At 56.0% G+C, this 56,751-nt stretch carries 53 protein-coding genes, 4 tRNA genes and 3 pseudogenes (1 of these 60 cut by a window edge); 25 read left to right on the forward strand and 35 right to left on the reverse strand.

Going from position 1 to position 56,751, the window contains the following annotated elements:
• Positions 1–254, reverse strand: the 5' portion of a protein-coding gene (locus tag BW686_RS27245) for a hypothetical protein (RefSeq protein WP_256899106.1). It extends 124 nt beyond the left edge of the window; only the first 254 of its 378 coding nucleotides appear in the window; its start codon is at positions 252–254; its stop codon lies beyond the left edge, outside the window.
• A gap of 632 nt (positions 255–886) precedes the next feature.
• Here BW686_RS27245 and BW686_RS26935 point away from each other — a divergent pair.
• The gene (locus tag BW686_RS26935; RefSeq protein WP_158102014.1) at positions 887–1,063 is read left to right on the forward strand and encodes a hypothetical protein; all 177 of its coding nucleotides are present in this window, start codon (positions 887–889) and stop codon (positions 1,061–1,063) included.
• 111 nt (positions 1,064–1,174) lie between these two features.
• On the opposite strand, the gene BW686_RS26940 is transcribed toward BW686_RS26935, so the two are convergent.
• Positions 1,175–1,333: a hypothetical protein gene (locus tag BW686_RS26940; RefSeq protein ID WP_158102013.1), complete on the reverse strand. Its 159-nt coding sequence runs from the start codon at positions 1,331–1,333 to the stop codon at positions 1,175–1,177.
• A 150-nt stretch (positions 1,334–1,483) separates the two neighbouring features.
• Here BW686_RS26940 and tnpA point away from each other — a divergent pair, with 150 nt between their 5' ends.
• The 5 genes and pseudogenes from tnpA to BW686_RS27600 all read left to right on the forward strand — a co-directional run bounded on the left by tnpA (position 1,484) and on the right by BW686_RS27600 (position 6,081).
• Positions 1,484–1,816 carry an IS66-like element accessory protein TnpA gene (gene tnpA / locus BW686_RS26620; RefSeq protein WP_084919541.1) on the forward strand — a complete coding sequence of 111 codons (333 nt, stop codon included), beginning with the start codon at positions 1,484–1,486 and terminating at the stop codon, positions 1,814–1,816.
• A complete protein-coding gene (gene tnpB, locus BW686_RS26625; protein ID WP_140409384.1) occupies positions 1,813–2,076 on the forward strand; it encodes an IS66 family insertion sequence element accessory protein TnpB in 264 nt (87 codons plus the stop codon). Before tnpA ends, tnpB begins: the two co-directional genes overlap by 4 nt.
• A gap of 155 nt (positions 2,077–2,231) precedes the next feature.
• Positions 2,232–3,758 carry an IS66-like element ISPsy43 family transposase gene (locus BW686_RS21755; RefSeq protein WP_084919542.1) on the forward strand — a complete coding sequence of 509 codons (1,527 nt, stop codon included), beginning with the start codon at positions 2,232–2,234 and terminating at the stop codon, positions 3,756–3,758.
• A 1,192-nt stretch (positions 3,759–4,950) separates the two neighbouring features.
• A pseudogene (locus BW686_RS27595) lies at positions 4,951–5,205 on the forward strand (HAMP domain-containing protein); the annotation flags it as partial.
• A 159-nt stretch (positions 5,206–5,364) separates the two neighbouring features.
• Entirely contained in the window at positions 5,365–6,081 is a 717-nt protein-coding gene (locus tag BW686_RS27600; RefSeq protein ID WP_373271051.1) for a methyl-accepting chemotaxis protein, read from the forward strand.
• Positions 6,082–6,395: 314 nt separating this feature from the next.
• Here BW686_RS27600 and BW686_RS21765 read toward each other — a convergent pair whose 3' ends face one another.
• The 8 genes from BW686_RS21765 to BW686_RS21795 all read right to left on the reverse strand — a co-directional run bounded on the left by BW686_RS21765 (position 6,396) and on the right by BW686_RS21795 (position 10,384).
• The gene (locus BW686_RS21765) at positions 6,396–6,746 is read right to left on the reverse strand and encodes a hypothetical protein (RefSeq protein ID WP_140409383.1); all 351 of its coding nucleotides are present in this window, start codon (positions 6,744–6,746) and stop codon (positions 6,396–6,398) included.
• Positions 6,747–6,753: 7 nt separating this feature from the next.
• Positions 6,754–7,515 (reverse strand): NYN domain-containing protein, encoded by a 762-nt coding sequence (locus tag BW686_RS21770; protein WP_084919545.1) that lies wholly within the window; start codon positions 7,513–7,515, stop codon positions 6,754–6,756.
• A 137-nt stretch (positions 7,516–7,652) separates the two neighbouring features.
• Positions 7,653–7,886: a hypothetical protein gene (locus tag BW686_RS21775; protein ID WP_084919546.1), complete on the reverse strand. Its 234-nt coding sequence runs from the start codon at positions 7,884–7,886 to the stop codon at positions 7,653–7,655.
• A gap of 32 nt (positions 7,887–7,918) precedes the next feature.
• Complete coding sequence (locus BW686_RS21780) at positions 7,919–8,146, reverse strand: hypothetical protein (RefSeq protein ID WP_084919547.1); 228 nt, start codon at positions 8,144–8,146, stop codon at positions 7,919–7,921.
• Between the two features lie 115 nt (positions 8,147–8,261).
• Positions 8,262–8,927 carry a competence protein CoiA gene (locus BW686_RS21785; protein WP_024659459.1) on the reverse strand — a complete coding sequence of 222 codons (666 nt, stop codon included), beginning with the start codon at positions 8,925–8,927 and terminating at the stop codon, positions 8,262–8,264.
• A 10-nt stretch (positions 8,928–8,937) separates the two neighbouring features.
• Positions 8,938–9,303, reverse strand: coding sequence for a hypothetical protein (locus BW686_RS21790; protein ID WP_024659460.1), 366 nt, complete (start codon positions 9,301–9,303; stop codon positions 8,938–8,940).
• Between the two features lie 162 nt (positions 9,304–9,465).
• Positions 9,466–9,594 carry a hypothetical protein gene (locus BW686_RS27250; protein WP_255300967.1) on the reverse strand — a complete coding sequence of 43 codons (129 nt, stop codon included), beginning with the start codon at positions 9,592–9,594 and terminating at the stop codon, positions 9,466–9,468.
• A 109-nt stretch (positions 9,595–9,703) separates the two neighbouring features.
• Complete coding sequence (locus BW686_RS21795) at positions 9,704–10,384, reverse strand: site-specific integrase (RefSeq protein ID WP_032624596.1); 681 nt, start codon at positions 10,382–10,384, stop codon at positions 9,704–9,706.
• A gap of 249 nt (positions 10,385–10,633) precedes the next feature.
• Between BW686_RS21795 and BW686_RS21800 the strand changes: the two genes are divergently transcribed.
• Positions 10,634–11,107: a TIGR03757 family integrating conjugative element protein gene (locus BW686_RS21800; protein WP_074845283.1), complete on the forward strand. Its 474-nt coding sequence runs from the start codon at positions 10,634–10,636 to the stop codon at positions 11,105–11,107.
• Positions 11,104–11,586 (forward strand): annotated as a pseudogene (locus tag BW686_RS21805) (TIGR03756 family integrating conjugative element protein); the annotation flags it as partial. The gene BW686_RS21800 and the pseudogene BW686_RS21805, both read left to right, overlap by 4 nt.
• Here BW686_RS21805 and BW686_RS21810 read toward each other — a convergent pair.
• Positions 11,577–12,003 (reverse strand): annotated as a pseudogene (locus BW686_RS21810) (Y-family DNA polymerase); the annotation flags it as partial. The pseudogenes BW686_RS21805 and BW686_RS21810 overlap by 10 nt on opposite strands.
• Positions 12,004–12,055: 52 nt before the next feature.
• Between BW686_RS21810 and BW686_RS21815 the strand changes: the two are divergent.
• From BW686_RS21815 to BW686_RS21835, 5 genes are all read left to right on the forward strand, one after another.
• Positions 12,056–13,198 (forward strand): tyrosine-type recombinase/integrase, encoded by a 1,143-nt coding sequence (locus tag BW686_RS21815; protein ID WP_046463486.1) that lies wholly within the window; start codon positions 12,056–12,058, stop codon positions 13,196–13,198.
• Positions 13,195–14,874, forward strand: coding sequence for a hypothetical protein (locus BW686_RS21820; protein ID WP_011104630.1), 1,680 nt, complete (start codon positions 13,195–13,197; stop codon positions 14,872–14,874). Before BW686_RS21815 ends, BW686_RS21820 begins: the two co-directional genes overlap by 4 nt.
• Positions 14,871–16,757: an integrase gene (locus tag BW686_RS21825; protein WP_256899118.1), complete on the forward strand. Its 1,887-nt coding sequence runs from the start codon at positions 14,871–14,873 to the stop codon at positions 16,755–16,757. The genes BW686_RS21820 and BW686_RS21825 overlap by 4 nt, the downstream gene beginning before the upstream one ends.
• 6 nt (positions 16,758–16,763) lie before the next feature.
• The gene (locus BW686_RS21830; RefSeq protein ID WP_080946545.1) at positions 16,764–17,171 is read left to right on the forward strand and encodes a TetR family transcriptional regulator; all 408 of its coding nucleotides are present in this window, start codon (positions 16,764–16,766) and stop codon (positions 17,169–17,171) included.
• Between the two features lie 424 nt (positions 17,172–17,595).
• Entirely contained in the window at positions 17,596–17,862 is a 267-nt protein-coding gene (locus BW686_RS21835; protein ID WP_046463358.1) for a hypothetical protein, read from the forward strand.
• A gap of 133 nt (positions 17,863–17,995) precedes the next feature.
• On the opposite strand, the gene BW686_RS21840 is transcribed toward BW686_RS21835, so the two are convergent.
• The 4 genes from BW686_RS21840 to BW686_RS21855 form a co-directional block, all read right to left on the reverse strand.
• Complete coding sequence (locus BW686_RS21840) at positions 17,996–18,982, reverse strand: caspase family protein (protein WP_011104632.1); 987 nt, start codon at positions 18,980–18,982, stop codon at positions 17,996–17,998.
• The gene (locus tag BW686_RS21845) at positions 18,982–19,368 is read right to left on the reverse strand and encodes a TIR domain-containing protein (RefSeq protein WP_046463357.1); all 387 of its coding nucleotides are present in this window, start codon (positions 19,366–19,368) and stop codon (positions 18,982–18,984) included. The genes BW686_RS21840 and BW686_RS21845 overlap by 1 nt, the downstream gene beginning before the upstream one ends.
• A 168-nt stretch (positions 19,369–19,536) precedes the next feature.
• Positions 19,537–20,127, reverse strand: coding sequence for a hypothetical protein (locus BW686_RS26630; protein WP_046463356.1), 591 nt, complete (start codon positions 20,125–20,127; stop codon positions 19,537–19,539).
• A gap of 452 nt (positions 20,128–20,579) precedes the next feature.
• Positions 20,580–21,014, reverse strand: coding sequence for a LexA family protein (locus BW686_RS21855; protein ID WP_084919548.1), 435 nt, complete (start codon positions 21,012–21,014; stop codon positions 20,580–20,582).
• A gap of 113 nt (positions 21,015–21,127) precedes the next feature.
• Between BW686_RS21855 and BW686_RS21860 the strand changes: the two genes are divergently transcribed.
• From BW686_RS21860 to BW686_RS21870, 3 genes are all read left to right on the forward strand, one after another.
• On the forward strand, positions 21,128–21,820 hold the full coding sequence (locus BW686_RS21860) for an SOS response-associated peptidase family protein (RefSeq protein WP_084919549.1): 693 nt from the start codon (positions 21,128–21,130) through the stop codon (positions 21,818–21,820).
• A gap of 416 nt (positions 21,821–22,236) precedes the next feature.
• On the forward strand, positions 22,237–24,147 hold the full coding sequence (gene mobH / locus BW686_RS21865) for a MobH family relaxase (protein ID WP_179149350.1): 1,911 nt from the start codon (positions 22,237–22,239) through the stop codon (positions 24,145–24,147).
• Positions 24,144–25,547, forward strand: a complete 1,404-nt coding sequence (locus tag BW686_RS21870; RefSeq protein WP_084919550.1) for a site-specific integrase — start codon at positions 24,144–24,146, stop codon at positions 25,545–25,547. The genes mobH and BW686_RS21870 overlap by 4 nt, the downstream gene beginning before the upstream one ends.
• Before the next feature lie 326 nt (positions 25,548–25,873).
• On the opposite strand, the gene BW686_RS21880 is transcribed toward BW686_RS21870, so the two are convergent.
• The 7 genes from BW686_RS21880 to rluD form a co-directional block, all read right to left on the reverse strand.
• Positions 25,874–25,950 (reverse strand) — tRNA-Pro (locus BW686_RS21880).
• 95 nt (positions 25,951–26,045) lie between these two features.
• Positions 26,046–26,121: transfer RNA gene (locus BW686_RS21885), tRNA-Lys, on the reverse strand.
• A gap of 5 nt (positions 26,122–26,126) precedes the next feature.
• A tRNA-Pro gene (locus tag BW686_RS21890) sits at positions 26,127–26,203 on the reverse strand.
• Between the two features lie 29 nt (positions 26,204–26,232).
• Positions 26,233–26,308: transfer RNA gene (locus BW686_RS21895), tRNA-Asn, on the reverse strand.
• A 295-nt stretch (positions 26,309–26,603) separates the two neighbouring features.
• Positions 26,604–29,168, reverse strand: coding sequence for an ATP-dependent chaperone ClpB (gene clpB / locus BW686_RS21900; protein ID WP_084919551.1), 2,565 nt, complete (start codon positions 29,166–29,168; stop codon positions 26,604–26,606).
• Positions 29,169–29,339: 171 nt separating this feature from the next.
• Positions 29,340–30,068: a peptidoglycan editing factor PgeF gene (gene pgeF / locus BW686_RS21905; RefSeq protein WP_084919552.1), complete on the reverse strand. Its 729-nt coding sequence runs from the start codon at positions 30,066–30,068 to the stop codon at positions 29,340–29,342.
• Positions 30,065–31,027, reverse strand: a complete 963-nt coding sequence (rluD, locus tag BW686_RS21910) for a 23S rRNA pseudouridine(1911/1915/1917) synthase RluD (protein WP_005895286.1) — start codon at positions 31,025–31,027, stop codon at positions 30,065–30,067. Before rluD ends, pgeF begins: the two co-directional genes overlap by 4 nt.
• Positions 31,028–31,176: 149 nt before the next feature.
• Between rluD and BW686_RS21915 the strand changes: the two genes are divergently transcribed.
• From BW686_RS21915 to BW686_RS21950, 7 genes are all read left to right on the forward strand, one after another.
• On the forward strand, positions 31,177–32,199 hold the full coding sequence (locus BW686_RS21915) for an outer membrane protein assembly factor BamD (protein ID WP_084919553.1): 1,023 nt from the start codon (positions 31,177–31,179) through the stop codon (positions 32,197–32,199).
• Between the two features lie 132 nt (positions 32,200–32,331).
• Complete coding sequence (locus BW686_RS21920) at positions 32,332–32,571, forward strand: PP0621 family protein (protein WP_084919554.1); 240 nt, start codon at positions 32,332–32,334, stop codon at positions 32,569–32,571.
• Positions 32,561–34,153, forward strand: a complete 1,593-nt coding sequence (locus BW686_RS21925; RefSeq protein WP_084919555.1) for a two-component system sensor histidine kinase NtrB — start codon at positions 32,561–32,563, stop codon at positions 34,151–34,153. Before BW686_RS21920 ends, BW686_RS21925 begins: the two co-directional genes overlap by 11 nt.
• Before the next feature lie 2 nt (positions 34,154–34,155).
• The gene (locus BW686_RS21930; protein ID WP_084919556.1) at positions 34,156–35,496 is read left to right on the forward strand and encodes a sigma-54-dependent transcriptional regulator; all 1,341 of its coding nucleotides are present in this window, start codon (positions 34,156–34,158) and stop codon (positions 35,494–35,496) included.
• Between the two features lie 378 nt (positions 35,497–35,874).
• On the forward strand, positions 35,875–36,492 hold the full coding sequence (locus BW686_RS21940; RefSeq protein ID WP_084919557.1) for a TetR/AcrR family transcriptional regulator: 618 nt from the start codon (positions 35,875–35,877) through the stop codon (positions 36,490–36,492).
• Between the two features lie 80 nt (positions 36,493–36,572).
• Positions 36,573–37,682, forward strand: coding sequence for an efflux RND transporter periplasmic adaptor subunit (locus BW686_RS21945; RefSeq protein WP_084919558.1), 1,110 nt, complete (start codon positions 36,573–36,575; stop codon positions 37,680–37,682).
• Entirely contained in the window at positions 37,679–40,768 is a 3,090-nt protein-coding gene (locus BW686_RS21950; protein ID WP_084919559.1) for an efflux RND transporter permease subunit, read from the forward strand. The genes BW686_RS21945 and BW686_RS21950 overlap by 4 nt, the downstream gene beginning before the upstream one ends.
• A gap of 10 nt (positions 40,769–40,778) precedes the next feature.
• Here BW686_RS21950 and thiO read toward each other — a convergent pair whose 3' ends face one another.
• From thiO to BW686_RS21985, 7 genes are read right to left on the reverse strand one after another with little or no spacing between them, the layout of a single operon-like run.
• Positions 40,779–41,882 (reverse strand): glycine oxidase ThiO, encoded by a 1,104-nt coding sequence (gene thiO / locus BW686_RS21955; RefSeq protein ID WP_084919560.1) that lies wholly within the window; start codon positions 41,880–41,882, stop codon positions 40,779–40,781.
• Positions 41,883–41,909: 27 nt separating this feature from the next.
• The gene (locus tag BW686_RS21960) at positions 41,910–42,314 is read right to left on the reverse strand and encodes a type IV pilin protein (protein WP_084919561.1); all 405 of its coding nucleotides are present in this window, start codon (positions 42,312–42,314) and stop codon (positions 41,910–41,912) included.
• An 11-nt stretch (positions 42,315–42,325) separates the two neighbouring features.
• The gene (locus BW686_RS21965) at positions 42,326–45,535 is read right to left on the reverse strand and encodes a pilus assembly protein (protein ID WP_084919562.1); all 3,210 of its coding nucleotides are present in this window, start codon (positions 45,533–45,535) and stop codon (positions 42,326–42,328) included.
• On the reverse strand, positions 45,522–46,022 hold the full coding sequence (locus tag BW686_RS21970; protein ID WP_084919563.1) for a pilus assembly PilX family protein: 501 nt from the start codon (positions 46,020–46,022) through the stop codon (positions 45,522–45,524). The genes BW686_RS21965 and BW686_RS21970 overlap by 14 nt, the downstream gene beginning before the upstream one ends.
• An 11-nt stretch (positions 46,023–46,033) precedes the next feature.
• Complete coding sequence (locus BW686_RS21975; protein ID WP_084919564.1) at positions 46,034–46,738, reverse strand: PilW family protein; 705 nt, start codon at positions 46,736–46,738, stop codon at positions 46,034–46,036.
• Positions 46,735–47,259: a type IV pilus modification protein PilV gene (pilV, locus tag BW686_RS21980; RefSeq protein ID WP_084919565.1), complete on the reverse strand. Its 525-nt coding sequence runs from the start codon at positions 47,257–47,259 to the stop codon at positions 46,735–46,737. The genes BW686_RS21975 and pilV overlap by 4 nt, the downstream gene beginning before the upstream one ends.
• On the reverse strand, positions 47,256–47,732 hold the full coding sequence (locus tag BW686_RS21985; protein WP_084919566.1) for a GspH/FimT family pseudopilin: 477 nt from the start codon (positions 47,730–47,732) through the stop codon (positions 47,256–47,258). Before BW686_RS21985 ends, pilV begins: the two co-directional genes overlap by 4 nt.
• Before the next feature lie 132 nt (positions 47,733–47,864).
• On the opposite strand from BW686_RS21985, the gene BW686_RS21990 reads away from it, so the two are divergent.
• On the forward strand, positions 47,865–48,365 hold the full coding sequence (locus BW686_RS21990; protein ID WP_084919567.1) for a GspH/FimT family pseudopilin: 501 nt from the start codon (positions 47,865–47,867) through the stop codon (positions 48,363–48,365).
• Positions 48,366–48,371: 6 nt separating this feature from the next.
• Here the strand turns inward: BW686_RS21990 and ispH are convergent, their stop codons facing one another.
• The 6 genes from ispH to murJ all read right to left on the reverse strand — a co-directional run bounded on the left by ispH (position 48,372) and on the right by murJ (position 55,790).
• Positions 48,372–49,319 (reverse strand): 4-hydroxy-3-methylbut-2-enyl diphosphate reductase, encoded by a 948-nt coding sequence (gene ispH / locus BW686_RS21995; protein ID WP_084919568.1) that lies wholly within the window; start codon positions 49,317–49,319, stop codon positions 48,372–48,374.
• A 53-nt stretch (positions 49,320–49,372) separates the two neighbouring features.
• Entirely contained in the window at positions 49,373–49,849 is a 477-nt protein-coding gene (locus BW686_RS22000) for an FKBP-type peptidyl-prolyl cis-trans isomerase (RefSeq protein ID WP_084919569.1), read from the reverse strand.
• Positions 49,842–50,348 carry a signal peptidase II gene (gene lspA, locus BW686_RS22005; RefSeq protein ID WP_084919570.1) on the reverse strand — a complete coding sequence of 169 codons (507 nt, stop codon included), beginning with the start codon at positions 50,346–50,348 and terminating at the stop codon, positions 49,842–49,844. Before lspA ends, BW686_RS22000 begins: the two co-directional genes overlap by 8 nt.
• A complete protein-coding gene (ileS, locus tag BW686_RS22010; RefSeq protein WP_084919571.1) occupies positions 50,341–53,172 on the reverse strand; it encodes an isoleucine--tRNA ligase in 2,832 nt (943 codons plus the stop codon). The genes lspA and ileS overlap by 8 nt, the downstream gene beginning before the upstream one ends.
• On the reverse strand, positions 53,169–54,119 hold the full coding sequence (gene ribF, locus BW686_RS22015; RefSeq protein ID WP_084919572.1) for a bifunctional riboflavin kinase/FAD synthetase: 951 nt from the start codon (positions 54,117–54,119) through the stop codon (positions 53,169–53,171). Before ribF ends, ileS begins: the two co-directional genes overlap by 4 nt.
• A gap of 132 nt (positions 54,120–54,251) precedes the next feature.
• The gene (gene murJ / locus BW686_RS22020; RefSeq protein ID WP_084919573.1) at positions 54,252–55,790 is read right to left on the reverse strand and encodes a murein biosynthesis integral membrane protein MurJ; all 1,539 of its coding nucleotides are present in this window, start codon (positions 55,788–55,790) and stop codon (positions 54,252–54,254) included.
• A 250-nt stretch (positions 55,791–56,040) separates the two neighbouring features.
• On the opposite strand from murJ, the gene rpsT reads away from it, so the two are divergent.
• Positions 56,041–56,319 (forward strand): 30S ribosomal protein S20, encoded by a 279-nt coding sequence (rpsT, locus tag BW686_RS22025; RefSeq protein ID WP_005895230.1) that lies wholly within the window; start codon positions 56,041–56,043, stop codon positions 56,317–56,319.
• Positions 56,320–56,751: the final 432 nt, after the last annotated feature.

The raw sequence follows: 56,751 nt of genomic DNA on the forward strand, positions 1-56,751 counted from the left end.
CGCTTTTGCACCGTTGTAGTCGTCGCCGCCCTCATCCAAGCAACGCCCACATTTTTGTGGTTGCCAAGGTAGTGCAGACACGCGAGTTCGAACGCGTCACCCTCTGCCGCGCCTAGCCCGTCATTCAAAGCATGCCGGTATTCGGAAAGCATGACCTCGGCCTTCGCCTGGGTATCACTCAAAGGGCTTTTGCCTTTGCCGCTGGATCGCGACTCCGCACCAATGACGAACGTACCTACAGGTGTTGTTTTCATCGTCGATTTTCCTTCAACTTTCGGCACGTCGCGTCAAGGCGCGTTGCATGTACTCAATGGCCTTTTCCAGATTCGCAACCGCATAATCAGGACACGGTGTTGAGCTTGGCTTTTCGGGATCGTTGAGCCATGAGCGAACGGTTCGCACCGAGCAGGGCCGTGCTGTAACCGCTGCAATAAGTTCAGCGCTTTTGGCCTGGGTAATGCTGTAGGTATCCAGCAGCTGCCGATAGCGTGTGCGATTGTCCACGCATCCCTCGCTTAATTTGTAATAGGCAACATTGCCTAATCAAGATAATAGGCAACATTGCCTATTATGTCTACTGGCGTATCCCGAGTTTTTAAGGCTAGGGATAGATAATGCAGCTGACGGCTTCCTCCACCTATAAGGTGCAGTGTTAACACCGAGCGCAAATGTACCGCACGTCACATATTTGGCCTCGCTAGCTATTTCGCCATTGGCTGTTCCCAAAGGATTTGATACCTATATTGAGGGGTCAACGATGGATAAAACCTACGATATGAGCCTTTTCAGCCAACGCGGTTGGGCCGTTTCTCCTATGTGACGGCTTAGCCGCACAACTCGCTTCCTGCTTCCAGAGCAGGCGTAATTTGATCTTGGAGTACACGACATGACTGCACCTTTTAATTTCTATGCCCCCTACCAAATGCCAGACGGCACTTGGATCTTTGGAGCAGCAGCAGCCAACAGGCGTGTGGCAGATGCAGGTGGTCACAACGCCCTGGCCATCAATCTTGTGCAGATTGGCTTTCAACAGGCGGTAGCTCTCCACAAGGCCAAACGCTAATTAAGACGGAAAAGAAGAGGTCCCCACACTTAGCCCAAGTGCGGGGTCCTTTTTTGATTCAGGTGCTACAGCTCGTCGGTAAACTCGGGGGTTGTGGTGCATGCAGTATTTCTACTTGTCTACGCTGAGCGCAAGTCGGTTGCTGCGCAGCGCGAATTTGTGATCGTAATCAGCACCCGTGCAGGTGCTCTCCAGTCGTACAACCTCGGCCTGAGTCACACCCCGATTGCCGGCGTCATGGATTGCGCGGGTCGACACTTCGGATTGCATTTTCCAAGCGCTCCGCTGCGATGATCGGTGAATCACCTGTGCTTGCCGTAACCGTCCGGGCAACACACCTTCCTGACACCGTCGCTTGAGGCGATGGTGTCCACCCAAATATAGGTGGACACCATTTTTAGCCTTTTTAAGCGGACGCCCATGCCACAAGAACGCCGTTCCTATTCCAAGTCCTTCAAGGCCCAGGTCATTGCTGAGTGCGCCCAACCTGACACTTCAATTGCCAATGTCGCCTTGACCCACAACCTCAATGCAAACCTCGTCCATAAATGGATTCGGGTGCATGCACAGAAAAACCTGACACTTCAAACCGCCTTCATCCCGGTCAAGACATCGCCGCCGGTGCCGATGCATCAGGCCCTTCCTGCCACGATCCGAATCGAAGTGCCGCATTCAAAAGGCGTAGTCGCGGTGAGTTGGCCGGCAGAAAATGCAGCGGCGTGTTCTGCTTTCCTGCGAGACCTGCTGCGATGATCCGCATCGACTCCATCTGGCTTGCCACCGAGCCCATGGACATGCGCGCAGGCACTGAAACTGCGCTGGCGCGGGTCGTGGCGGTGTTCGGTGCGGCGAAGCCGCACTGTGCTTATCTGTTTGCCAACCGTCGTGCCAATCGCATGAAAGTGCTGGTGCATGATGGCTTGGGGATTTGGCTTGCTGCCCGGCGCTTGAATCAAGGACGTTTTTTTTGGCCGGGCGTGCGGCACGGCTCTGAAGTCGAGTTGGATGCATAGCAACTTCAAGCCTTGGTGCTCGGCTTGCCTTGGCAACGCGTCGGTTCCGGAGCAGCCATCACGGTGCTCTAATTCGCCTGCCATGGCCTGCTTGCCAGCGCAATTGGCCCATCAGTCTATCGCCGCCACTAGCCCTCTCTGGCAAAATCGGCGGCATGACTTCGCATCCGAATCTCGATCAATTAAACCCTGAAGAACTGCGTGCCTTGGCGGCGCAGTTGATCCAGCGCGTCGAGACGATGGACAAGCAAATCACTCATCACAAATCGGTCAACGAGAAGCTGGCCCACGAGATCGCGCTGCTCAAACGCTTCAAGTTTGCCAAGCGCAGCGAGCAGTTGAGCCCGGATCAAGCCAGCCTGCTCGACGACTTGATCGATACGGATATCGCCGCTATCGAAGCCGAGTTTGAGGCGCTGCAACCGGCACCTGTCGAAGCCAAAGTGCGCCAGCAACCCAAGCGCGCACCGCTGCCACCGCAGTTTCCTCGCACACTGATCCATCACGAACCGGACAACAGCCACTGCCAGTGCGGCTGCGCACTCAAGCGCATCGGCGAAGACGCCAGCGAAAAGCTCGACTACACGCCCGGCGTGTTCACAGTCGAACGCCACATCCGTGGAAAGTGGGCCTGCGAACAGTGCGAAACACTGATCCAGGCGCCGGTACCGGCGCACGTCATCGACAAAGGCGTCCCGACCGCAGGCCTGCTGGCCCACATCATGGTGGCCAAGTTTGCCGACCATCTGCCGCTGTATCGCCAAGAGAAAATCTTCGGCCGCGCCGGGCTGCCCATCGCCCGTTCGACCTTGGCGCAGTGGGTGGGCAACTGCGGCGTGCAATTACAGCCGCTGGTTGATGCGCTGCGCGAAGCCGTGCTGACGCACGACGTCGTTCACGCCGACGAGACGCCGGTACAAATGCTGACGCCTGGTGCGAAAAAAACTCATCGCGCTTACGTCTGGGCCTATGCCACCAGTCAGTTCTCCAACCTGGCGGCGGTCGTTTACGACTTCAGCCCGAGCCGCGCTGGCGAACATTCCCGAGCCTTCTTGGGCAGTTGGAACGGCAAGCTGGTCTGCGATGACTTTGCCGGCTACAAGGCAGGCTTTGAACTGGGCGTTACGGAGATCGGCTGCATGGCCCATGCCCGCCGGAAGTTCTTCGACTTGCACGTGACCAACAAGAGCCAGGTCGCCGAAAAAGCGCTGAACTACATCGCGGCCTTGTACGAAGCTGAACGAGAAGTCCGAGAGCTGGAGCCGGGTGATCGGCAGCGAATACGGCAGGAAAAAGCAGCGCCAATCGCCGACGCACTTCATACCTGGATGATCGCCCAAAGACAGCTTGTGCCTGAGGGTTCGGCCATCGCCAAGGCGCTGGATTACAGTCTCAAACGCTGGATAGCGCTGACGCGCTATCTCGATGACGGTGCCGTGCCCATCGATAATAACTGGTGCGAGAATCAAATCCGGCCGTGGGCTCTTGGGCGTTCGAACTGGCTGTTCGCGGGATCGTTACGCAGCGGTAAACGTGCAGCGGCGATCATGAGTTTGATCCAATCGGCGCGACTCAACGGCCATGATCCGTATGCTTATTTGAAGGACGTCCTCACGCGCCTGCCGACGCAGCGGGCAAGTGAGATTGCGGAGCTACTACCGCATAGGTGGCGACCGGTTTAGTTGCGCAAGACGGGATGCCCGGACGCACCTCCAACTGGTGCCATTACCGGTCTACTTAGCCTTTATGCTGGTTATCCATGCATTCCTCCCTACAGCTTCGCCCGGTTCAGCCGATAGTTTTCGTACCAAGAGAAGCGCGGCAATTCGATCCTGTAACAAAGGAGAGTAAGCGGCTTTTGAGGAAGATCTCTTGGAATGCTTTCATTACCTCATAACCATAAATGAGAGATGGGCACTTTTTAACGCCTAAGAAAGCACTCACAGACCTTGAGTGATCGAGAACCCGATGAATTTATTAGCGCCTGCCCTGTTCGTTACCAACCGTGTTCGATTCCCCATGAAATTCGCAATTTTGGGATTTATTGTCCTGATTCCTCTGCTCCTGCTAGGCACCCGGGTGATGCTTTCACTGAACACGAGCATCACGGGCATCAAGCATGAACAGGTGGGTCAACAATACTTGTTGGACGTCACCCCTATCCTGCGTCTAACCATGATTCAGAGGGCGCTGACACACGGCATGCTCAGCGGTGACACCAACGCAGTAGCCAATGCAGCACGCAATGCTGAAAAGCTTAACGATGCCTATGCGACTCTTGCTGCGCAGGACGCAAAATTTAGCACCCAACTGGCAACGACAGACCGAGTTCAGACGTTGCGTACCGCTAGTGTGCAGCTGGTTGAACGCGCCAAAGCAGGCGAAGCACCTTTGGTGATCTTTTCCGCGTGGAACGACCAGTTAACCGACCTAATGAATTTCGTTTACTACATTACGGCCACTTCCGGCATGATTTTGGACGAAGAAGCAGGTTCGTTGTACCTCATCGATCTAAGCTCTATACGTCTGCCTCGGCAAATAAATCTGGTCGGACAGATTCGCGGTCTGGCCAGCGGTTTTAGCGCTGACCGTCCTCTGGACGACACCACTCGTATTTTTGCCCAGACTTTGTTGAAACAGGAGCTGCTAATGCGTCAAGAGTTGCAGCAGAGCCTTTCCCTGCTTCGCCGAGAAGAGCCGAAATTATATGGTGTAGTTCAGCCGTCTGTAACAACAGCCATTACCGACCTGGAAAATCTGCGTAAAGACCTGGTGGACTACCTTGATCCGAGCAAGCGCTCAAACGTGAATGCCAACACCTTGGGCGAGCGTGGAAACGCCGTCGTTGCTCAGTTTTACAAAGCTCAGGATCAGATGCAGGAATCGCTGCGAATTCGAATTGATGAGCGTCTGAATACACTGAGTAATGAGCGTACTTTCGGCACTGAGCTATTTATCGCCATTGCGATACTGCTGCTCTATGCGTTCGTCGGCATCTACAAGGCTCTGCGGATTGGGGTTGATGAGCTCCTAGCTGTGACGGCACGTATTGCTCAAGGCGATCTGAGCGCGCGCGTCCGAATCAACAGCCACGATGAAATCGGTGATGTAGGCGAGGGACTTAACCGCATGGTAACGGCCTTCTCTGGCTCACTGAGCCAGGTGGAGCGTAGCTCGCATTCAGTCTCAGATGCGGCAAAGCGACTAGAGATCTCCATAGGCCAAGCCAAAGCCTCAATGAACTCACAACAGGCTGAAACCGAGCAGGTTGCTACTGCCATCAACGAAATGACCGCGAGCGTTGCCGACGTGGCCCAGAATACCGAGGGCGCAGCACGTGCCGCTGAATCTGCAAGCAGTGCGTCTAACGACGGCTTGAAAGTTATGATTGAAACAAGTGCCGCTATTGAGGCGTTGGCCAACGAAGTGGAGCTCAGTGCAAGCAAAGTCGAAGCGTTAGCGACACACAGCAAAGAAATCGGTGGTGTCATCGAGGTCATCAGTACCATCGCGGATCAGACTAACCTGCTGGCCCTGAACGCGGCCATCGAGGCGGCGCGAGCTGGCGAGCAAGGCCGTGGTTTCGCGGTCGTGGCTGACGAAGTGCGGACTCTGGCCTCGCGCACACAAAACTCCACAGAAGAAATTCGACGGATCATCCAACAGTTGCAAGGCGCTACTGATGCCGCTGTTCAACAGATGAAAGCTGGGCAAACCCGAGCTAGGGAATGCATTCAGGCAGCGAGCCAAGCGTCTGGCAGCCTGAACCAGATCAATGAAGCAGTAGACGGAATTGTGGGCATGAACACTCAGATTGCAAGTGCGGCGGTGCAGCAACATTCGGTCTCAGAGGATATCAATCGCAACGTCATCGGCATTCGAAACAGCAGCTTAATCGTCATGAAAGGCGTAGAGGACAACGCCGTAACGGCTGACGAGCTTTCATTGCTCGCTAATGAACTTCGCAGCGTAGTCGGCAAGTTTAAGTTATCCAGCAACGCTTGAAAGGAATCTCAAGCGTTTCAATTGTTGATAGCACGAGAAAGTGCTTTGATCGGGTCTGACTGGGGTGATGATGCCCGGCAGTCCCTGATCGACATTGAGGGCTGAGCTTCATCGTTGCGCAATCTCGTAAAACAATAGAGCCAGCTACGCTAGATGAGTTGCCCGGACGGTTACTGCTTGCCATTGGATTTTCCTAGGCTTCGCGGACGCGAAATAGGCGGCCTTTCACTGACTCAGCTCCGATTGGCGGGGCTTATGGTGTGGCAGCGATTTCCTACAACTTTTGGGGTGATGAGATTGGCATCCATTGGTGCCTAAAAGTCTTCAACCTGCCCAACTGTCACTTGGCCGTTGCACATGGTTGAGATAACTGTAGCCATAAACTCATTAGGTTTTGAAACAAGTGATGATCGAGCTACGTTGATCATTTTAGGGAACTGGGCGGCTTTGCCAGACGATCTGAAGTATTCCGAAGCTGCATCAACGCCATGAACGAAATGCTTTTTTGCATCCTCATAGAGCGCGAAGCGCTCTGATGCAGCCACGCACATCGCTTCTCTTGTCATTTGGTCCTGCGGACTCAAGTCGTGAGCACCATCCCCACCGCAGGCTGATAGCAAGATTGAAGCAACAACAGATAGTGACTGGCGTGCGTAGGTGGTCATATTTTTCCTATGATTTCGTTTCAGTAGCCAAGCGCAACGTCCAATGTCCACCAAGTTCCATTTGGGCCTCAAGCAGGTCATAGGTTTTAACCATCTCCAATAGGCCTGAATGACCATACTCAGCAGGAGAAAACCCCGGATCGGTGCGTTTCAGGTAGCTTCCAAGGCCACTCAGGGTGACCTTCCCTTCTGCAGTGCTACCAGTCAGAAGCGACACAGCCTCTACTACAAACCTCGGACGTCGTTTTACTACCGGGACTTGATGATCCGTTTGTGTAGCCCCAGTTTTCGTTTGCTGCTCTATCGGGGTAAACGAATCGGTGTTCAAGCCTTCGCTACGCCATTCAAAGAATTGATCACTTGCATTTCTGAGCGCGTCAGGTGTCTTACTTTCGCCTACGATGCATACGGCTGCGCCGCGCTCGCGAAGCTTTCGGCAGAGATAAGCGAAGTCGGAGTCGCTTGTCACCAAGCAGAACAAGTCAGCTCGCTGATCAAAAAGAGCTTCTTGCGCGTCCAAGGCCAAAGCTATATCAGAGGTATTTTTGCCAGAGGCGTACTGATACTGGAGACAGGGGGTGAAAGCCAGCCTCACCAGAGCATCCTGCCATTTATTAGCTAACGTCCCGTGATTTCCGTATCCACGTCTCAATACGATTCGCCCGAACTGGGCTACGACCAGCAACGCATGCTCAAGCACGGCTGGAGATACGTTGTCACAATCAACTAATACAGCAACTCGGGCGTCACCAAGATTTTGAAGAGACATCTGATCCTCCATGATGAATTGTTGCAGTCAACGAACGTGCAGAGTTCGTTCTGTTACCGCCATAGCCCCGTTTGACTGGGCTGGTAGTGAAACGACTTTTCCTCAACTTTCGCACGTCGCGCCACGGCGCGTTTCACCTACTTCTGTAATGCTGCCTGACGGCCTCTCCAGGACTGTTTTTCAGCCTCGATCTCCGCGAGTAGGATGACCCACTGATCAGCGCTAATCAGCATTTGATCTTGCGCGCATCGGATGTACCCAGCTGCATACGCGGTTTGCTGCGCAAGGATCTGTTCGTTTGATGAGTCAGAAATGCGCGCAATCTCTATGCGAGCGTCGCTCAGGGCATTTGCTTGGGAAGATGAGTCCATGAGATTTTTTCCTCGTTATGGGTGACAGCTGATCAGCCTTGGTCGCCAATGCCAAACTCAGTCAGTCGCCGAGCCCGGCGCGTCTGTGCATCATCGCGATAGCACTGCACTGCCGGCGCAGCAACTATCTTGGCCTCATACAGCGCATCTATATAGCCATTTGCATACGCCGTGGCATAACGCACATCCATTGGATGTTTGGCGGTGTCAATCAAGTCCAGCGCGTGGGCAATCTTGCTGTCTGGGGTGTCAGTAGCCATGTCATCATTCCTTCGATGGCGCGGACTCCGATGCGGGGTCCTCTAAGGGCTCAGCCCAACATGGGCTGGGCTTGTGATGTAGCTGGGCGGCAGATCCGCAGCGCTTTCCTATCTATCAGAAATCGGACGCCGGCCCGCCATTTCTGCTGAAATCTGACGTCCCTTGAATCAACGCAGCGGTGAACAGTGAGCGATCTACCAGAAGCGCGACTCCCTCTTTGCTTTTAGGATCGAATTTACACACTCTCCAGAAACCGTACTTGTCACCAAAATCGATGAATACCGGCGTTGTTGTGTGCCAACGGTGAAACAATTTGCTCCTGCCGTACCATCGAAAAAATGCAAATCCATCGGCATCAGGTCGGCTTCGCATATTGGAAAAATTTACGGAGTCAAACTCACTTTTTGACCCATCGATTACCCACACCATTCGCTGGTAGAAACTCTCACGAGCGTTTACTTCTGCTGGGTCGATAGTGGAACGTTGAAACTCGACAACCACTCCATGCTCCGTGCGGACGTCGGCGATGTGTTTTTCGCCCGTAAGTGCTTCGTATTGGACGACTTCCTGCCAGTCCTCCGGGAACCGATCCTTCCACTGTCGATGCCATTCTGTTTCGGCCTCCCACCAGCGATCACAGGTGCTCAAGGACAGATGAGACCAGTGCCAAATGACATGCTTTCCACATTTGGCAACAACCTCCCCATCGCAGGCGCGGCATACCCCTCGCATTTTGGGCTGTGCCTCAGACTTCACTCCGTTGACGTTCGCATATCGCATTTAGGAATTCCTATAAGACTTCAGCGACTACAAACTGAGTAGCGGTTTCGAACAGCCCCACAACAATCTCTCGATCCTCGCGGGCGAGCTTATAGGCGTCGGCAAAGTGCTCGAACCGCTGCGCAAGCCCCGGACTCTTTGTCCAGCTTCGGGATGTAGCGAGCGGGCTATCCTTAAAGTCCGCTAGAAATTCATCGCTCGCTGGAATGTGGACGACATACCCGAGAAAAGGAGCATCCTGGGGAAGTCTCAATTCCTCACGAACGTCATTCAAATCGCGCCGGACTAGGCCAAGCGACTCGGCGGTTTTACGCTTTGCTTCAGCGGATTGGGCCGAGCGCTCTGCTTGAGTACCACGTTGCCTTGCTTCTCCCATTTGGGGCTCCTCCTTCCCTTAAGACTGCGCTTGGGCTCGGGCCTGTTGCTCCAGCTCCATGCAACGCAGACCTGGGCCAATCCGGCACTGCCGACGCTCACGAAAAAGCCCCATGATCCAATGAAAAAAGCTACCGTCATGGTAGCTTCTGTCAGCTAAAACCTATTTCTTTGAGGACTTGCTAGGCTTCAAATCGGGATTATTTCCTTGTGTATCTTTATTGTCACGACGACGCTTATCTACTTCGCCGGTTGATTTAGCAATTGGCTTTGGGCCTGGTTTAATAGCCATAAGACTTCTCCTTAAAATTAAAATCGCTTACCCCTATAGCCCACAATATTGCAGGCTAAAGGAAGGTTCGACCCCGGAAAAATGGATCCAATCAATACTACTGATGCCACTATGCCAGCGCAATCGCAAAAGCATGTCGGATTGTTGCTTGATCCACAGTCAAATAGGGTTTGCTGTGATCAAGGTAAGCATGACCGAGGATGGTCTGTACCGTCTCCACGTCGCCAGTCGCAGCCAGCACCTTTGCCGCCAACGAGCGCCGTCCGCTGTGCGATGAACCTTGCTTTATGCCCGCCTGCCGATAAAGCCTGCTGATTGTCTGTTGGAGCGAATCACAGGCCCGGTACACCTCTGGCCCACTGTCCAGCTGGCGGTGCTTGAACGCCAATTCAAATGCTTGGCCCTTGTGTGTAGTGACCAGTTTTGAACCTGGGCGCAGGCCTCGGTATTCTTCAATGCCGGAAAGGCCCCAGCGGCGGCGCAAGCGGACTGAGATCCAGCCTTCCAGGGCGGCAAGGCATCGTGGATGAGTCAGGTACACATTGCGCGGTCGACAGCCCTTGGTGATTTCTGCGCGTAGGTACACTTCGGGCTTGATAGCCCCGCTGGGATACAGCACATCAGCGACCTCCAGCAAGGCCAATTCGGTGACGCGAACCCCAGTGGTATGTGTGAGCCACAAGAGCATCACGTCGCGCTCTGGTAAACGGCCAGTCACAGATGCTACGCGGATTAAGTGTTTGAATTGTCCAGGGCGAAGGGATGTTGCTCGGCGGATGGATGCAGTCATGGGGCTCTCTGTCAGGATTGGTGACGAATCGCGAGCGATCCTGAGAGAGTTAGCAAGGGGCCTCCTGAATAGCTTACAGGCCCGCGTGCCAGGTGTTCACGGAAAATGCTACGGCACCTCCAGCTGGGTGGTGAGCGCATGATCCAGGCAGACGCCACCAAACCCCAACCGTCCCGATAACGGTTTCCTACTGACGACAGTTCATGAATCGCGTTTTCTGTACCTGACACCACCTGCAGGTACTGCCTAATGCCACCCTCCAGACCCTATCGCTTCAATTGCAAGAACCCCATGACCTTCCTGATCTTGATCGCGGCCACACAGGTCCCCCTCGCGAACGCGGAGACGTGGATCATTACTGACCGGAACCACCCAGTTCAGGCACCTGCACATGTCCGGGTGATCCTCCTGGACGAATCAGAACGGCTTGAGGCCAAGCTATCTGAAGGACTGCCGGCGAATCAGCAACAAGCCGTTGCGATCATGCAGCAACGCCTCAAGAGCAACGACGCTCAGCGCTTGCAACGAGACTTGTCCTCAGCTCAACAAAACCTCGTAGACGCCTGGAGTATCGGGGTGACCAAGGTCCCAGCAGTGGTGGTCGACCGTACATTTGTCGTTTATGGCGAACCCGACGCTATAGCGGCGGAATACCGCATTGCCCAATGGCGCGCCGCCGCTAAATACCAAAATGCATCTGGCCGAGGGGAGGCACCGCGATGAACCTGCGAAAGCCCCCAGCATGGACAGCCCTTGCCCTGTCGATCTCAACTTGGCCAGCAGCAGCGGGCACGGTGACATCTGCCACCCTGGTCGCCTCAACCCTGTCGCCTGACTGCCTGGAATACAAAGTGGTCGGTATCTGCTACTGGCTGCTTTGCACCCCGTTTGGATGCAAGGTGAAGACGTCGACCAAGGTTCGCCACTTCGTTCCAGACGCGGTGGTCTCAAGCTATTCGAATACCGGTGAAAACCCTTGGGTAGAAGTATCTTCGTTGAGCTCATCAACTTCATTCGCTCAGGATGGCGGCGACGGGACCACCAATCACAATAACGAAGATAGCCTGGCCAAATTCAAAAACGCTGACGTCATAGGCCACCCCGGGGGTGCGACATTCAGTAATTTTGCCAGCGCTTCGGGCTATGCGTGTCAGGGCGCGGCCACGCCCTACATGCCCTACCTGTTGAGCACGTTGGATACCCACACCCACAGGAATGCCAGTGCATTTAAGAATGTTCGCCCGGATGCGTCGACCGAACGCTGTGAGATCGCCAGGGACCCCGGTGAGGTCTGCAAACGCCTCATCGATGCTGTAGACCTCGGAGGCTGGCACCATCGACTCGATGATCGACATGACACGCTCGCTCATGTCGCCATAGAGCGCGTAGTTGCTGCTGAACACCTTTATGCCGTGGCGGCGCAACACCTCTTTGATCTGAAAATAGGGGGCCCCCATTTTCACAAACGGCTTGGCATCGTAACTTCGAGCGATGACACAACCGTCGTTATTGCTGAGTACCACGATGGGCGTCTTCTCCAGATCTGGACGAAAAACACGCTCGCAGCTGGCATAGAAGCAGTTGATCGGGGGCTTGCAATCAGTTAGGAGAGAAAACATTCTGACTCAATAGGCTACTTTTTCAGTCATCCTCAGATTCGGGATTGTCGCTATGGAGCTGGTCTGGGCAACATCATCGTTCAAGATTGCCGGTCATTCGTACGCAGGATTTCCAATCCTGCTTTGGGACAGCATGGCTAGCTGTGCGCCCGTCAATGAATTCCTTCGCGCTTCGTTGCTCAGGGGAGAGATTGGCTCAAGGAGGTCATGGGAAAGTACAGGCCGGGCTCTTTACGATTACTTCAGCTTTCTCCAGGCGCATAGTCTCCACTGGAAGGACGTTGATCGTGGCGAGAAAAAGGATCTTGTCACCGGTTATAGGGATTACTGCCGGGATACATGCAGCCTTGCCACCTCAACGATACGGCAACGCGTGAGATATGTTTGTGAGTTTTACGACTTCTCATTAAAAAACAAATGGACTGAGAAGTTACCTTACAATGAAGTTTCGCGAGAGGTAAAATCCCGTTCTTTCAACTCTAGTCGTCATCCAATAGCGTCGAAAACAGTGCTCGTTAAAGACGTGCTGCCGGTGCTAACCAAGAGTCTGCCACGCTTCCTCAGAATGAGTGAAGTTAAAGAACTTCTGACACACGCCCAGAACCCCCACCATCGCATGATGATTCGGTTCGCTCTACATACAGGGATGCGCCAAGACGAGATCGCGTCGTTTCCCACTGCATACGTGTTTAACCCAGAAAAAGGGAAAAACACTTCACGCAACATTCAAATCCGCCTCGACCCTCGTGATGGAACAGGCATGCGTACCAAGAGAAGCAAGATGCGGGACATCTTCATCAGCAGACGATTCATGCTAGAACTCCATGCGTACCTGACGAAGATGCGTGGAGAACGATCCACACTGGCGAATTCCAATGCTAAGGAGCTTTTTCTGAATCACAGAGGCGAGCCTTATGCAGATTTCGGTAAAAGCATATGCCGAACAATACGCAATATCGGCAAGAAAGTCAGCATAGTCGTAAGCACGCATATGCTACGCCATACCTATGCTACGCAAACGCTTTTATCGCTACAGAAAAACAGCGAAATCGAGCCTCTGGTTTTCTTGCAAAGACAGCTCGGTCACAGCTCGATTCAAACTACAATGGTTTACTTGCATCTAGTCAACGCCTTAGCCGATGAAGCAGTTCTTGCGTATGACGACGAGTTAGCAAATCTTAGTGAGGTTGCATGACAGGTAAGAAGAAGACCTTCATAACGACGGATCTTTCCATTCCGGCCGTCAACCATAACTTTAGCACTGAGAATCAAACGCTCAAATTAACCGATCGGTTTCCGCCAGAAGTGACTCGAGTTGATATTGGTAAAAATGCCACGCGCATGAGGTGGATTGATTTTGAAAGATGGTATCGAGCTGACATTGATGAAATTGCGTACGCGTGTCAACGACAGATTGAACGATTTGTTGCAAGGCAAGATCGCGACATTGAGCCATCCACCGTTGCAAGCCTCTGCAAAGGTGGTTTAAGACACTTTCTAGACTACGTCATGCTGCGTGCTAAGGCTTACGAGCGTGAGTTGCGTCTGGCAGATGTTGATCGAAGTCTAATTGATGGATTTCTTGGTTATCTGAACGATCTGGCAATAAGCAGACAGTCCCAGCGATCCAACTTCACAGCTGCCAAGTCAATTTTAATGGCTTTATGTGCTCGTGGTCTGATTGCATATGTTGATTCTGGAGACCATGCCACGTTCCCAAAAAACCCTTTTCCAAACACTCCAAAAACAGATGGGCCGTCGCCTATTCCCAAGCGTCAACGTCAAGAAGTAGCGGCTGCGTTGAAATTAGCAACCGCGCCTATTTGGAAGGATGATGTAGTTATCACGAGCTCTTTACTCTCGTATGCGTTGTTAACGATTGCTCTGCACACCGGCCGTAACACAACTCCACTGCTGGAAATGGATAGAAACTGCCTGCGGGCACATCCTAAAGACAATCTTACTTTTCTAGTGCTCTGGAAGCGCAGAGGCCACACGTCATACAAATCTACACTTCGTTCCCCACCTCCACAAGATCGAGCGCTTGAGTCCATTCCGACCGTTAGAACAAACATCGAACAACTCATACGCAGAGTTCTGCACCTGACCAGTGGCCTGCTCAGCGACGCACCGGAGGACATCGCCAATCGCGCCTGGATTTATCGTGGACAGGCTGCGTCCGCACGGGGAAAGGTAGTCGAGCTAAACGATGCCATGCTGAAATTCGCGATTCAGAAACTAGTTAAGGAGTATGACCTTAAGGACACAGATGGAAAGCCATTGCAGCTGAATGTTTCTAGACTGCGCAAAACATTTGCAAACCGTATTTATGAATTGCTTGGCGGAAATATTCAGCTTACCGCAATTGCACTAGGCAATACACCCGCTGTGACAGAGCAAGACTATCTAAGGCCAACCACCGAATCCAAGCGAAACTGGAAGTTTATGGGCGAGTTTTTAGTTCGGGAACTCATGACCAAAACTATTGGTGCAACGTTTCACCCCACCCCCGTTGGAAAATGCAGAGATCCTGAAGAAGGCCAGTTCGCACCAAAATCTAGCGGAGGGGTATGTTTTTCCTTCCTCAACTGCGTGCGCTGCAAGCATTACGCGGTGACAGCTGACGATCTTTACAAGCTGTTCAGCTTTTACTATCGAATTTATTCTGAACGATCGAGCATAGGCAAGATACGTTGGGAGAAAGAACTAAGCCATATCCCTCGCCTTATCGACAACTACATCATCGAAGAAGGTTTGCGCAGGAAAATATTTAAACCTGAAGAGGTCGAGATAGCGCGAACTCGCGCCAGAAATACTCCGCACCCGTTTTGGACCTGCGATGCATTGAACTCATTAGAGGCATTTCTTTGAACGCAAGTATTGATGACCCAAATCTAGATGACCACTGGGAGCAATCTTTCCCTGTCAATATCGAGCAAATCCCTGCCAATGAGCGTGATCTAACTATCATAAGCGCTATCAAGGTCGAAGGTTTATGGGTAGTCACTAGCCGATTGGGTGACTCAACGTGGAGATTAAACGGATTTCCATCGAACGTTCCCTACCACGCTAGGGAAGTCGATTTCAACAGACTTCCTATTGAGTTCCAACCTGTTATTAAGTTAATTCTGTTTAGGTATATGAGAAGAGGTTTGCCTGGACAAAAGCGGCCAAGTGCAAGTACCGTGCGAAACCTTTTTGAGAACTTTCTACCATTCGTCCATTATTTGAAATCCATTCAAATTACCAGCATGGCTTCTGTGGTTACGTTGGCATGTACTTCCTACATCCAAACCTGTTACTCAATAATCCAAACCAATCGCTACAAAGGTAAACCGCTGTCTGCGAGCTCATTAACGCGACGCTTTGCTGCAGTTGAAGCAATATATGAACTGAGTCAGTACACTGCTGACCCAATGCCTCGGCATCCCTGGCCAAATGGAGCCGCTGCATCAATCGCTCGGGCATCCAGCGCTTTGGCTAATAGCACCTCGGGCAAGACACCAATTATACCTGATGATGTTTTCTGCGCATTATTCAGTGCCGCGCACCAAAACATTACAAAAGGCAGCTGGCTCTTAGATCTTCGAGATGAGTTGGATAGTGTCGCGCTCTCCCTGCAGCATCAAGTGTTCAGGATGACCCAATCTGCCCAGAATCGTCGGCTGACTGAACGCGGCTGGATTGGAGGATTGGTGGCGTTCAACTTGGCCCTGCTTGACCTCAGGACATCATGTTACATCGTGCTGGCAAGCGTTTCTGGCTGTAGAAACCATGAGCTAGCAAATCTTAAAACTGGTAGCCGGCATTCTACAGAAGGCGATGACGGCACGGTTTATCATTGGCTCAGGACCGAAACACAGAAAACGAAAAGTGGTATCCACGATTGGATGGTTCCGGAAATTGCGATAACAACGCATGAACTGCTGGAGCGGTGGGCTGTACCATACCAGCAGCGCATTGAAGCGGAAATAAACCTGCGAACAATTCAAAACCCCGCCGATCCGCTAACTGCGGAAGCCATGTTACACCGAGATTCACTATTTTTAGCGACCATGAGTGATAACATTCGCGTTATCCGAACGCTGACCGGTTCAACATGGAATGAGAACCTAAAAAGGTTCTCCAGGCGCGCTGGACTGTCGTGGGATCTCGCGACGCACCAATTTCGACGAAAGTTTGCAAATTATGCAGCGCACAGTAGGTTTGGTGATCTCAGATATCTTCGTCAGCATTTCACCCATTGGTCTATGAATATGACACTAGGTTATGCCATGGATCAAGACTGGGGTCAGCATTTCGACTTGGATTTGTTTGATGAGATTGAGTCTGAGCTCGGGGATATCAAAACCGATACAGTCAGCCAGTGGCTAGAGTCAGACTCGCTGAGTGGCGGATACGGAAAATCGTTAGGTCGCTGGAAACGAGATCCTAATAATTTAACTTTATTCAAGGATCATTCTTCGATGGTTAAAGCGATAGCCGAAAGTACTGCTATTCGAAGCAACGGGCACGCCTGGTGTACCGCTGATGATGACCGTTGTGTTGGCAACTCGACTGAACGTACCCGCTGCGGTGGCTGCACAAGTAGTGTTGTAGGCGCACAGCACGCAAGTGTATATAGCTCTGCTGCGGACCAGTTGATAGACCTTCTACAGTACGATGACATTGGTGAAGGCGGACGCCGCCGGGTTCTCCGCGATCTAGAGCGTTGCAAGACAGTGTTACTAGAGCTCGGCTATATTCAGGAGTGAAAGGTCATGACTACTACACGCAAGCCTGCTGACAGCCGTAAAAAAGATTTAGAACTCGCTCTTCTGCGCATTCAACGCGGTCGCTCACGTTCAGGGGAAACACGAATAACGATCGCAGCTGTGGCACGAGAAGCCGGTGTTTCCACCGCTCTGATTCACAATCACTATCCTGGTATCGCTGAAGCCATTCGTGATGCTCAAGGACGTAGCAGCCGAGTTCAGCGTGAAGTTAAGCATCAGGATCTGATCGCTGAGCGCGAAAAAAATACTCTGTTGCGTGATGAGAGGCAGAAATTATTGGTCAAAATCGCTGATCTAGCTTCTTTAAACGAGATGCTAGCTGCAGAAAATCGTGAGCTACGAGCTAACCAATCTGTATCAAATCTTACCATTTTGCATCCCAAAGATAGCTGAAATTTCGTGAGTTATACGTAGCGACTGCTTCGCAAATCGGGCTAAGGTCAGTCACTGTTCTAATCAGTCAATGGCATTCGGGCTGAGCAAGCTTCTGCACCGAATGTAACCAGTATCATTCGTGTCCTTCATCGGTAGAGGTCGACCTGAAATTGACAACGCGTCATCTGCAACCGGCAACTATCAGTCATTCCGCGTGTCAAAAAAAGGGCATTTAGATGGCAAAGACGGGTGTAAGCCTGCGCTTCTAGTTCGTTTCGGCTGTACAGGATTGGATTGATAACGTACGTAATAAACTAGAATCGTGATGAAAAACACGGTATTTTGAACTGAGTTGAATCTAGAGCCCCCAACTTACTTTATAAGTCGCGACAGTTTTGCATCTCAGAAATTACTAAAATTTACCGGACAAAGGAGCAGACAAATGTTAGCGCAAAATTTATTGGAACTACTAGAGCCACTAGCCGCAATCGAACATGATCGCTGGGCACATTGGCAGAAATATCTTCACTCTCAGTGCTCAAAGAATGATGACGGTTCCCTGACGATTCCTCGCGAACTAGTCTATAGATGGGAGCGGCAAATGGAAACGCCATACCTAGAACTTTCAGAAAAAGAAAAAGATAGCGATAAAGAGCAAGTGATGCGCTATTTAAATTTCATCATAAAGCAAACCAAACTAGACAGCTAGCTTTAAAGCACAACAATTGACTCTCTTACCAATGAGAGGTTTTTTGAAGGCAGGAGGGAGACTACTGCAAGGTCTCCTTCCTGAGTGTCGTATGTTTTACTGCCTCCCATATCCAGCAGGAGACAAACTAAAATTATATTCTTTTCATCTCTGCTAGTTTTCTATAATGCGCCCCAAGGCCTGTCAACTTGCATCCCGTCGAGTTGATGGCAGCGTAAAACATATGGTCAGCATCTACAGGCACTACTAGTCCGTAACGATTACATTTTTGGAGCTCTTTAAAGATATTTACATGTTCATCATTAACCGGTAAATGCCTAAACTCCTCTGGCACGTTTATTCTGTCGGGCTCAAAAGACGGATCAAGTGCAAATATATCAGTCTTGTTTGGAAAGTATGTAACCAGCCTTCGCAAAACATCTTTTGGGACTTTCGGCTCAACTTTTCGCAATGTTACAAAGTGTTGAACATTTGCTTTATACATTGGCCGCTGCTCCCATGGCCCAAGGGTTTGATCCACATGGGAATAAATTGCGGCTGGCGTGATGTTGCCTAGAATATCCGAACAGCCGCCCCTAAGACCATCAAGCAAAATATCCGTGAAAATCCCCCGACCATCTTCCTCCATTGCGCCACCTTCGCGATGGCTCGCAGTCAATATAGTGACCCCAGTACCGATAGCTGAGGCATTACCATCAACTCCTGCCACTTCTCCAGCGTAACCCGAATGGCAACAATCAAGGATGATCACGCAAGACTTTATCTTCGGATGAGCTTTATTTGCCAGTCCAAGAATTTCAGAAAGTGAAGTACCCCAGGCGCCTCGACGCCCATCACAACTTACAATATATCCCGCATTTGTCTCAGGAACGATGATTCCATGCCCAGCGAAATATAGAAGCGCTGTATCAGCTTCTCCGCTGAATAGCTCAGAGATCGCGTTAATCAGCGATTCACTCGTTACATCCTGCTCATTGCTAACCAATTTAATAACAGAAAAGTTAGGATCGCCATTTCCATCATTCTCCAGAAGTTCAGCAATAGCAACTGCGTCATTGACACAACCCATCAGCGGGGCAGTAGGATAATTATCTATGCCAATTACCAAAGCCTTTTTCATTATCGTCCCCCGCCGATCAAAACCTTCAGGTTATCCCAAGTCCAGTTATAAATTTTGTCGCTTAGTAATGCCGCCTTGGGTTTTACACATACAGCTTCGGAGTAGCCTTTTAGGAAAAAATACGGAACCCCCTCTTCCTGAGCAATTTTTACTTCAGCACTTACTCCGACGGCCGTATCGGTTTTCACACCACATAATACGCAAACGACATCAACTGCTTTAATTCTCGCTCGAGCCTTTGCCTTCCAGTTGTCATCAATGTGTTCTTTGATCGACCAGTCCGCTAGATCAAAAGGGCTGTCATCAAGCTTCGCTTGGCCGACGAGAAAAGTTTTCAAGACTACATCGTTGTCGTAATCGAAAGAAATGAATACGCGCGTTTTCATTGAATAACTCCATGTTTTTACTGCGTTTGAGAATTGCGAAATCCCGCTCCATTTCAGAGAAGAGTCAACCCTGGGGGTGCTTTTAGCAGCTCAGGGTTGACTTCTCTATCGACTTAACCTTTCTTGGGCTGTGGGGCTGGCGGTAGCTCGCGATTTGGCAAAGGGACATCACCTCGAACATTGCGCATCGGTGGAGGTGGCGGAGGTGGAGGCTTTTGGTCGGACATCATATATCTCCTTGTTGTGATTTGCTGAATATGCTGGAACAAATGCGATAACTGAGGCGACAACAGCGTAAATTACATATTTTGAAAACTGGTCTAACTGGGCACTACGGCTGTCATTATTCGTCGCATTTCTCGTTGCACCCATAATATAATAGTCCATCATGGTCTGCATAAACTGCCCGTTGGCTAGCTCGACATTTCCGCCATAATACTCGAGCAACGACTTCCGGTGACTTTCAAGCTTTTCAGCAGTCGGGATAACCAAATCGTCCTTGCGGACTCGCCAGGCTTTTGAAAAGTGGGCCATCCCCACTAAGAGATAAACTCCAGCCATAAGATAAGCAGTCCAAAAGACAACCCCTTCGGAAGTCTCTACGCTTGGTGCTTTCGACAACAGGTAAGAAAGAAAACTAAGCAGTGCCACAATCATTGCCAACGGTAGATTGAGACGAGACATCAGTTTTTCTTTTCGCTCGGATTCTGCGAGGTAAATTTTTTCGTAAAGCTTGTACTCTTCGTCATCTGACTTCATGTGCGTACAGTTACCATCCGAGGTTTGAGCTGTATCATAGAGTCAAAAGGCCATGCTGCGCTAGGGAAATGCCATACAGTGGGATTCGATTCGTGCGTCTAAGCGCTTAGACGTTTTTTGGCAGATCCCCGCGCCCACGCTAAACGGCTGCATTGGGTCGAATGGGGCGTGTCACGACCGGCGACACTATCTCTTCCTGTAGTTTTTTCCTAATAGCTACTGAATACCATGCCAAAACCTCAAGAGCGTCCATTTATCGCTCTCCAACGGTCTCGAAGGCGTCAGATGCCACTGCAATCCAGCCACTGCGCTGAATCCAAATCCAATAGTTCAGCTGAAATGCATCCGACAAACGGTTACAAAATCTAAATGACTGTTTCGTATGATATTAATTGCTAGTAACAGTTAGTAAGGTTCCGGAAGCATTGCAATCGATAAGCGCGAAAATAGGCTCACGCTTTTCCATGACGGCGCATGCTGTAGTTCACTACGCCCCAGATGACGAGGTTGTCACCCTCAAGGATGTGCTTGGACGGGTAGGCACCATTTTCGGATTGAAGTTTGACAACCCCATCCATCATGAAGAGCCGCTTGCAAATAGGGTCCGAATTATTGAGGGCTGCAACGACAATCTCACCATGCTCGGCAGTGCGGCTGCGGTCTACGACGATCAGATCCTTATCAAAAATACCTGCCCCAATCATGCTGTCTCCGAGAATTTTCGCTAGGTACACATGCGGTGCCCGTACCTCGGCCAGCTCGTCCAGGGACACGTGCTTCTCGATGTAATCGACAGCGGGAGAAGCAAACCCAGCTGGCACCTGAAATGAGTAGAGCGGTAGCTTGATACCCCCTTCAGACAACGGACCAAGAATGACTACGCTCATGATGAAGTCCTTTCTACAAAGTTAGCTGTATATATATACAGTTAACTCTTTGGCCAGCGCGCGGTCAATCGTACTGAAAGGCGTTTTCGACGAGTGACATTAGGGGTGACATCATGTGCGGACGCTACTCGATCTACGAATCCATGGACCACTACCTCAAGGAGCTTGCCCCAGAGCAGATCGTGATCAATGGGTACGACCTCCTGCCCATAGAGCGCTACAACGTGGCTCCTAGCACTCGGGTTGAGATCATCCGTCCCACCGAGGAGGGTCTGAGTGTCGACAAGGTTCGGTGGGGGTGGGAGCCCTTCTGGACGAAAGGCAAACGACCAGCCCCAATCAACGCTCGAGTCGAAACCGTAATGACGGGAAAGTTCTTCAAAGAGCTCTGGCCTACCGGACGGGCAGTTGCCCCAGCGAACGGTTGGTTTGAATGGGTGAAGGACCCGGATGACCCCAAGAAAAAGCAGCCCTACTTCATCCGTCTCAAGAGTAAAAAGCCTATGTTCTTCGCGGCATTGGCTCAGGTCCACAGAGGGCTTGAGCCCCATGATGGCGACGGGTTTGTCATCATCACGTCGGCAAGCGACTCGGGAATGGTCGACATTCATGATCGCCGCCCGGTGGTACTGACGGCAGAAGATGCGCGGGCATGGCTTGATTCCGAAACTACACCGCAGAAAGCCGAAGCGTTGGCAAAAGAGCACTGCAGGATTGTTGACGATTTTGAATGGTTCCCGGTTGATCGCGCAGTGGGGAACGTGCGGAATCAAGGACCGGAGCTCATCCAGCCCGTTGAGCTTTGACTGCCCCACGCCTTTGACTTCGACCCGACCAACGGCTGTCCGTATTCGTCTGCCCCCGGTAGTCCGCACCGAAAGGGCGAAATGGACTGAAGCAAATGGCAAAGCGAAGGGTTTGAATGGAATGGGGGAATAAGGGTAAGTGCCTTACCCGAAAGGGCCGGCGAGTCCGCCGGAAATGGATGCCGAAAGGGTTCGAAAGGCGTCCTCAATAAAAATGAAATTTGCAAAAAATGTTACTTAACAGTCACTTGGAGGCTACATTTTTTTACGCGAGCGTGGCAACATCCGATTCTGTCACTGTTTGGATCCAAGCCAATCATGCAGCGTATTATGTGTATAACCTTTCCAGGATGGATATGGGTTTCGACTTGTCACGCTGAGCCATATAAAGCAAAAGGCCCACCAATGACTTCATCATGGGTGCCTACATGCTTAGTTTCTTCACGCGAAGAAAAGCGTCTCCGATCTCGTCCAATGCTGCTGCAGGCTTTTTCAAACCAGAATCTCCCGACGCGTTGCTGTCGACTTCTCGACGGCGTCAGTTGATTGAAAACATCTGGCAGCGGACCTCTCTACCCCGTGAGCAGTTCGAGACGCTTTATATGCAGGCATTCAAGAGCTACGCAGCCTTGGTGCAGCATCTCCCTGCCTCTGAGAATCATCACCATGCATATCATGGTGGCATGCTGGATCACGGTCTCGAAATCGTCGCCTACGCACTGAAGATACGGCAAATGTATCTGCTCCCCATCGGAGCGCCGCCCGAGTCGCAGGCGGCTCAGTCAGAAGCATGGTCTGCAGCATCGGCCTATGGTGCGCTCGTCCACGACTTGGGCAAGATTGCGGTAGACGTCAAGGTTGAACTCGCAGATGGCACTATCTGGCATCCATGGCACGGGCCTCTGGATCAGCCATACCGATTCAAGTACGTGAGAGGTCGAGACTATCGGTTGCATGGAGCCGCTTCGTCGCTGATCTACTCCAATGTGATTCCGGCAAAAGCACTGGACTGGCTCAGCGGGTTTCCCGAGCTCTGGTCTCAACTCGTGTTCGCGTTCGCAGGTCAGTATGAGCACGCCGATATCCTTGGAGAAATTGTCTCCCAAGCTGACCAGGCTTCGGTGGCACAGGAACTCGGTGGCAATCCTGGCAGGGCTATGTCAGCGCCCAAACAGTCTATCCAGCGGCAGCTGGCCGAAGGCTTAAGGATGCTCGTGGCGGATAAATTCAAGTTGAACCAGCCCGACGGTCCCTCGGACGGATGGCTGACTCAGGAAGGCTTGTGGCTTGTCAGCAAGCCAGCCGTAGATCAGCTCAGAGCTCTTCTGCTGTCTCAGGGTATCGAACACATCCCCTCGTCCAACGCCCCGATGTTTAACCTGCTCCAGGATCAGGCGATCATTCAGCCCAATGGAGAGGGAAAAGCCATTTGGAAGGCCAGCATCGACAATGGTAGCGGCTGGAAGAACACGTTCACGGTGCTGAAAATAGCGCCGGCGCTGATTTGGCCGAACACCACTGATAGGCCTGAGACGTATACCGGCACTCTGACAGTGGAATCTGCACCAACGGCAGATGAAAACGAGCCAGCTCCTGCTGTAGGCGAAGGATCTCAACCCGTGAACAGCAAAAATACGCCTGCAGTATCAGCGGCGCCCCCGGCACCTAAGCAAGCGCCTGCTGCAGCAAAAGATTTTGATGCACTGGACGAGCTGCTCGATCTGTTCCCCGACCCGGTAGCTACAGCACCGACTCAACCAACACCCGAGCCGGCAGGCGATGATGATCAGATTCCGTTTTTGCCCCCTCCTCAGGCAGCTACCCGTCTTAGCCAACCTCGGCAGCTCGTGGGTAATAAGGCAGAAAACCACACAGCCCTAGTCGAAGAGCCGGCAAAAGTCTCGCCGGAAGGTAGCTCAAGCCACGGCTTGAATTTCCTCACCTGGCTGAAGGGGGGCGTGATCTCCCACAGGATCATCATCAATGACGCAAAGGCACGTGTGCATACCGTGGATGGCACTGCGTTCCTGGTGAGCCCGGACATATTCAAACGTTACGCACTTGAGCACCCAGACATAGAGCGTGAGGCTAAAGAGCGGGATCTGGAAGCTTGGCAGGTCGTTCAGCGTTCTTTTGAGAAGCTGAAAAAACATCGCAAGACTGGCGCAGGCCTGAACATCTGGACATGCCTGGTCAAAGGACCACGAAAAAGCAAGCAACTGCGGGGCTATCTGCTCATAGAGCCTACCGACGTCTTCAGCGAGGTGCCTTATGACAACCCAGTCGTCAGCTTGGCAGAATTGGTAGACAAGGACACATCTGAATGAAACCGATGACGCTTCCGGAACTGACCCAGGAATACATACTCACTCATGACCTGAGGCCCGACACCGTCAAGATCTATTGGGCTGCCACAAAATCCTACGTCAGATTCTTCGGCGACTGCCTTGCCTGTGAGACGACCCACCGCGACATGCTTGACTGGCGCAGGTCTGAGCTCGAGCGGATCTCCAAGCGCAGCTGGAACACGTACTCCAGCCATTTGCGCACCATATACGGCTATGCAATCGAGCACGGTCTGCTGGATCTGGTTGTTAACCCACTTAAAAACACGCGTGTGATGCCGCCCAAGCGCCCAAAAAAGACAGTAGCGAACGACGCAAGCGTCCGCGCTCGTAACTGGCTGAGGATGCTGACCGCAGAGGAGCGTGCCACCGCAAAACGGACAGAAATCACACCTGCCTGGTTCTGGCTGAGCGTGTTCGAAACGTTCTACTACACGGGGATCAGGCTCAACGCGCTGCTATGCCTGAGATATGCGGATGTATACATGCGCGACCGGCTGATCAGAGTCAGAGGCGAAACGGAGAAGACTCATCGTGAGTTCCTGATTCCTATCCCGGACGGCCTGATGGCTCAGCTAGAAACGCTTATGCACGCAGCGAAGGCCTTGAGGTTCCAGCCTGGTGAACAGTTGTTCAACGTAAACAGATTTTCAGGCCACTACCGCCGCCATGAGATGAACTCCAACCAAGTCGAGGCGATGTATAAAAAACTCACTGCGATGACCGGTATACGGATGACGCCTCACCGATTCCGACACACGATCGCCAGTGAGCTAATGACGCTACCGGAGCGCAACATCTATCTGACCAAGAAATTGCTGAACCACTCGAATATAGCTACCACGATGGATTACATCGAACCCGACTACGACATGATGCGGGAGGTGATGAATGAACGAGGAAAGCGGCCGACCAAAATCAGCTACATGGCAAAACCGGATGCGACGCTGCGTGCTGATAGACACCGATCAATATCTGCTCCAGTTAAGGACTTGACTCCGTCAACTACGACTCGCGAAACAACTGCGAAAGCCGAAAGCTCAGCTGGCCGGGCCTTGGCCAGGCCCCTCGCGCTGCCTACACAGGTCTCGAGCATGAGCCCATCAACTGCTCCAGGTACCAGGACAGTGACCCGCGACGAGACGCCCTCACCCGCTAGTGACCGCGACACCGCAGTCAGCCAGCTACCGTTAGGCTGCTCCAGTCCGGAAGATCTGTTGAGAAGCTTGGGGGAACTCACCAGGTGGGTACAGAACAACATTGCCGGCGGAGGACCTGGTGCTGAACCAGTGATCGAGGAAAGACCTGTCCCAAGCCAGGATGCTCGGCATCTACGCCCGGAAATGCTGGAATTGGCCGGATGGATCGGCAGGTCAGGCTGATCACCTGCGTTGGGAATTTGTAAAAAGACTCAATCTGCCATTATCAGCAGATGCATCGCGATGCCGATTATTTAGTTATCAGGCCTAATGACTACTTCATGTGGGCCGATACACGCGCAGCACAGCATTTTTTGCCAAAAAAAACGCCCCGTACACAAGCTTTCGCTCGGTACGGGGCGCTCCAATTTGACATCACAGCTTGCTGGCGCTATGTTTCGCGACAGACGGCTGCTTGTTTGGGTATAAGACCCCTCATACGGTAAAGCCTGCCTCAACTGAGACATGAACACCCATCAAGGTCCTAAAGATACAGCCACAACAGTGTTTGGTCGGGGTAAGGGGATTCGAACTCCTGACATCCTGCTCCCAAAGCAGGCGCGCTACCGGACTGCGCTATACCCCGGTAAATCAAGGCACCTCAACCAGCTGCCTGCGACCTGATACAAGTGGCATCAGATCTTTAAGATTCGGCTCCAAGGTGAACCTTGAAGCCAAAAATGGTGGGTCGTGTGGGATTCGAACCTACGACCAATTGGTTAAAAGCCAACTGCTCTACCAACTGAGCTAACGACCCAAATATGGTCGGGGTAAGGGGATTCGAACTCCTGACATCCTGCTCCCAAAGCAGGCGCGCTACCGGACTGCGCTATACCCCGACTGAAACTGCACTGAACCTTGCGAAATCTGGCTCCACGACCTGGACTCGAACCAGGGACCCAGTGATTAACAGTCACTTGCTCTACCAACTGAGCTATCGCGGAACTATCGATTTCAGATCCAGCTTTACAACCTGTTGCCTTGAAACCAGCGTGCTGTTAACTCGTTGATTTCAATCTCATCGACCTTTGCGCTTCGTTTGTATCGTTGCGTTCACGTCTCTGAGGCGCGCTATTCTACAATTTTAAAAACACCTGTCAACCCTATAAATTGCTTTTTAAGACAATGATTTGCGATTTTTTTTCAGAGCCCCTGTCGAGGCCGATGTTACGGCTGGTCGCGCTGTCATCAAAGGGCTCTCCTCCCGAGAGCCCTTCTACAGAGCTGGCGACGAACGAATCAGTCAAACACGATTTCGTCGTCGACCACCTTGCCGGTGATGCTGGTGCCAGGCTCAAAGCCGCCTGACAGAATCAACTGTGCCAGCGGGTTTTCGATCCAGCGCTGGATGGCGCGCTTCAGCGGACGTGCGCCATAGACAGGGTCGTAACCGACGGCAATCAGCTTGTCGAGCGCCTCCGGGCTCAGGACCATCGTCAGTTCGCGCTCGGCCAGACGCTTGCGCAGACGACCCAGCTGGATGTCGGTGATACCGGCAATCTGATCCCGCGCCAGAGGCTCAAAGATCACCACTTCGTCGATCCGGTTGACGAACTCCGGACGGAAGTGGGTGCTGACGGCATCCATCACCGCCGCACGTTGCGCCTCACGGTCACCGACCAGTTCCTGAATCTGCGCCGACCCCAGGTTGGAGGTCATGACAATCACGGTATTGCGAAAATCCACTGTCCGCCCGTGGCTGTCGGTCAGGCGCCCGTCTTCCAGCACCTGCAGCAGAATGTTGAAGACGTCAGGGTGCGCTTTTTCGACCTCATCCAGCAGGATCACCGAATACGGCTTGCGACGTACGGCTTCGGTCAGGTAACCGCCTTCCTCGTAGCCGACATAGCCTGGCGGTGCGCCGATCAGGCGAGCCACGGAATGTTTCTCCATGAACTCGGACATGTCGATCCGTACCATCGCCTCTTCGGTGTCGAACAGGAACTCGGCCAGCGCCTTGCACAGCTCGGTCTTGCCCACACCGGTCGGGCCGAGGAACATGAACGAGCCGCTTGGGCGATTCGGGTCAGACAACCCGGCACGCGAACGACGTACGGCGTTCGCGACCGCGACCACGGCTTCATCCTGGCCAATGACCCGGTTGTGCAGCAGGGTTTCCATCCGCAACAACTTGTCACGCTCGCCTTCCAGCATCTTGGACACAGGGATGCCGGTCCACTTGGAAACGACTTCGGCGATTTCCTCCTCGGTCACCTTGCTGCGCAGCAACTGGTTCTCGGGTTTGCCGTGCTGGTCGACCATTTGCAGGCTGCGTTCCAGGTCCGGAATGATGCCGTACTGCAACTCGGCCATGCGGTTCAGATCACCGCGACGACGCGCAGCTTCCAGTTCCTGGCGAGACTGTTCGATTTTCTGCTGGATCTGCGCCGAACCCGTGACTTCGGCTTTTTCCGACGTCCAGATTTCTTCCAGATCGGCGTATTCCTTTTCAAGCCGCTCGATTTCGTCCTGAAGCTTTTCCAGACGCTTGATGGCGGCGTCGTCTTTTTCTTTCTTGAGCGCCTGAGCCTCGACTTTCAGCTGAATCAGGCGGCGCTCCAGACGGTCCAGCACTTCCGGCTTGGAGTCGATTTCCATGCGAATACGGCTGGCCGCTTCGTCGATCAGGTCGATGGCCTTGTCCGGCAACTGGCGGTCAGTGATGTAACGATGACTCAACTTCGCTGCGGCGATGATCGCGCCATCGGTGATCGCAACCTTGTGGTGTACTTCATAACGCTCTTTCAAGCCACGCAGGATCGCGATAGTGTCTTCTTCGCTGGGCTCGTCCACCAGTACTTTCTGGAAGCGCCGCTCGAGCGCTGCGTCCTTCTCTATATATTGGCGGTACTCGTTGAGCGTGGTGGCACCAACGCAATGCAGCTCGCCACGAGCCAGCGCAGGCTTGAGCATGTTGCCAGCGTCCATCGAGCCTTCGCCCTTACCGGCGCCGACCATCGTGTGCAGCTCATCGATGAACAGGATAATCTGGCCTTCCTGCTTGGACAGCTCGTTGAGCAGCGACTTCAGGCGCTCTTCGAACTCGCCACGGTACTTGGCACCGGCAATCAGCGCGCCCATGTCCAGCGACAGCAAACGCTTGCCACGCAGGCCATCCGGCACTTCGCCATTGATGATGCGTTGCGCCAGCCCTTCGGCGATGGCGGTTTTACCCACACCAGGCTCGCCGATCAGCACCGGGTTGTTCTTGGTGCGGCGCTGCAGGACCTGAATGGTGCGACGAATTTCGTCATCACGGCCGATGACCGGATCAAGCTTGCCCTCTTCGGCGCGCTTGGTCAGGTCGACGGTGTACTTGTCCAGCGCCTGACGCGACTCTTCGACGTTCGGGTCGTTGACCGCACCCTCGCCCCGCAGGTTGTTGATGGCGTTTTCCAGCGCCTTCTTGCTGACGCCCTGCCCCAGCAACAATTTGCCGAGCTTGCTGTTCTCATCCATAGCAGCCAGCAGCACCAGCTCGCTGGAAATGAACTGATCGCCTTTTTGCTGCGCCAGACGGTCGGCCTGATTGAGCAGGCGCGCCAGATCCTGCGACATGTTGACGTCGCCGGTCGGGTTCTGGATTTTTGGCAGCCGATCCAGCTCTGCACTCAGTTCCTTGCGCAGGCTGTTGACGTCGAAACCGACTTGCAGCAACAAAGGCTTGATAGAGCCGCCCTGCTGCTCGAGCAGCGCCTGCATCAAATGTGCAGGCTCGATGGCGGGATGGTCGAGGCCGACGGCCAGCGACTGGGAATCCGATAACGCTAACTGTAATTTACTGGTCAATCTGTCGATACGCATTAGTCACCTTCCTTTTAATGCAGGCCGGAGCAATGAACACACCTATGAAGAAAACCTGCTTGATAGCCAGTTAGATGCGGACGATTCTGCGTGTTTCAAGCGGGCGCGGGTTGATACAGATCAGACGAGTGTTCAGGCAAGCCTAGCTGGCTCGCGCAAAACAGCTCGCAATCAGGCGTGATCGATCCAGATCAGCGAAGCGAAGCGGCCCGTGCGGGCGGCGCGGCGATAGGAAAAGAAGCGAGGGTCCGTAAAGGTGTCCAGCCCACCGCCATAAACAGCAGAGATGCCGTGGGCAGCCAACCGCAGCCGGGCGAGCCTGTAAATGTCGGCCATGAAACGATCCGGATTCGAACTGGCGGCAAACGCCTCCGCGGTCTGCGGGTGAATCCTGGTAAAGGCCTCACGGACCTCCGGGCCGACTTCGAACGAGGGCTGACCGATAGCCGGACCGAGCCAGACCATGATGTCTTCCGGGGGGCTTTGCAGGCTGTCGGCTGTCGCTTCCAGCACACCCGCCGCCAGACCGCGCCAGCCGGCATGCGCTGCCGCGACGCGAGTACCGTCGCGGCGGCAGAACAAAGCGGGCAGGCAGTCAGCGGTCATGATGGTGCAGGCCACACCGGGAGTGCTCGTCCAGCTGGCATCGGCGTCGACAACACGGGACGGGTCGGCAGGGACGACCTGGACGCCATGCACCTGACGCAACCAGGCGGGCTGGACATTCAGATGAGTGGTCAGGCGCAGGCGATTGCTTGCCACGGCCAAAGGGCTGTCATCCACGTGATCGCCCAGATTGAAACTGTCGAACGGGGCCAGACTGACCCCGCCCGAGCGGGTGGTGATGCACGACTTGATCTGTGCTGGCGCGGGCCAGTCAGGTATCAGCCAGTCATTCACCCGATGAACGCCTCGCGATCCTGTTTGAGCAGCGACAGCAGCCAGACGAAATCATCCGGCAACGGCGATTCCCAGCTCATGCGCTTGCCGGTGATCGGATGGTCCAGCTCAAGGAAACGCGCATGCAGCGCCTGACGCGGGAAGGTCTTGAGTGAGTCGACCATGGTCAGGCTTGCCGCTGGCGGAATGCGGAAACGACCGCCATAGGCCGGGTCTCCGACCAACGGGTAATTGATGTGCGCCATGTGTACGCGAATCTGGTGGGTGCGGCCGGTTTCCAGCTTGACCCGCACGTGGGTGTGCGACCGGAAGCGCTCCAGCACGCGGTAATGACTGACCGCCTGCTTGCCGCCTTCCATGACCGCCATGCGCTGACGCTGCTGACCGTGACGGCCGATAGGCGCGTCGATCTTGCCGCCTGCGGTCACCACGCCGATCACGATGCATTCGTAGATACGGCTGACACTGCGGCTCTGCAATTGAGTGACCAGCTGTGTCTGCGCCTGAATGGTCTTGGCGACCACCATCAGACCGGTGGTGTCCTTGTCCAGACGATGCACGATGCCGGCACGCGGGACATTGATGATGTCCGGCACGTGGTGCAGCAAGGCATTGAGCAGCGTGCCATCGGCATGGCCGGCAGCCGGATGCACCACCAGGCCCGCCGGCTTGTTGATGACGAGGATCTGATCGTCCTCGTAGATAATGTCGAGCTCGATGTCCTGAGCAACCCATTCACCCTGGGCCTCCTGCTCGGCGATCAGCTCGAGAACAGCGCCACCATGCACGATGTCACGAGGGCGCAGAACGCCTCCGTCCACAGTCAGGCGGCCGTCCTTGATCCAGGCGGAAAGGCGCGAGCGAGAGTGCTCAGCGAATAATTGTGCGGCGACTTGATCGAGGCGTTGACCGCCCAATTCGGACGGCACCTCTGCGCGAAGTTCTATATTTTCGGACATGACCAGACTAGGTGGCGGCTAGCCTTTGGTTTCGGCAGCGCGCTTGTGGTTAAATACGGCGTCTTTTGTCCCGCCGGTATCGCGGGGCGCTCATCATAACAGGACGGCCCCGCCCAAGACAGCAGGCCGTTATAGGGACGCAAGCCGCCATGCAAGTGAAACACCTGCTGCTGATCGCCATCCTCGCATTGACTGCGGCCTGTTCGTCGAAGGAAGTCATCGACGAAAACCTCAGCGAAGTCGAGCTGTACCAGCAGGCGCAGGCCGACCTGGGAAACAATAGCTATAACAGTGCCACGGAGAAGCTCAAGGCGCTGGAATCACGCTATCCATTCGGTCGCTACGCTGACCAGGCCCAGCTCGAGTTGATTTACTCGAACTACAAGAACGGTGAACCCGAAGCAGCCAAATCCGCTGCCGAGCGTTTCATCCGCCTGCATCCGCAGCACCCGAACGTCGACTACGCGTATTACATGAAGGGCCTGACCTCCTTCGACCAGGACGTGGGCCTGCTGGCGCGCTTCCTGCCGCTGGACCAGACCAAGCGCGACCCGGGTGCAGCCCGCGACTCGTTCAACGAGTTTGCCCAGCTCACCAGCCGCTACCCGAACAGCCGCTACGCGCCTGATGCCAAGCAGCGCATGATCTACCTGCGCAACCTGCTGGCGTCCTACGAAATCCACGTAGCCGACTACTACCTGACTCGTCAGGCCTATGTTGCCGCCGCCAACCGCGGTCGCTATGTAGTAGAAAACTTCCAGGAAACGCCGTCCGTAGGCGATGGCCTGGCCGTGATGGTCGAGTCGTATCAGCGTCTGCACCTGGACGACCTGGCGGCCACCAGCCTTGAAGTCCTGAAGACCAACTACCCGAACCACCCGCAACTGGCTGACGGCAAGTTCACCCCGCGTCAAGCCGAAGCCGACAACCGCTCGTGGCTGTCGAAAGCGACCCTGGGCCTGATTGACGGTAGCGCGCCGCTGCCACCGGGCCAGACCCGTGCCGATCAGGACATGAAGAAGCAGTACCAGGACGCCAAGGACGCCATTCCGAAAGAGCTGCTGCCGGAGAATCAGGCCGAGCTGGACGAACAGGCGGAAAAAGACGCCGAAGCGAAAGGCACCAAGAGCCGTTCGTGGTTCAGCTACATGACCCTGGGTCTGTTCGACTGATCCTTGCTGCACATGACAAAGAGGCCCTCGCGGCCTCTTTTTTTATGCATCATATTTATCAGTCACAGCCACTGTGCGCCTTCCTGCAGCTTGGCTACACTGCGCCATCGTCAATCACTAAGACTGGTAGTCATGGTCCGCCTATTAATGTGGGTCGCGTTGATCGCGGCGTTGATCTGGTTCGTCAAACGCCTGATCAATCCTCCCAAACCCAAATCCCGCAAACAGCCGCCTGAAGTCGACGCTGCTCCGATGGTCCGCTGCGCCCACTGTGGCGTCCACTCGCCTCGTGACCGCGCTTTAAGCCAGGGAAAGGACTGGTATTGCAGCGAGGCACACCGACTGGAAGGCCCAGCGGCACGTGACCGCTGAAACGCCTTACCTTGCCAGCCCGCAGGCGCAACGGATTCTGCGGCTGTATCACCTTTATCGACTGACCATCGGCGTCGTGCTGGTCCTGTTGATTTCCAGCAGCCTGGAGACCGAACTGCTGCAACTGGCCAACCCGAACCTGTTCCGGGCGGGTTGCTGGCTGTATCTGGTGTTCAACATTCTGGTCGTGGTGCTGCTGGAGCGCCCTACTCGTCAGGCTCAACTGTTCAGCCTGGCAATGACTGACGCCATCATGCTCTCCGGCCTGTTCTATGCGGCGGGCGGCCCTTCCAGCGGCATCGGCAATCTGTTGATTGCCTCGGTAGCGATCAGCAACGTACTGCTGCGTGGCCGTATCGGCCTGTTGATCGCCGCCGTGTCGGCCATCGGCATCATTTACCTGACGTTTTACATCAGCTTCGGCACACCCTCGGTCTCCAATGACTACGTGCAGGCGGGCTCTTTGGGCGCTCTGTGTTTTGCTGCGGCGCTGCTGGTGCAGGCGCTGACCGCACGCATGCAGGTCAGCGAAGTGCTGGCCGAACAGCGTGCTGCGGATGTCGACAGCCTTGAAGAACTCAACGCCCTCATCCTGCAACGCATGCGCACCGGCATTCTGGTGCTGGACGCTCGCCGTCAGGTGCTGCTGGCCAATCAGGGCGCGTTAACCCTGCTTGGCCACGAGCGACTGGTCGGCCAAGTCATCGATGCCTACTCGCCGCAACTCGTGGACCGCCTGCGCCAGTGGCTGATCAATCCGATTCTGCTGCCACGCAGCATCAGCACTTCGGCAATCGGTCCTGAGCTGCAGCCAAGTTTTGCCGCACTCAATCGAGGTGATCAACGCCAGACGCTGATTTTCCTCGAAGATTTGTCGCAAATCGCCCATCAGGCGCAACAGCTCAAACTGGCAGCACTGGGCCGCCTGACCGCAGGGATTGCCCATGAAATACGCAACCCGTTGGGTGCGGTCAGCCATGCGGCGCAGCTGCTCAACGAATCGGACACCCTCAGCGCGCCGGATCGCCGGCTGGGGCAGATTATTCACGACCAGTCGCAACGCATTGACCGGGTGATTGAAAACGTTCTTCAGCTCTCTCGGCGACGCGAAGCGCAACCAGACTTGCTGGACCTGAAAGTCTGGCTGGAAGTGTTTGTCAGCGACTTTCGACGCGCCACTGCGTCCGATCAGTCGATTCATGTGGACATCAGCCCCGGTGTGTTGACCACGCGTATTGACTCGGAACAACTGACGCAAGTGGTGACCAATCTGGTGCAGAACGGCTTGCGCTACAGCCGCCGGCTGCATTCGTCAGCGCAAGTCTGGCTGAACCTGCACCATGACCTGAAAAGTGACCAGCCCATACTGGAAGTGCTGGATGACGGGCCAGGCGTCAGCGAGCAGCACTTGAGCAGGATGTTCGAACCGTTTTTCACCACAGAAAGCAAAGGCACTGGCCTGGGTCTATACCTTTCCCGTGAGTTGTGCGAAAGCAATCAGGCGCATCTGGAATATGCGCCTCGTCAAAGCGGCGGCAGTTGCTTGCGCATCACCTTCGCCCACCCGTTCAAAACGAGCTGAGCATGAGCCAACGGCAAAAAATCCTGATCGTCGACGATGAGCCGGATATTCGCGAACTCCTGGAAATCACTCTGGGCCGCATGAAACTCGACACCCGCAGTGCCCGCAATGTGGCCGAAGCCCACGAATGGCTGGCCCGCGAGGCATTCGACATGTGCCTGACCGACATGCGGCTGCCCGATGGCAATGGCCTTGAACTGGTGCAGCACATCCAGCACGGCTACCCTCAGGTGCCCGTGGCAATGATCACCGCTCACGGCAATCTGGACACGGCCATCCACGCCCTCAAGGCCGGGGCCTTCGATTTCGTGACCAAACCGGTGGACCTCAATCGCCTCCGCGAGCTGGTCAACAGCGCGCTGAGCCTGCCCTCCACCACTCAACCGGTGCGCAGCATCGACAGCCGCCTGCTGGGCGACTCACCGCCGATGCGCACTTTGCGCACCCAGATAGGCAAGCTCGCACGCAGTCAGGCACCGATCTACATCAGTGGCGAATCGGGCAGCGGCAAAGAGCTGGTGGCGCGACTGATCCACGAGCAAGGGCCGCGTGTCGACAAGCCGTTCGTGCCAGTCAATTGCGGGGCCATCCCTTCCGAGTTGATGGAAAGCGAATTCTTCGGCCACCGCAAAGGCAGCTTCAGCGGTGCCCACGAAGACAAGCCGGGACTGTTTCAGGCTGCCCACAACGGGACGCTGTTTCTCGACGAAGTCGCCGACCTCCCGCTGGCCATGCAGGTAAAACTGCTGCGGGCCATTCAGGAAAAATCCATCCGCAGTGTCGGCGGTCAGCAGGAGCAGGTGGTCGACGTACGTATTCTGTGCGCGACCCACAAAGACCTCAGTGCCGAAGTGGCCGCCGGCCGTTTCCGCCAGGACCTGTATTACCGGTTGAACGTGATAGAGCTGCGCGTGCCCTCGTTGCGTGAGCGACGCGAAGACATCGATCAACTGGCCGCCAGCGTGTTGCAGCGCCTGGCGGGCAAAGACGCTCAACCCGTCGCGCGCTTGCACGCCCAAGCGCTGGAAACCCTGAAAAACTATCGCTTCCCCGGCAACGTGCGCGAGTTGGAAAACATGCTGGAGCGCGCCTACACGCTCTGCGAAAACGATGAAATCCACGCCAGCGACCTGCGCCTGGCCGAATGCACCAGCCCCCAGGAACAACACGGCCCAAGCCTGGCTGACATCGATAATCTGGAAGACTACCTGGAAAGCATCGAACGCAAACTGATCCTGCAAGCGCTGGAAGAAACCCGCTGGAACCGCACCGCAGCGGCAGACCGGCTCAGTTTGTCATTCAGGTCGTTGCGTTACCGGTTGAAAAAGCTGGGGCTGGATTGAGTCAGGTGATTATCGTGCCGACGCTCTGGACGCTCTGCGTCCGATCTTGAATGGGCGGCGCGGCGCAGAATTGTGACGCGGAGCGTCACCCACGGCATTCCCACGCTGGAGCGTGAGGAACGATAAGTGTCTGGACTGGAGCGTACGGAACGATAGGGGTCTGGATTAAAGCGTACGGAACGATAGGAATCTGGACTAAAGCGTGCAGAGCGATAGCTCTGTCATTATCGTGCCGACGCTCCGCGTCGGTATGCCGTTCTGGACGCTCCGCGTCCGATCTTCATGAGGCGCTGCGATTGTCAAAGCCTCAGCAGTCGTGACCATCCTCAAAAAAAGTCACTCATTGTCCACTTACATCAATGCCAGTAAGCTCCACCCATGAACAAACCCATCAGTCATCCCGCAGCAGCCCGTGGTCCGGTGGACCATGAAATACGTGATCAGATCGTAGTGGCGGCCACCGAGCATTTCAGCCAGTACGGTTATGGCAAGACCACCGTGTCCGATCTCGCCAGGGCTATCGGGTTCTCCAAAGCGTATATCTACAAATTCTTCGAATCCAAACAGGCCATTGGCGAGATGATCTGCGCCCACTGCCTGGGGGAGATCGAGGCCGAAGTCAGAACCGCAGTCGATCAGGCAGACAGCCCTCCGGAAAAACTGCGCCGCCTGTTCAAATCAGTCGTTGAGGCCAGCCTTCGCCTGTTTTCACAGGACCGCAAGCTGTATGAGATTGCCGCGTCGGCAGCGACCGAACGCTGGCAGGCGACGTTGATCTACGAGGAGCACCTCAAGACCATTCTTCAGGACATTCTGCAAGAGGGTCGACAAAGCGGCGACTTCGAGCGCAAGACGCCGCTTGATGAAACGGTCATGGCGATCTACCTGGTGATGCGCCCCTATATCAATCCGCTGCTCTTGCAACACGGCTTCGATTACACCGACGAGGGACCGGGTCAGTTATCCAGCCTGGTGCTGCGTAGCCTGTCACCCTGAAAAATAATGATTGTGACCATTGACTAATTTAGTCACTAGAATCAAAGTGCAGACATCGACCACTGCACGTTGAGACTCCCATGCTCCGGCATCGCCTTGCTTTGTTCATTCTTGCCGGTGTACTGCCGGTTGCCCTGACCGCCTGCAGCGAAAAAACGCAAACGGACCCACGCACCCAAGCGCCACTGGTGCGCGTTGCGATCCTTCAGGAGGCCAGCGTAGCGCCCCGCGCCTTTACCGGAACCGTGGCGGCTCGGGTGCAAAGCGACCTGGGTTTTCGGGTGTCCGGCAAAGTACTGGAGCGGTTTGTCGACACCGGGCAGGCCGTCAAGCGCGGTCAACCGCTGATGCGCATCGACCCTGCCGACCTGAAGCTTGCTGCCCACGCCCAACGCGAAGCAGTGACGGCAGCCAGAGCGCAGGCCAAACAGGCCGCGGACGAAGAAACGCGTTATAGAAGCCTGCGCAGCAGCGGCGCGATTTCAGCGTCCAGCTACGACCAGATCAAGGCGACGGCGGACTCGGCCAAGGCTCGGCTCAGTGCAGCCGAAGCACAGGCTGACGTTGCCATCAATGCAACTCGCTACGCAGACCTTGTGGCGGATGCCGACGGTATCGTCATGGAAACCCTCGTTGAACCCGGTCAGGTCGTCAGCGCAGGGCAGGCAGTGATACGCGTAGCGCATGCCGGACCGCGTGAAGCGGTCGTTCAACTTCCGGAAAACCTTCGGCCCCGGATCGGTTCTACCGCCCAGGCCACGCTGTTCGGCCATCAAAACCAGAGCGCCACGACGCAGCTGCGGCAGCTGTCGGACGTCGCGGATCGTCAGACCCGGACCTTCGAAGCGCGCTGGGTACTGGAGGGCGAGATGGCGAATGCGCCGCTGGGCACCACCATTACGGTGAAGATCCCCAGCGCCGAGGCCTCAGGACAGAGCATGCTGCAGGTGCCCATCGGCGCGTTGTACGACGCTGGCAAGGGACCGGGCATCTGGGTGATTCAAGGGGAACCGGCACAGGTCAACTGGACGCCGGTGGAGGTTCAGCACCTTGATGACGAGCATGCCCGCATCCGTACGCAGCTCAGGCCAGGCACACCCATCGTCGCACTCGGCGCGCACCTGCTGCACGAAGCCCAGTACGTTAGGGTTGTGCCTCAAACAGCCGTGGCAGAGAGTGCGCGCCCATGAGCACTCATCGGTTCAACCTGTCAGCGCTGGCCGTCCGTGAGCGTTCGATCACCCTGTTTCTGATCTGCCTGATTACGCTGGCAGGGACCCTTGCCTTTTTCAAACTGGGCCGGGCCGAAGACCCGGCGTTTACGGTCAAGGTGATGACCGTGGTGTCCGTGTGGCCGGGCGCGACCGCCCAGGAGATGCAGGACCAAGTGGCGGAGAAGATCGAAAAGCGCCTTCAAGAACTGCGCTGGTACGACCGAACCGAGACCTACACCCGACCAGGCATGGCATTCACAACCCTGACCCTGCTCGACAGCACGCCGCCGTCGCAAGTGCCGGATGAGTTTTATCAGGCCCGCAAGAAAATCGGTGACGAGGCCATGACGCTTCCGTCCGGGGTTATCGGGCCGATGGTCAACGACGAGTATTCGGACGTCACCTTCGCGCTGTTCGCGCTCAAGGCCAAAGGCGAGCCGCAACGCTTGCTGGCACGTGACGCCGAATCGCTGCGCCAGCGTTTGCTGCACGTGTCAGGGGTGAAGAAGGTCAATATTGTGGGCGAGCAGCCCGAGCGCATCTACGTCGAGTTTTCTCACGAACGACTGGCAACCCTGGGGATCAGCCCCCAAGAGGTGTTTGCCGCGCTGAACAATCAGAACGCGCTGACCCCGGCAGGCTCGGTTGAAACCCGAGGGCAGCAGGTGTTCATCAGGCTGGACGGCGCGTTCGATGAGCTGCAAAAAATCCGTGATACACCGGTTGTGGCACAGGGCCGTACGTTGAAGCTGTCGGACATTGCCACGGTAAAGCGCGGTTACGAAGATCCGGCGACATTCATGATTCGCAACGGCGGCGAACCGGCGCTATTGCTGGGGATCGTCATGCGCGATGGCTGGAACGGCCTCGACCTCGGCAAAGCGCTGGATCAGGAAGTGGGCGCGATCAACACCGAGCTGCCACTGGGCATGAGCCTGAGCAAGGTCACGGACCAGGCCGTCAACATCAGTTCGGCAGTCGATGAGTTCATGATCAAATTCTTCGTCGCCCTGTTGGTGGTCATGCTGGTCTGCTTTATCAGCATGGGCTGGCGTGTCGGCGTGGTGGTCGCTGCCGCTGTACCGCTGACCCTGGCAGTGGTCTTCGTGATCATGGCCATGAGTGGCAAGAACTTCGACCGCATCACACTGGGCTCGCTGATTCTGGCACTCGGGCTGCTGGTAGACGACGCGATCATCGCCATTGAAATGATGGTGGTGAAAATGGAAGAAGGCTACGACCGCATCGCCGCGTCTGCCTACGCCTGGAGCCACACCGCCGCGCCCATGTTATCCGGCACCCTGGTCACCGCCGTCGGCTTCATGCCCAATGGCTTCGCCCGCTCCACCGCAGGTGAATACACCAGCAACATGTTCTGGATCGTCGGTATCGCGTTGATTGCCTCGTGGGTGGTCGCTGTGTTTTTCACCCCGTACCTCGGCGTCAAACTGCTGCCCGATGTGAAGCAGATCGAAGGCGGGCATCAAGCGCTGTACAACACCCCGCGCTACAACCGTTTCCGCCGGATGCTGGCGCGGGTCATCGCAGGCAAATGGCTGGTCGCAGGCTCGGTCATCGGGTTGTTTGTACTGGCCGTGCTCGGCATGGGGCTGGTCAAAAAGCAGTTCTTCCCGGTGTCCGACCGCCCTGAAGTGCTGATTGAAGTGCAAATGCCCTACGGCACCTCGATTGCTCAAACCAGTGCTGCGGCTGCAAAAGTGGAAAGCTGGCTGGCCGGGCAGACAGAAGCCGAAATCGTCACCGCCTACATTGGCCAGGGCGCACCGCGTTTCTATATGGCGATGGGGCCGGAATTGCCCGACCCGTCATTTGCCAAGATCGTGGTGCGCACCGACAGCCAGGCACAGCGCGATGCGCTAAAACACCGGTTGCGTCAGGCTATTTCCGATGGGCTGGCTGCCGAGGCACAGGTTCGCGTCACGCAACTGGTCTTCGGCCCGTATTCGCCCTACCCCGTCGCCTACAGCATTGCCGGCCCGGACCCGGACGTGCTGCGCGGCCTTGCGGCGCAGGTACGACAGGTTATGAACGCCAGCCCGATGATGCGCACCGTCAATACAGACTGGGGCACGCGTACGCCGGCGCTGCATTTCACCTTGCAACAGGACCGGATGCAGGCCATCGGGCTGAGTTCCAGCCAGGTCGCACAGCAACTGCAGTTCCTCCTGACCGGCCTGCCGATTACGGCGGTGCGCGAAGACATTCGCACCGTGCAGGTGGTGGCCCGTTCGGCGGGTGACACGCGACTTGATCCGGCGAAAATAATGGATTTCACCCTCACCGGCGTCGATGGGCAGCGTGTTCCGCTGTCGCAGATCGGTACAGTTGAAGTGCGGATGGAAGAACCGGTGATGCGACGGCGCGACCGCACGCCCACCCTCACCGTGCGCGGCGATATCGCCGACGGCCTGCAACCGCCGGATGTGTCGACAGCCATCACCCGAGCGTTACAGCCAGTTATCGACAAGCTGCCCAGTGGCTACCGGATCGATCAGGCGGGCTCAATAGAAGAGTCAGGCAAAGCAATGGCGGCGATGTTGCCGCTGTTCCCGATCATGCTGGCGGTCACGCTGATCATCCTGATTCTCCAGGTGCGGTCGATATCGGCCATGGTCATGGTGTTCCTGACCAGCCCGCTGGGGCTGATCGGCGTGGTGCCTACGCTGATCCTCTTTCAGCAGCCATTCGGCATCAACGCGCTGGTCGGGCTGATCGCACTGTCCGGCATTCTGATGCGCAATACGCTGATTCTGATCGGCCAGATCCACCATAACGAGCAGGCAGGGCTCGACCCGTTTCAAGCCGTGGTCGAAGCCACCGTGCAACGTGCGCGCCCTGTGATACTGACGGCGCTGGCGGCCATTCTGGCGTTTATCCCGCTCACCCATTCGGTGTTCTGGGGCACCCTCGCCTACACGCTGATCGGCGGCACATTTGCGGGGACGGTGCTGACCCTGGTGTTTCTGCCGGCCATGTATTCGATCTGGTTCAGGATCAGGCCGGATGGCAGCGAGCGTCGGCGAGAGGCACAGGCCACCTGAATACAGTCATTCAGAAATGCAGGCGGCCTGCCGGTGAGTAAGGCGCGGGGTCAATGATCGGCTTGCCGCCCAGTAACAGATCAGTGATCAGCTGACACGAGGCCGGCGCCAGCACAAGGCCGTTGCGGTAATGACCGCAGTTGAGCCACAGCCCGTCGAAGCCGGCCAACTGCCCGATGAAGGGAATGCCTTCGGGCGAGCCGGGACGCAGGCCTGCCCATTGGGCGACAGGTGCGGCATTGGCCAGTTGGGGAAGCAATTCGATGGCCGATGCCTTGAGACTTTCCAGCGCGGCGTGCGTGGTGGTCTTGTCGAACCCTTCGTGCTCCAGCGTGCTCCCGATCAGGATATGGCCGTCGCGACGCGGAATCGCATAGCGCCCTTTTGCCAGAACCATGCTGGACAGAAAGTCCGATGCACAGCGGTAGAGAATCATCTGCCCTTTGACCGGTTCGACCGGCAGCTCCAGGCCAAGGGTCTTGAGCAGTTCGCCGCTCCAGGCGCCTGCCGCCAGAATCACCCGATCACCGGTGACATGACCTGACGGCGTACACACGCCTGAGATCCTGCTGCCCTCACGCACAAAGCCGCTGACTTCGCACTGCTCGCGAACTTCGACGTTCGGCATCGCCAGCAGCGCGGCCTTGAGCGATTTGACCAGCCGGGGGTTGCGCACGTTGGCCACGTCGGCCATGTGGATCGCCCGCGAGTACCCCTTCCCCAGCGCTGGCACAGCGTCATTTACCGCCGAGACATCGACGCGGCTCAATGGCCGGCTCGCGCGTACCGCCCATTCAAGCGCAGCCTGCTCGTCGTCAAGGTCGAGCCAATACAGGCCGGTCTTGTGAACCTCGGGGTCGATACCGGTCTGTGCGAGCAAACGCTCGGCGAGGTGCGGGTAGAAGTCCTGTGACCAATGCGCCAGCGCAGTAACTGCGGGGCTGTAGCGCCACGGATAGAGCGGCGAAACAATCCCGCCACCAGCCCAGGAGGATTCCTGACCCACCTCCGAACGATCCAGCAACACAATGTTGACCTGCTCGGAGGCGAGATTGAAGGCGGTCAGCAGCCCTATGACGCCACCGCCGACAATGACTGTTTTTTGCTTGGACATCTTGGTCTCTGGACAAGGAAAACGGTTTCAGCGGCCCCAGCAGTCTTTGGTGGTCACGCCGGTGGTCGCGCCTGAGTTGCTTCGCGCACCGGTGTTGGTGATCACGAAGCTGCCGCACTTGTCGCCTGCCATCAGCGTGCCGCCGATCGGTGTGGCTGTCAGGGTGAAGTCGGTAGCGTTAACAACGGGAAGGATGTTGTAGTAAGTGTTACCGCCGCTCAAACCCACAAGATTTGCATAAGACCCGTTGTTTCGCGAATACCAGCGTTCCAGCGCCTGCGTCTGCTCTGAAAGCAAGCTGGCGATGGCCGAGCGCTGGGTGCGCTTCACGTACTCGGTGTAACTGGGGTAAGCGATGGCGGCCAGAATACCGACAATCGCCACGACGATCATGAGTTCGATCAACGTAAAGCCCCTGGATGTCGCTCGCATGATTCGCTTCCCTATTGGATTTGTCGCCACATGATGCGCTGGTAAACGTTACCACTGCCGCCCTTTTCTTTCAGGACATCAGGCGTGTTGCCCGTGGAGTTGTTGATGATCTTCACTTCATTGCCGTCACCCGTACCCGACACGATAGCCGATACGACGGGAATACCCGTGTACCCGAGCCCGGCAGCGTACAGGTCGGAATTGTTGATGTTGTTATCGCCGTTGGTGTCGAGCACCTGATAGTTAAGCATGCTACCGGTGGCAGCATTGAGCTCAAAGACGCGCCCGGTGCCCGTACTTTCGCAAGGGTCGGCGGAGTTTACGGATGCTGTCGAGAAGATAATCCGGCCCCGACTGGTCTGCGCCGGGTAAATGATCCGCTCGCCCAGGTACGGCGCCACCGCCGAGAGCGGCATGTACCAGCCTTTTTTGACGGACCAGTCCACATCATTGGTGGTCGACGTGAAATACGTGGTGCCGTTGCTGATGACACTGCCATTGACCGCTTGTGCCTGCAGGTTTGCTTCTACAGTGCTGCCCGTTCCGGCATCGGCATCCCATATCGCATAGAAGTCCTGAAGCGCGGTGGTTTGCTTGTCTGCAACTTCAATGAACTTGCCGGTCCCGAAATAAACGATCTTGCCATTGAGCGGGTGATCGAGCACGAAGGGCTGAACGGTGATGGGCTGAGCGGCACCGCGTGGTGCGGTGAACAATGGCGCGCCGCCAAAAGCCACTTTCCAGCTGGAAGCGGCTGCGCCACTCATGTCGAACTTCCACAACCGCCCTTTCAGATCGCCTGCGTACGCAGCCACAACCACGTTCTGGGCGTTGACGCGCAGTTTGACTGAAGAGAGCCCGTTATCTGTTTCGCTGTTGAGGACCGGCGTCTGGATCTCGGTGATGAATGCCCCGGTATTGGCATTCAGTACATACAGCGAGGCCCTGCCTGTGAAGCTGCCGTAACCGTTCCCCACCACCATAATTCCTGTGCCGTCCGCCATCCGCGCAACATCCGGTTTTGCATAGGTGTAACCAAGATTGTTGAATTTATTGTTGGCGTCGGACGTGTCAGGGGCTTTGACCTCCCACAGCGCGCTGACGGTGTTACTCGTGCCCTCAAATAGCTTGATGGCGAAGAATGCCTTGCCACCCGCTCCGGTACCGCCATAAGCCACGGTGCGCCACGCGGTACCCGAGGACAGTTGCGTATCGAACACTGAAATCTGACCATCTACCGTGAATTTGTGAACGCCAGATCCATAGGAGGTGGAGGCGATGGTCGCCAGCGAGGTCAGCGCTGTCGAGGGCATGTACGCATATCGCCTTGAGCCGTCGGTTGGGCTGATAACGTTAAAAAATCCGTCGTTGGCGTTGGCCAGAATGCTGTAATTCATCTTGGCGGCTTTGGTGGCCAGGTACGTGGTATAGGTGGTGTCACCTATCAGGTCAGAAGCGGTTTTTTGCGAAGGCAATGCCGCGCCGAGAGAAGAGTTGACGATGTCACCCAGCAGCCGGGTACGTGTTCGAAGCTTGGCGTTGGCGGTCCCTTTGGACCAGGCGATAAGCTCTTCACCTGTCACGTTGGTCGGTAACGTCGCATTCAGCGCAGCCTGTTGAGCAGGGCTGAAACTGGCATATTCCAGGGGAATCTTCGTCGGCGTGGAAAGCGTGCTCCACGACTCGAATACCGGCGGCGTCGAGCCAGTGACAATAGCCGTGTCCGTCGTCCAGACCGGCGCACTCAAGGCACCTGTTGTCTGATCCAGATTGAAGGCCCTGATAGTGCCATGCCAATCGCTCGGATCGTAAAGCGTCTGATAGAACTGAGTACCTGTCTGAAGCGTCGATGAGTTTGCCGCGCCCCCTGCGCCAGAGCCTACTTTGGCGTAGATGTCGCTCAATGCGAGATCCAGCGCAGAGCTGAGCCCCGAACTGTCGTTGGCCTGGAAGTATTTGCCATGACCGTGGGTATCGTTGGCAGCATCGTTAAGCATCTGGTTCGATGCCGTGAAGCCGATGGTGTATGTGCTGAGGTTCTGTTTCGCGAAACCGGCGGTGTCCCAGCTTTTGCCGGTCAGGTCGCCGCCCGACGTCACGGCGTCACGACGCAGGTCGATGTCATAGGCAAATTTGGCCAGGTCGTCCAGATAGAGCGTATCCCCTTCACCATCGCCCGACAGGTTGTCGCCATCATTGGCGGCGTTCAAATCCCAGTTGGGCAGCGAGCGGGTCGTGTCCAGAACATCGTCAGGGTCATTGGTGGGAAACGTCCGGTCATAAGTCGGCAAGCCATCGGTAATAACGACACCGTAGTTTTTCTGGCAACGGTATTGAATCGGACTCACGTAGTTCGAGCCACTCTGATAGAACGGCGACATCCCGCGAAAATACCGCGTGATCTCGTAATAGGTTTCCGCCAGCGGGGTGTTGGCTGAAGGGGTCAGGTTGGCGATAGCCAATTTGAGGTTGTCACTGTTTTTAGTGGCCTGATCTTGAGTGACCTCGTTAGGTTGATAAGTAGTGCGCGCGACAGGCGCCAGGTCTGTAACGATCCTGGCTATCTTGCCCCCAGGCCCCGAATCAAAATTGTTGGGATCATTGAACGTGGCCAGCCCGATCCTGAGTGAGGAGTTGTTTGTCACCAGGTTGGTTGCTACGGATTTCGCAACCTTCATACGGTAATCGTTGGGGATGACACCGTTCAGGTAATTGCGCACGCCGGAAGAGTTGGGCTGGACCAGGTCAATCAAATAGGACAGGTAGTTGGCTGTGTAACGCGTCAACCCGCCGCCGGCAGGATCGGGAAGCGCAAGGCAGTAGCGAATGTTATTGCGAAAGACAGGACGACCTCCAGACGGACACAGCAGCGCAAAGTTGAAAATGCTGACCCCGTTGATGTCCCCTAGCGACAATGCATCGTCCCCCGATATTGTGCTCAAAAAGGGGCAAGGGACGGTGATGAAACCACTGATACATTGGGTGGAGTAATAACTGATGTCTGACTGTTTGATCGTCGGGTTAAACCCCGACGCCCAGATGATGTTGTACATACTGCCCGAGTTGTCCACGAGCAGCATCAGGTTGGGCGGCACTGCCGGGGAACTCAACAAGGGGACTTGCGCGGGAGTGAAAGCATACACCGGGCTGGCCAGATACAGCGCCAGCAGCGCGCCATACAGGAACTTCAGGCCACCACGAAACGCCCTAGCAATTGCCATAAATACTCTCCAGCACCGTTCGCGAAGTGCCTTGAATGGCAATTGCGGTTACCCGATACATTGTGACCGACCCCGTGCAATTCGCAGGGCTCCGTATGGGCGTAGCCGTGGTGCCCAGATTCTGGATACCAAACATCGCAGCGCTTGTGCCAATCCAGTTCACGCCAGAAGTCCCCATCCCCGGATTCAGCACTGTAGTCGAATCAGCCGGCGGGGCGCAGCCGGCAGGTGGCGTACAGGAAGCCATTGAAAAATCGGGCTTCATGATCGACGACTCGCCGAGACGCAGTTGCGCCTCGGCCGCCTGAAAAGAGACATTACGAACCGTCACGCTGCCCGCCATCTTTTCCTGCAACGTGGCGTTCTGCATGGATGAAATGCCCAGCAGCGTCAGCAGCAGCAGGAACACCAGACTGACCAGCAGCACCATGCCGCGCTGCCTGGCAGGAAACGCAACTGTCGAGTTGAATCGCATGTTCTTGTTCATGCCCGGCCCGTTCAAAAGCGATTACGCAGATAAGCAACGACGCTGTACTGCTGATTCTGAACCCGCCCGCTCGGGTCAGATAACGTCAAGCGGATAAGCACGCTGCGTATATCGACAGCGTTGGCAGGCGTAATGGTTTGGGTGTAGGACATCGGGTTGCCCACCATACCGAATAAAACATCGAACCCGACGACGTTCTGCAGCAACGGCTCCGTCTTTCCCGCCGTAGTGGCCTGGATGTTCAGGTCTGTGCCATTAAGCGTGTAAACCAGTTGCCGCAGGGGAAAAGCGGTTTGCCCGGCAGCCGGCGCACGAGCGCCGACGTAGAGCTGAGTCGATGTTATGCAGTCGGAGATAATGGTCCAGGTCGGCGAGCTTCCAGTGATTCCGATATCAGCGGTCACCAGCGTCAACCTGCGGTTCGCGTTATCCCAGAGTATCTGGTTTTCCATCGCAAGAGGCCGGCTGATGGCAGGCGCGACGGGCGCAGAACTGTCGAGCTTCAGGCAACCATTCATTCCGGTCATCCTGATTTCCTGCACCAGTTTGCTCAAGATGAAACGGGCGTCTTCCTGCATCCGGGCGGCCGAGTTCTGACTCTGATACGTGGCTCGGGAGGCGGAGAATATCTGAACGATCCCCAGGCTCACCACCAGCCCGATGACCAGCGCCACCATGATTTCGACCAGCCCGAAACCTTTGGACGTATTCCTCATGGGTTGACCCCGATTCGGGAGGTCAGTGTAAAGCTCCGAGGTGTCGGAGCCGCCGGAGTGGCCGTAGGGCTTCCTGTTGCCTGATTGCTCGCGCTGGCAGCGCGGGTATCGCTCCAGCCAATGGTGATGGTTACTTCCGGAGCATTGCTGACAGTGATACTGCCCGTGCCGCTCTGGCCTGCAAAATTGATGATGTTGTCCCTGAAATCAGAAAGATCCTGCTGGCGTGCGTTATTCAGATTGGCAGCAGGCGCCGCTGCCAGATTCGCCAGGGCATACGTCGCCAGCACATTGGTCGAGCCGTTGGCACTTGAGTTGCCGTCAACATTGGCGCGGATGCGGTCCATCATGTCGTAAGCGATAAAGCTGGCCTGGCTGCTCATGGTCGAGCTGTCGGTGTACTTGAGGGCATTGAGCTGAATGGCGGCAGCGCCCAGCAGGCCGATGGCCAGGATCAAGACCGAAACCAGCACTTCGATCAGCGTCATGCCGGACTGGCGATACCGCACGTGGCAGGTCATCCGCAGCCCCCACCGAGGACAATTCTGCCCGTCAGGCAAATCATCATGGTTCTAGTGATAGTGCCCCGGGTGTAGGTCATGGTTACCGCCGTAGCCGGGGCGCTGAGCCCGCCCAGGTTATTGAAATCAATGGCCGTCACATTGTTATCCGCGGCCAGCGTTCCGCCACTGCTCATCGCCGCAACCTTGCGAAGCGCAGCGGGTTTCGCACTGGTGTCGGAAACCGGATAAACCTGCAATTCGTTATTCCACGCTTGCTTGTCTGTTGGCGCGATGCGTATCCCCACTCCCCTGTTTATCGCCTCAAGGCGCGCATAGTTGAGGGCCCGCTGCAAATCGCTGATTTCGGTGTCGGCCTTGCTGCTCTGGATGGAGCTGGTGAAATTCGGGATAGCGATAGCCGCCAGGATAGCCACCAGAGACACAGTGACTAACAATTCGATGAGGCTGAATCCCTTGGCTATATAACGCATTGAGTGTCTCCTAGGCCTGACGACTATAAGGCAGCAATGCCGCAGGAAAATCCATAGCGGGACGTACGGTTGTTTTGTGACGACGAACGCCCGCAAGGTTCTGAAACAGCGGTTTCCAGGGAGGGAAAGCACATGAAGCATGCCGGGTTCACACTGGTCGAATTACTGATCGTAGTCGCACTGGTCGCCATTCTCGCCAACATCGCAACACCTTCTTTCAAAGAACTGATCGATTCCAGTCGAGGGCGTGCAACCGCTCAGGAGCTGGCCAGCGGCATTCGCTCGGCCAGAGTCGCCGCGATAACGCGTAATCAGATCGTGACCATTCATGCCATCGAGGACGACTGGAGCAATGGCTGGCGGATCATACTCGACCCGGATGGCAAAGGTCCGGACGAAAACGATACGTTACTTGTAGAGCGCGCCAGTGACGGCAAAAGTCGGGTGTCAGGCAGCCGCAAGCGTGCCAGGCAGTTGAGCTTCAATGGTCTGGGCGGTTTGCGAGGCAGAACCAACGATACGCTGCATGTGTGCGCCAGCGGCCAGCCGGTCAGCAACTATCGCGTGATAGTCGCCGCCACCGGCAGGGTCAGGCTTGAAGATACAAAGAAGGCCTCAGCCTTGTGCGGCTGAGTGGCCTCAGAGCAGCGATTTGACCCGCAGCTCTTTGGGCATCGAGAAGGTGATGTTCTCTTCGCGGCCAGCCAGTTCATCGGCACCGGTGGCGCCCCAGGCCTGCAATTGCTGAATAACACCACGCACCAGCACTTCCGGAGCCGAGGCGCCAGCGGTGATGCCGATACGCTCGACGCCTTCGAACCAGCCTTGCTGCATGTCCTCGGCGCCATCAATCAGGTAAGCCGGAGTGGCCATGCGCTCGGCCAGCTCACGCAGGCGGTTGGAGTTGGAGCTGTTCGGGCTACCGACCACCAGCACCACATCGCATTCGTCGGCCAGTTGCTTGACCGCGTCCTGACGGTTTTGCGTGGCGTAGCAGATGTCGTCCTTGCGCGGCCCACCAATGGCCGGGAAACGCTGGCGCAAGGCGTCGATCACCCGGCTGGTGTCGTCCATCGACAACGTGGTCTGGGTCACGAACGCCAGAGACTCGGGGTTGCGCACCTGAAGGCGGGCAACGTCCGCTTCGTCTTCAACCAGATAGATCGCGCCGCCGTTGACGGCGTCGTACTGGCCCATGGTGCCCTCGACTTCCGGGTGCCCGGCGTGGCCGATCAGGATGCATTCGCGACCGTCCCGACTGTAACGGGCGACCTCGATATGAACCTTGGTCACCAGCGGGCAAGTCGCATCGAAAACTTTCAGGCCGCGACCCGCCGCTTCAGTGCGCACGGCCTGGGAAACGCCGTGGGCGCTGAAGATGACGATGACGTCGTCCGGCACCTGGTCCAGCTCTTCAACGAAGATCGCACCGCGCGAGCGCAGGTCTTCGACGACAAATTTGTTGTGAACGACTTCATGGCGCACGTAGATCGGCGGACCAAACACTTCCAGGGCGCGATTGACGATTTCGATCGCGCGGTCCACACCGGCACAAAAGCCGCGGGGGTTGGCGAGTTTGATTTGCATGCAGTGCCTCATGTGCGGAGCAGCCCGGCCGAAGCCGGGCTTGATGGCGGAGATCAGGAAGCCAGAATCGCCTTCACGTCGAAGATTTCCACTTCGAAGCTCAGGGTCTTGCCCGCCAGCGGGTGGTTGAAGTCGATGGTGACTTGCTCGTCATCGAATACTTTCACCACGCCGGGCAACTCGGTGTTGGCCGCGTCGTTGAAGATCACCAGCAACCCTTCGGACAGTTCCATGCCGACGAACTGCGAGCGTGGCATGATCTGCACGTTTTGTGGGTTGGGCTGACCAAAGGCGTTTTCCGGTGGAATCTGCACGGTCTTTCTGTCGCCCGCCTTGAAACCGAAAATTGCCATTTCGAAACCGGGCAGCAAATTACCGTCGCCGACCTTGAACGTGGCCGGAGCCTTTTCGAAGGTGCTGTCGACGGTGTCGCCGTTTTCCAGACGCAGGGCGAAGTGCAAGGTGACCTGCGTGTTCTGACCGATACGCAACTCGTCAGACGAGCCTTGAGTCGACGACTGTTCAGCCATTGACGGTTTCTCCGGTTTTCTTGCTCTTGAACATGTCCAGCGCCAGCATGATCGCACCAACGGTAATTGCACTGTCGGCGACGTTGAACGCCGGGAAGTACCAGCGGTTCTGCCAGTGAACCAGAATAAAGTCGATCACATGACCCAGCACGATGCGGTCATAGAGATTACCCAGCGCGCCGCCCAGCACCAGCGCCAGCGCCACAGCCAGCCATGTGTCATCGCGACCCAGGCGCTTGAGCCAGACCACGAGCACGGCGCTGACCACGACCGCGATCAGGGCAAACAACCAGCGCTGCCAACCGGCACCGTCCGCCAGAAAGCTGAAGGCAGCCCCGGTGTTGTAGGCCAGGGTCCAGCTGAAGTAATCCGGAATCACGATGATCTGTTGATACAGGGTCAGCGCGTTCTCGAAGTAGTACTTGCTGGCTTGGTCAATGACCAGAACCAGCACGCTCAACCACAGCCAGGCCAGACGGCCAAACGAGGCGTTAGGCATAATGACGCACCTCGCCTGCACCGCTGATGTTGTCCACGCAACGGCCACAGATTTCCGGATGCTCAGGGTTTACACCCACATCCTCGCGGTGATGCCAGCAACGGGCACACTTGGCATGGCTGGACTTGACCACTTTCAGTTTCAGGCCCGCCACTTCAGTGACCACTGCATCCGCCGGAGCCGACACCAACGGCGCCACGCTGGCGGTCGAGGTGATAAGTACGAAGCGCAGCTCGTTGCTCAGCTTCGCCAGATCGGCGACCAGCGAATCTTCGGCGTACAGGGTCACTTCGGCCTGCAGGTTGCCGCCAATGGCCTTGGCTGCGCGCAGGTTTTCCATTTCCTTGTTGACCGAAGTCTTCACCGCCATGATCCGCTCCCAGTAGGCGCGGTCCATTTCGAAGTCGGCCGGCATTTCGGTCAGACCTTCGTACCAGGTGTTGAGCATCACCGATTCGTTGCGCTCGCCTGGCAGGAACTGCCACAGCTCGTCGGCGGTGAACGCCAGGATCGGCGCGATCCAGCGCACCAGCGCTTCGGAGATGTGAAACAGCGCGGTCTGGCAGGAACGGCGCGCGGTGCTATCGGCAGCCGTGGTGTATTGGCGATCCTTGATGATGTCCAGATAGAAACCACCCAGCTCCTGCACGCAGAAGTTGTGGATCTTCGAGTACACGTTCCAGAACCGGTATTCGCCGTAATGCTCTTGCAGCTCGCGTTGCAGCAGCAGCGTGCGGTCAACGGCCCAACGGTCCAGCGCAAGCATGTCTTCGGCAGGCAGGATGTCGGTTGCCGGGTTGAAGCCCGACAGGTTCGAGAGCAGGAAACGTGCAGTGTTGCGAATGCGACGATAGGCATCGGCGCTGCGCTGCAGGATCTGATCGGAAACGGCCATTTCGCCCGAGTAGTCAGTCGCCGAAACCCACAGGCGCATGATGTCTGCACCCAGCGAATCGTTGACCTTCTGCGGCGCCACGACGTTGTTCAGCGACTTGGACATCTTGCGGCCATTCTCGTCGACCACAAACCCGTGGGTCAGCAGCTCGCGATACGGTGCGTGGTCGTCCAGCATGCAGCCGGTCAGCAGCGACGAGTGGAACCAGCCGCGGTGCTGGTCGGAACCTTCCAGGTACAGGTCGGCACGCGGGCCGGCTTCATGGCCCATCGGGTGCGAACCGCGCAATACGTGCCAGTGCGTGGTGCCCGAGTCGAACCAGACGTCCAGTGTGTCGGAGATCTTGTCGTACTTGGCTGCCTCGTCACCCAGCAACTCGCTGGCGTCCAGCTTGAACCAGGCTTCGATGCCCTCTTTCTCGACACGCCGGGCGACTTCTTCCATCAGCTCGACGGTGCGTGGGTGCAGGTCGCCGCTTTCCTTGTGCAGGAAGAACGGAATCGGCACGCCCCAGTTGCGCTGACGCGAGATGCACCAGTCAGGACGGTTGGCGATCATCGAGTGCAGGCGCGCCTGCCCCCAGGCCGGTACGAACTGGGTGTCTTCAATGGCCTTGACCGCGCGCTTGCGCAAGGTTTCGCCGCTTTCAGGCTGCTTGTCCATGCCGACAAACCACTGCGCAGTGGCGCGGTAGATCAAGGGCGACTTGTGGCGCCAGCAGTGCATGTAGCTGTGCTTGATGGTTTCGGTGTCCATCAGGCTGCCGACTTCGACCAGCTTGTCGATGATGTTCTGGTTGGCCTTGAAGATGAACTGGCCGCCGAAGAACTCCAGCGATTCGACATACACACCGTTGCTCTGCACCGGGCTGATGATGTCGTCGTTGCTCAGGCCGTACTGTTTGCAGATGTTGAAGTCGTCCACGCCGTAGGCAGGCGAGCAGTGAACAATACCGGTGCCCGCACCCAGCTCGACGTATTCAGCCAGATAGATGGGCGACAGACGGTCGTAGAACGGGTGACGGAAATTGATCAGCTCCAGCGACTGACCCGTGGTGGTCGCGATGACCGTGCCTTCCAGCTTGTAACGCGTCAGGCAGCTTTCCACCAGTTCGGACGCCAGCACCAGCAGTTTGTCGCCGACATCGACCAGCGAGTATTCGAACTCGGGATGGACGTTCAGCGCCTGGTTGGCCGGAATGGTCCACGGCGTGGTGGTCCAGATGACGATGGAAGCCGGTTTGCCCAGCGAGGCCACACCAAAGGCTGCGGCCAGCTTGGCCTCGTCGGCAATCGGGAACGCGACGTCGATGGTCGAGGAGCTCTTGTCCTGATACTCGACTTCAGCTTCGGCCAGGGCCGAACCGCAATCGAAACACCAGTTGACCGGCTTCAGGCCTTTGAAGACGAAGCCGCCCTTGACCATCTCGGCCAGTGCGCGGATTTCTCCGGCTTCGTTGGCGAAGTTCATGGTCAGGTACGGATTGCTCCAGTCGCCCAGCACACCCAGACGGATGAACTCGGACTTCTGGCCTTCGATCTGCTCGGCCGCGTAGGCACGGCACAGCTCACGCGTGCGATCAGCGGAGAGGTTCTTGCCGTGGGTCACTTCGACCTTGTGTTCAATCGGCAGACCGTGGCAATCCCAACCCGGCACGTACGGGGCATCGAAGCCCGACAGCGTCTTGGAACGCAGGATCATGTCCTTGAGAATTTTGTTGACCGCATGACCGATGTGAATAGTGCCGTTGGCGTACGGAGGGCCGTCGTGCAGAACGAACTTTGGACGATCCTTGCCAATCTCGCGCAGCTTCTGGTACAGGCCAATGCTGTCCCAGCGCTGCAGAGTTTGCGGCTCGCGCTGGGGCAGGCCGGCCTTCATAGGGAAGGCGGTGTCCGGAAGGTTTAGCGTGGATTTGTAGTCGGTCATTTCAGGCTCTTGTTTAGCGGTTGGCCATGCCAATGGGCACGGGCGGCAGCGACGTCCGCATTGATCGCCGTCTTGAGCGCCTCCAGTGAGGCGAAACGCTGCTCATCACGCAGCTTGTGGTGGAAAGCCACCGTCAAACGCCGGCCGTAAAGGTCGCCGGCAAAATCCAGAAGATGCACTTCAAGGTGAGCACTGCCATCACCCGCCACCGTCGGACGTACGCCGATGTTGGCGACACCCGGCCAAGGCGTGCCGTCGATGTCCATGCTGACCAGGTAAACCCCGCTCAACGGCACGCGACGACGCTTGAGCTGCACATTGGCAGTGGGCGTACCCAACTGACGCGCCAGTTTCTGGCCATGCAATACCCGTCCGGTTATCTGGAACGGGCGACCGAGCATACGCTCGGCCAAGGCAAAATCCGCCGCAGCCAGGGCTTTACGCACTTTGGTACTGCTGACACGGATACCATCGATTTCAACGGTCTGCGCCGCTTCTACGGTAAACCCGCAGGCTGTGCCGGCCTGCTGCAGGAAGTCGAAGTCGCCGACCCGGTCATAGCCGAAACGGAAATCATCGCCCACTTCAAGGTGCTGAATGCCCAGACCGTCGATCAGCACGGTTTCGACAAAGCTGGCGGCGCTGAGTTTGCTCAGGCGCTGATTGAAAGACAGGCACAACACCCGGTCAACACCCTCGGCCTTCAGCAGCTCGAGCTTGTCGCGCAAACGCGCCAGACGGGCCGGAGCGGTCTGCGGTGCGAAGAACTCACGCGGCTGCGGTTCGAAGATCACCACACAGCTGGGCACACCCAATTCGACGGCTCGCTCGCGCAAACGCGCCAGGATTGCCTGGTGGCCGCGGTGAACGCCGTCGAAATTGCCAATCGTGGCGACGCAGCCCCGATGTTCGGGGCGCAGGTTGTGAAGGCCTCTAACCAGCTGCATAACGCACTTCTTGCTCATAAAGTGGCCGATTATAACCACACACGGCCGTGGACGACAGGCAACACGCCAAGAGCGGGTCAACGTTCTCGGTGTGTCGCGAATAAAACGGATAACCACTCCTTGCGACGCGGCCTACATAACGGCCTTGCGGGCAAAATCCTTCAAGCGAAAACCCAACAGCAGAAGCATTGCAAAATAGGTCACTACGCCCGCTGCCACCAATGCACCCAGGCGCAGGAAGCGTTCAAGCATATGCCCTTCGTCCCAGGCGGGCATGAAGTGCATCAGCCCCAGCAAAACAGCCGACATCACACCCACGGCAATCACCAGTTTGAACAGGAACTTCGCCCAGCCAGGCTGGGGCTGAAACAGATCCTGCTTGCGCAATTGCCAGAACAGCAGCCCCGCGTTGATGCAGGCCCCCACGCTGATGGCCAATGCCAGGCCCGCGTGCTGCAACGGCACGATGAACGCCAGGTTGAGCAGCTGCGTCACTATGAGGGTGAAGACCGCAATTTTCACCGGGGTGCGGATATTTTGTTGAGCATAAAAGCCGGGGGCCAGCACCTTGATCAGAATGATACCCAGCAAACCGACCGAATAGGCGACCAGCGCACGCTGGGTCATGGCCGCGTCCAACGCATCGAACTTGCCGTACTGGAACAGCGAAACGGTCAACGGCTCGGCCAGCAGCCCCAGCGCCAGCGTGCAAGGCAGAACCAGCACGAAACACAGGCGCAGGCCCCAGTCGAGAATCCGCGAATACTCCTGGCGATCACGCTGTGCGTAGGTTTTGGACAGGATCGGCAGCAGGATCGTCCCCAGCGCAACGCCCAGCACACCGGACGGCAATTCCATCAGGCGGTCGGCGTAGTACATCCAGGACACTGAACCGGCGACAAGGAACGAAGCAAATATCGTGTTGATGATCAGAGAAATCTGACTGACGGAAACGCCGAGGATGGCAGGCAGCATCTGCTTCATTACCCGCCAGACGCCGGTATCCCGCAGGTTCAGTCGCGGCAGCACCAGCATGCCGATCTTTTTCAGGTGTGGCAGTTGATAAAGCAACTGCAGCAAGCCGCCGACCAATACCGCCCAGCCGAGCGCCATCACCGGCGGATCGAAGTACGGCGTCAGGAACAGCGCGAAGAAGATCATGCTGACGTTGAGCAGCGTCGGCACGAACGCCGGCACCGAGAAGCGGTTCCAGGTGTTGAGGATCGCGCCCGCCATCGATGACAGAGAAATCAGCAATATATAAGGAAAGGTCACGCGCAGCAGATCGGAGGTCAGCGCAAACTTTTCCGGCGTGTTGGCAAAGCCGGGCGCCGTGGCCCAGATCACCCAGGGCGCAAAAATCACCCCCAGCAGCGTCACCAATGCGAGCGCCAGTGTCAGCAGCCCGGTGACATAGGCCACGAAGGTGCGCGTCGCCTCTTCGCCCTGCTGGCTTTTATATTCGGCCAGAATCGGCACGAATGCCTGGGAAAAGGCACCCTCTGCGAAAATCCGACGCAGCAGATTGGGCAGTTTGAAGGCGATGAAAAACGCATCCGTTGCCATTCCGGCGCCGAAAGTGCGCGCAATGATGGTGTCCCGGACAAAGCCAAGAACCCGGGAAACCATGGTGATAGAGCTGACGGCGGCGAGTGACTTGAGTAGATTCATTGAAAGAATTATGCGCCTTGGCAAAGGATGGGCGATTAAGCCAGCCGTTTATGCGATACTTCGCGCCGCAAAAACGCCCGAAGCAAAGGCCGCGAGTTTACAGGTCACAGGCCGGAAATAAATCCTCCGGTCAAATGTAGCAACCACTCAGCGGATCACCTTAACTGCCCTTGACAAGACTTCAACTCATCGGCATGATTCGCGGCCTATTTTGTTTGCTATTTCACAAAGTCTTTCGAGGAGCTCGACGGTGGCCAACACACCTTCCGCCAAAAAACGTGCAAAACAGGCTGAGAAGCGTCGCAGCCACAACGCCAGCATGCGTTCCATGGTTCGTACCTACATCAAGAATGTAGTTAAAGCCATCGACGCAAAAGACGCTGAAAAAGCGCAAGCTGCTTATGTTCTGGCAGTGCCGGTTATCGACCGTATGGCCGATAAAGGCATCATCCACAAGAACAAAGCTGCTCGCCATAAAGGTCGTCTGAACGGTCACATCAAGGCACTGAGCCTTGCTGCTGCAGCCTAAGCGACCCGCTTGTTGAAAAACCGACCTCAGGGTCGGTTTTTTATTGCCTGCGCGAAAGCGGCCCTGAAACAGGCCACCTCGGCCGTGCCTGATGCACCGTATGCACTGGCTTTGCTGCCGGTTCCCGGCAGTTCGCGAGCAAGCTCGCTCCTACATTTATTGAGACCGACACTGCGGGCCTCTGCCCGGAGGGCGTGGGAGCTTCAGGAGGTTACGACGGCTGCGATGGGCTGCGAAGCGGCCCTGAAACAGGCCATCTCGGCTGTGCCTGATGCACCGTATGCACTGGCTTTGCTGCCGGTTCCCGGCAGTTCGCGAGCAAGCTCGCTCCTACATTTATTGAGCCCAATTATTGAGTATTGAGCCCAACACTGTGGGCTTCTGCCCGGAGGGCGTGGGAGCTTCAGGAGGTTACGACGGCTGCGATGGGCT

Source organism: Pseudomonas syringae (genome assembly GCF_002157375.1).
GTDB classification, from domain to species: Bacteria; Pseudomonadota; Gammaproteobacteria; order Pseudomonadales; family Pseudomonadaceae; genus Aquipseudomonas; species Aquipseudomonas syringae_T.

What these genes read in the sequence shown, in the direction of transcription:
- BW686_RS21940 (WP_084919557.1), top strand. Translation starts at nt 35,875, where the DNA reads ATGAACAAACCCATCAGTCATCCCGCAGCAGCCCGTGGTCCGGTGGAC.
- BW686_RS21800 (WP_074845283.1), top strand. Translation starts at nt 10,634, where the DNA reads ATGCCACCCTCCAGACCCTATCGCTTCAATTGCAAGAACCCCATGACC.
- BW686_RS21830 (WP_080946545.1), top strand. Translation starts at nt 16,764, where the DNA reads ATGACTACTACACGCAAGCCTGCTGACAGCCGTAAAAAAGATTTAGAA.
- BW686_RS27600 (WP_373271051.1), top strand. Translation starts at nt 5,365, where the DNA reads ATGACCGCGAGCGTTGCCGACGTGGCCCAGAATACCGAGGGCGCAGCA.
- tnpA (WP_084919541.1), top strand. Translation starts at nt 1,484, where the DNA reads ATGCCACAAGAACGCCGTTCCTATTCCAAGTCCTTCAAGGCCCAGGTC.
- BW686_RS21855 (WP_084919548.1), bottom strand. Translation starts at nt 21,014, where the DNA reads ATGAGCGTAGTCATTCTTGGTCCGTTGTCTGAAGGGGGTATCAAGCTA.
- BW686_RS21845 (WP_046463357.1), bottom strand. Translation starts at nt 19,368, where the DNA reads ATGAAAACGCGCGTATTCATTTCTTTCGATTACGACAACGATGTAGTC.
- BW686_RS21920 (WP_084919554.1), top strand. Translation starts at nt 32,332, where the DNA reads ATGGTCCGCCTATTAATGTGGGTCGCGTTGATCGCGGCGTTGATCTGG.
- BW686_RS21840 (WP_011104632.1), bottom strand. Translation starts at nt 18,982, where the DNA reads ATGAAAAAGGCTTTGGTAATTGGCATAGATAATTATCCTACTGCCCCG.
- BW686_RS21790 (WP_024659460.1), bottom strand. Translation starts at nt 9,303, where the DNA reads ATGGGAGAAGCAAGGCAACGTGGTACTCAAGCAGAGCGCTCGGCCCAA.
- pilV (WP_084919565.1), bottom strand. Translation starts at nt 47,259, where the DNA reads ATGACCTGCCACGTGCGGTATCGCCAGTCCGGCATGACGCTGATCGAA.
- BW686_RS21765 (WP_140409383.1), bottom strand. Translation starts at nt 6,746, where the DNA reads ATGACCACCTACGCACGCCAGTCACTATCTGTTGTTGCTTCAATCTTG.
- BW686_RS22000 (WP_084919569.1), bottom strand. Translation starts at nt 49,849, where the DNA reads ATGGCTGAACAGTCGTCGACTCAAGGCTCGTCTGACGAGTTGCGTATC.
- BW686_RS21815 (WP_046463486.1), top strand. Translation starts at nt 12,056, where the DNA reads ATGGAGCTGGTCTGGGCAACATCATCGTTCAAGATTGCCGGTCATTCG.
- rluD (WP_005895286.1), bottom strand. Translation starts at nt 31,027, where the DNA reads ATGTCCGAAAATATAGAACTTCGCGCAGAGGTGCCGTCCGAATTGGGC.
- BW686_RS21835 (WP_046463358.1), top strand. Translation starts at nt 17,596, where the DNA reads ATGTTAGCGCAAAATTTATTGGAACTACTAGAGCCACTAGCCGCAATC.
- BW686_RS21945 (WP_084919558.1), top strand. Translation starts at nt 36,573, where the DNA reads ATGCTCCGGCATCGCCTTGCTTTGTTCATTCTTGCCGGTGTACTGCCG.
- BW686_RS26940 (WP_158102013.1), bottom strand. Translation starts at nt 1,333, where the DNA reads ATGCAATCCGAAGTGTCGACCCGCGCAATCCATGACGCCGGCAATCGG.
- ispH (WP_084919568.1), bottom strand. Translation starts at nt 49,319, where the DNA reads ATGCAAATCAAACTCGCCAACCCCCGCGGCTTTTGTGCCGGTGTGGAC.
- BW686_RS21930 (WP_084919556.1), top strand. Translation starts at nt 34,156, where the DNA reads ATGAGCCAACGGCAAAAAATCCTGATCGTCGACGATGAGCCGGATATT.
- BW686_RS21795 (WP_032624596.1), bottom strand. Translation starts at nt 10,384, where the DNA reads ATGACTGCATCCATCCGCCGAGCAACATCCCTTCGCCCTGGACAATTC.
- BW686_RS21985 (WP_084919566.1), bottom strand. Translation starts at nt 47,732, where the DNA reads ATGCGTTATATAGCCAAGGGATTCAGCCTCATCGAATTGTTAGTCACT.
- BW686_RS21915 (WP_084919553.1), top strand. Translation starts at nt 31,177, where the DNA reads ATGCAAGTGAAACACCTGCTGCTGATCGCCATCCTCGCATTGACTGCG.
- ribF (WP_084919572.1), bottom strand. Translation starts at nt 54,119, where the DNA reads ATGCAGCTGGTTAGAGGCCTTCACAACCTGCGCCCCGAACATCGGGGC.
- BW686_RS21975 (WP_084919564.1), bottom strand. Translation starts at nt 46,738, where the DNA reads ATGAGGAATACGTCCAAAGGTTTCGGGCTGGTCGAAATCATGGTGGCG.
- thiO (WP_084919560.1), bottom strand. Translation starts at nt 41,882, where the DNA reads ATGTCCAAGCAAAAAACAGTCATTGTCGGCGGTGGCGTCATAGGGCTG.
- BW686_RS21950 (WP_084919559.1), top strand. Translation starts at nt 37,679, where the DNA reads ATGAGCACTCATCGGTTCAACCTGTCAGCGCTGGCCGTCCGTGAGCGT.
- BW686_RS21770 (WP_084919545.1), bottom strand. Translation starts at nt 7,515, where the DNA reads ATGTCTCTTCAAAATCTTGGTGACGCCCGAGTTGCTGTATTAGTTGAT.
- BW686_RS21775 (WP_084919546.1), bottom strand. Translation starts at nt 7,886, where the DNA reads ATGGACTCATCTTCCCAAGCAAATGCCCTGAGCGACGCTCGCATAGAG.
- mobH (WP_179149350.1), top strand. Translation starts at nt 22,237, where the DNA reads ATGGGTGCCTACATGCTTAGTTTCTTCACGCGAAGAAAAGCGTCTCCG.
- BW686_RS21755 (WP_084919542.1), top strand. Translation starts at nt 2,232, where the DNA reads ATGACTTCGCATCCGAATCTCGATCAATTAAACCCTGAAGAACTGCGT.
- BW686_RS21780 (WP_084919547.1), bottom strand. Translation starts at nt 8,146, where the DNA reads ATGGCTACTGACACCCCAGACAGCAAGATTGCCCACGCGCTGGACTTG.
- BW686_RS27250 (WP_255300967.1), bottom strand. Translation starts at nt 9,594, where the DNA reads ATGGCTATTAAACCAGGCCCAAAGCCAATTGCTAAATCAACCGGCGAA.
- murJ (WP_084919573.1), bottom strand. Translation starts at nt 55,790, where the DNA reads ATGAATCTACTCAAGTCACTCGCCGCCGTCAGCTCTATCACCATGGTT.
- ileS (WP_084919571.1), bottom strand. Translation starts at nt 53,172, where the DNA reads ATGACCGACTACAAATCCACGCTAAACCTTCCGGACACCGCCTTCCCT.
- clpB (WP_084919551.1), bottom strand. Translation starts at nt 29,168, where the DNA reads ATGCGTATCGACAGATTGACCAGTAAATTACAGTTAGCGTTATCGGAT.
- BW686_RS21965 (WP_084919562.1), bottom strand. Translation starts at nt 45,535, where the DNA reads ATGGCAATTGCTAGGGCGTTTCGTGGTGGCCTGAAGTTCCTGTATGGC.
- BW686_RS21970 (WP_084919563.1), bottom strand. Translation starts at nt 46,022, where the DNA reads ATGAACAAGAACATGCGATTCAACTCGACAGTTGCGTTTCCTGCCAGG.
- BW686_RS21870 (WP_084919550.1), top strand. Translation starts at nt 24,144, where the DNA reads ATGAAACCGATGACGCTTCCGGAACTGACCCAGGAATACATACTCACT.
- BW686_RS21820 (WP_011104630.1), top strand. Translation starts at nt 13,195, where the DNA reads ATGACAGGTAAGAAGAAGACCTTCATAACGACGGATCTTTCCATTCCG.
- BW686_RS21785 (WP_024659459.1), bottom strand. Translation starts at nt 8,927, where the DNA reads ATGCGATATGCGAACGTCAACGGAGTGAAGTCTGAGGCACAGCCCAAA.
- BW686_RS26630 (WP_046463356.1), bottom strand. Translation starts at nt 20,127, where the DNA reads ATGAAGTCAGATGACGAAGAGTACAAGCTTTACGAAAAAATTTACCTC.
- BW686_RS21860 (WP_084919549.1), top strand. Translation starts at nt 21,128, where the DNA reads ATGTGCGGACGCTACTCGATCTACGAATCCATGGACCACTACCTCAAG.
- lspA (WP_084919570.1), bottom strand. Translation starts at nt 50,348, where the DNA reads ATGCCTAACGCCTCGTTTGGCCGTCTGGCCTGGCTGTGGTTGAGCGTG.
- tnpB (WP_140409384.1), top strand. Translation starts at nt 1,813, where the DNA reads ATGATCCGCATCGACTCCATCTGGCTTGCCACCGAGCCCATGGACATG.
- BW686_RS21990 (WP_084919567.1), top strand. Translation starts at nt 47,865, where the DNA reads ATGAAGCATGCCGGGTTCACACTGGTCGAATTACTGATCGTAGTCGCA.
- BW686_RS26935 (WP_158102014.1), top strand. Translation starts at nt 887, where the DNA reads ATGACTGCACCTTTTAATTTCTATGCCCCCTACCAAATGCCAGACGGC.
- BW686_RS21960 (WP_084919561.1), bottom strand. Translation starts at nt 42,314, where the DNA reads ATGCGAGCGACATCCAGGGGCTTTACGTTGATCGAACTCATGATCGTC.